This window comes from Aquitalea pelogenes, from assembly GCF_041914625.1.
GTDB lineage: Bacteria > Pseudomonadota > Gammaproteobacteria > Burkholderiales > Chromobacteriaceae > Aquitalea > Aquitalea pelogenes.
This window is the reverse complement of record NZ_JAYSDA010000007.1, coordinates 36,415-94,085: the sequence shown is the minus strand read 5'-3', so window position 1 is coordinate 94,085 and position 57,671 is coordinate 36,415. Positions and strand designations below refer to the sequence as shown.

Below are 57,671 nucleotides of genomic sequence, written 5' to 3'. Positions count from 1 at the left end.
AGCACTCAAACGGCGTAATGCGGCCATTTTCCACATGTCCCACCACCACGGCAAAGTCACCGGCCGGGCCTTCCACCATATAGGTCCAGGAGGGGTTGCCCTCTTTCAGCTTGGGCCGGTTTGGCCATTTCAGGCTGGCCAGCGCCGGGCTGGGCGCAGTGTTCAGGGTGATGCGGCGGTCCGGGTCGCCATCCTGGCTGGCGGACAGGTCCTGCGGGGCTTCCTTGGCGCTTTCCTTGGCCGGTTCCACCGACAGTACCGAACCGAGCACGCTGTTGGGACGGTAAGTGGTAATGCCCTTCAGGCCATTGCGCCAGGCTTCCAGATACAGGCTTTCGAAATCGGCAAACGGATAATCCGCCGGCACGTTCACCGTCTTGGAGATGGCGGTGTCGATATACGGGGCCACGGCAGCCACCATGCGCATATGGTCCAGCGCACTCATTTCCAGAGCCGAGACAAAGTAGTCCGGCAGCGCCTGGGTGTCGCCACCCTGCATGCGGTAGACGCGATAGGCATGGTCTTCCACCAGGTATTCCTGGGTCGTGCCATCGGCCATGCGCTTTTTGCGGGTGTAGAACCAGGAGAACGGCGGCTCGATGCCATTGCTGGCGTTATCGGCAAACGCCAGCGAAATGGTGCCGGTAGGAGCTATCGACAGCAGGTGCGAGTTGCGGATGCCGTGCTTGCGGATACGGGCCTTGATGCTGTCAGGCAGGCGGCTGGCGCAATGCGGTTCGGCCAGATATTTGTCGGCATCAAACAGCGGGAAAGCGCCCTTCTCGATAGCCAGGTCCACCGAGGCATCATAGGCTGCATCGCGCATGGATTCGGAAATGCGCGCGGCAAAACGTCGGCCTTCTTCGCTGTCGTAACGAATCTTCAGCATGATCAGCGCATCGCCCAGGCCGGTAAAACCCAGACCGACGCGGCGTTTGGACTGCGCTTCGCGCTCCTGCTCTTTCAACGGCCATACGGTCAGGTCCAGCACATTGTCCAGCATGCGGATGGACATGCGCACCACGTTCTCGAAGGCCTTGAAATCAAAGCTGGGCTTGGCTCCAAACGGTTGACGCACGTATTTGGTGAGATTGACCGAACCCAGGTCGCAGCAGCCGTAATCCGGCAGCGGTTGTTCGCCGCAGGGGTTGGTGGATTCAATCACCTCGCAATAGGACAGGTTGTTGTCCTGGTTGATCTTGGACATGAACAGCACGCCCGGCTCGGCGTGGTCATAGGTGGATTCCATGATCTGCTGCCACAGCGCACGGGCAGACACCTTGCGGTACACCCACAGGCCGTCGGCACGCTGGTAGTGGCCGGGGAAGGCGTCGGTGGCCGGTTCCACGCTGTGCGTCAGTTCCCACTCGGCGTCGGCTTCCACCGCGCGCATGAAATCGTCGGATACACCAACCGAAATATTGAAGTTGCGCAGGTCGCCCTTGTCCTTGGCGTGGATGAAGTCTTCCACGTCCGGATGGCTGACATCCAGCACACCCATTTGCGCACCGCGACGGGCACCGGCGGATTCCACCGTCTCGCAGCTGCGGTCAAACACCCGCATGTACGATACCGGCCCGGAAGCGCGGCTATTGGTGCCTTTTACCCGTGCACCCTTGGGACGGATGCGCGAGAAGTTGTAGCCCACACCACCGCCACGGCGCATGGTTTCGGCGGCCTGCAGCAAGGCTTCGTAGATACCGGCCTTGCCATTGGAAGGTTCGGAGACCGAATCGCCCACCGGCTGCACAAAGCAGTTGATCAGCGTGGCGCGCAGCTCGGTACCGGCAGCCGAATTGATGCGGCCACCGGGAATGAAGCCATTGTCCAGTGCCTGGAAAAACAGCGGCTCGAAGCGGGCCGGGTCCTGCTCCAGCGCCGCCAGGGCACGGGCTACCCGCAGTCTGACCTCGCTGACGCTCTGTTCATCACCCTTGGCATACTTTTCCAGCAATACCTCGCGCGAGATATCCTGCTCCAGCATGACGGCACTGTTTTCACGCTTCATTCCGGCCCCTCGATTTCCTGAAATTTTTGAGAATTTTCCTGACTTCTGCAGCCTTGCCACTTTGGCAATCCATGACTTTACGCCTGTTCGCCAAGCAATGCACACCCGCTTGCCGATAGCGCGCCGATGGTGGGTGCTGCGAGAAACTCACAACATCTGGCAAAAGAAAACGGCGTACTACACCATATGTAGTTACGCCGTTTATTGATGGACATCAAGCCGTTTTATACGCTACTTGCTGGACAACTTGATCCCCAGCGGCACACCGTCCCGTTCGGCGCGGGTTTTGGCCGGGTCGCCAAGCGTGATGCGATCGGCCAGAGTGTTGTCATTGTGCATCATTACCTTGCGGGCATTTTCCGCCCGCTGACGTGCCAGTGCCTGCAAGGCAGCGGCATCCACTTTCTGCGCAGCCATCAGTTCGCCACGCAACAGTTTGGCCAATGCTGTACCGGATGGCCCACCCGGATTCAAAGTACGCGACATCAGCTTCAGGCGGCCCAGCTCGCGGGCGTAGACCGTCTTGATGGCGTCCAGCATGGCCGGGTCGGCCATGTCCGGCACCGGCAGCGGTTCACCCGGCAACAGGCTGCGTCCGGCGGCTTGCAGGATGGCGCTGTCCACGCGTGCCCGCGCCAGTTCCTTGCTGTCCAGCTCGGGATCATAGCTGCCGGCAAGCTGCAATTGCATCTTGGGACGCTTGCTCATCAAGCCCGCTACTTTCTCCAGTTTTTCCCGCTCCGGCGGGGCGACATTGGCTTCGCCCGGAATGAAGAACACATTGTCAAAGCCATCGCCCCCCAGCAGTGCACCCAGCGCGCGGAACGGGGCGGTAACCACCTTGGTCACCACATTCACCAGCGCCTTCCACACAATCTGGCCATAGCTGAACTGGGGGTCATCCAGGCTGCCGGATACCGGCAGGTCCAGATCGATCTTGCCGTCGCTATCCTCCAGCAAGGCCACGGCCAGCCGCAGCGGCAGGTGCGTGCCCTTGTAGTCCGGCACCTCGTCGCCCAGCTGGATGGTGTTGATCACCACCCGGTTCTGACCCTTCATCTGGCGGTGGTCCAGCAGATAATGCAGATCCACCGTCAGGCGGCCGTCATTGATGCGCCAGCCGGCAAAGGTGGTGGCATAAGGGTTGAGGTTGTTGAGCGGAATATTGCGGAAAGACAGCGTGACATCGGTATTGTCGGTTACCGCCATCCGGGCCAGCGCGCCACGCACGCGCACATCACCGTACTGATCGACATCACCATCCAGGGTAATGGTGCCAGTACGGCCCGGACGGGTGGACAGGCCCTGAATCGAACCGCGCAGATGGTGCATCTGGGTGGCAAAGTTCGGGTTCATGCTCTGGTCGGCAAACTGCACCTTGCTGCGGTTCAGGTGGATGCTGCGAATATCCACTGGCGGAATCGCACCAGCCTTCGCTGGCGTGACTGGCGTGGCCGATGGCGGATTAGCGGCAGACTTGGCGGCAAAAATGCGCTGCCAGTTGAGCTGGCGCTTGGCATCCAGAATCAGCCGGGCCGACAAGGCTTCCAGCTGGATGTCCTGCACCGCCACACTCAGCGGCAGGCTGGCATTGCCTTGCGCCTTGATGCCATTGACCTTGAGATTGTTCCAGCCCAGCAGCGGCAGTTTCTCGCCTGCTTCCATGATGGCCAGCTTGCTGATGCCGGCGGTACCCGCCACTTTCCAGCCCTGACTGGCAGACTCGACATTCAGCTCGGCATTAAGCTGACCACCGTTCATGCGCAAGGGTGTACCGGTCAGGCCATAGGGTGCAAACGGAGCCAGCGGCAGCGACTGGGCATTCACCCGGCCCTTGATGGCGGAGGTGGCCGGGTCCAGCTGCAATGCGGCAGTAAACTGGCCGGATTCCAGCTTGCCACCCACGTCCAGCGCCAATTGCTGCGCCTCTTTTGCCTCCAGCCTGGCCGTGACATCGCGCAGCGTGGCACTGACCGGCCGCGCCAGGGTCTGGTCGGTCCAGCTGATCTGGCCGTCATTCAGATTCAGCAAGGGATAGTGCAGCTGCCAGCCGGGCTGTTTTTGGTCCGCATCGGCCTTGCCTGCTGTCTTGACTTCCCTGGCGGCCTTGCTCCCCTTGCCCGGCGCAAACAGCTTCGCCAGGTTCAGCTGCCCCTGTTTGTTGCGCTCCACCGCCACACGCAGGCCCTGCAGATCCACGCTGCCCGGTTCAATCAACTGCCCCTGCTGCACAATGCGCGAAGGCTGCAACACCAGCCTGGCCAGGGCAATCTGGGCGGGCTGCGCGGCATTGCCCAGTGTGATGTCGGCCAGTTCACCCGCCAGCTTGTCCACCGCAAAACCGCGTTTAGGGTCGAGTTCAAAGCGGGCGTGCAATAGCGGCAGGCGGGCTGCCATTTGAAGCGGGGTGGCAAAACCGGCATCGCCAAAGCGGTATTGCCAGTTGGCCAGCTTGATGTCTTCCACCTTCACCTGCCACGGCGAAGGGGCTGCTTTGCTGCTTGCGGTGGATGTGGAACCCGCAGCCGGGCTGGCCGGCAGGGCTGCCAGCCAGTCCAGGCTGCCATCCGCCATGCGCTGTGCTTCCAGGCTGCCACCATCCAGCGCGATCTGTTGCAGGCTCAACTGGCTATGTTGCAGGTCAAAACGCCCCCCTTTGAGCTGCAATAAACGCAGGACAAAGCGATGCTGCGTACCCGGAGCCTGCATCTGCAAGCCCTTGAGTTCGGCGCTGAAGGGGCTGATCTGCAACTGTGGCGTCTTGCCTTTCAGGTCGAACTGATAGCTGGCCTGTACCGATAGCGTGCCTTGCGGCCGAGCAATATTGAAATGCGGTTTGACGTATTCCCAGATGCTGGCCAAGGTAAAACCGCGGATGCTGGCCTCGCCACTGGATTGCAAGGGCTGCAATTGCAGGCTGCCTTTCCAGTCCAGCTGGGTGCCGTCGCCCAACGCGGCATGCAGGCGATAGCCACCGGCTTCGGGCAAGGTGGAAAGATCGGTCAGCGCCAGATTCAGCGGTGACACCTTGAAGCTGTCAGTACCGGCCAGCTGGTCTTGGAACATGAGCTGGCCATTGCGGATGTTCAGCGCCTGCAGCAGGAATTTGGTCGGTGAGCCATCGTCTTTTTTGGGCTGGGCCGGGCCACTGGCATCACTGATGAAGCGCGCCCAGTTCCACTGCCCCTGGGCGTCACGCTGCACCCATACCTGCGGGACATCGACGCTGAATTCCGACAACTGCCAGCGCCCAAGCAGCAAGGCAGTCGGGTCCAGATTCACATAGACCCGGTCTGCGGCAAACAAGGGGCTGCCCTTGCCCTCGGCCAACTTGAGCTGGCGGATTTCCACTGCCATGCGCCAGGGATTGATCGAAACCTCTCCCAGGCTCAGTTTGCGGCCGATTCCTGCCGCCCATTTGGCCGCCTGACTCTGGACGATGCCCGGCGCAATACCCGCCAGAAACCCCCACAGCAACAGCAGCACGGCGACAATGCCGGCCAGCCAGCGCCGCCAGCGTCGGGGCGGGCGAGAAGGAGTGGATTTTCCAGTACTCTGATCAGTTGCGCTCATGACATTCTTCTTTTTGACAGCAACTTTCATTTTAACTGTTTTATCAAACAGTGTTAGTTACATGTTGTTAGCAAGCATGTACCGCAGAGAGCCCGGCATCTTCCTCACACTGTCACCTTGCCGTGCTATGCTGCGCCAGCTTTTTCCCGGATGCCTGCACCATGCCCGACTCCTCCACCCTCCGCTGGGACATTTTCTGTACCGTCATCGACAACTACGGCGACATCGGCGTTGCCTGGCGGCTGGCACGCCGACTGTCGCACGACTTTGGCTACGAGGTACGGCTGTGGGTGGACGACCTGGCCAGCTTCGGCCGCATTGCCCCGCTGCTGGAGCCGGGCCTCTCCAGCCAGGAGCTGGACGGCATCCGCATATGCCAGTGGCGCGCGGATGACGCATTTGGCGACTACCAACCGGCACAGGTGGTGATAGAAGCATTTGGCTGCCGGCTGCCCGACGCCGTGGAACAAGCCATGGCACGGGCTGACGTCAAACCGGTCTGGATCAATCTGGAATACCTGTCGGCCGAAGACTGGGTGGAAGGCTGCCATGGCATGGCCTCGCCCCACCCGCGTCTGCCGCTGACCAAGCATTTCTTCTTTCCGGGCTTTACCGATCGCACCGGCGGCCTGCTGTGCGAGGACGGTCTGATCGAAACCCGCCAGCAGTGGCAACAGGACAGTCTGGCACAGCGCGCCTTCTGGCAGATGTTCGATATCCCGGAAAAACAGCCGGAAGAATGGCGCGTCAGCCTGTTTGCCTACGAAAACCCGGCGGCCCGCGAATTGCTGGACTACTGGACGCACAGCACGCTGCCGGTGCACTGCATGGTGCCGGAAGGCAAGGTGCTGGCTGACGTGGAAGCCGTGATGGGCCAGCCGTTAAAGGCGGGCCAGCATGTCAGCCGAGGTTCACTCACCGTGCATGTACTGCCGATGACCGATCAGGACAGTTACGACCTGAGCTTGTGGTCTTGTGATGTCAACTTCGTGCGCGGCGAAGACAGCTTCGTGCGGGCGCAATGGGCCGGACGGCCTTTCATCTGGCACATCTACCCGCAAGACGACGCTGCGCACATGGTGAAGCTTGATGCCTTTTTGTCACACTATTGCGCTACGCTGGATGCAGAGACCGCCACGGCCCTGCGTGCCGTCAGCCATGCCTGGAACCACGGCCAGGGCATGGTGGCCGCCTGGCAACAACTGGAAAAACAGCTGCCGCAATGGCACCGGCACAGCCGCCACTGGCCCGACAAACTGCTGCAACACGGTGACTTGGGGATGCGGCTGGTGCAATTCATACAAAACCGGCTAAAATAGCCCGTTTTTCGGAAACCGTTTTCCGAGTTCAATCAAGAGTTTGGGACTTTACACGTAATGAAAACCGCACAAGAACTCCGCGCTGGCAACGTATTCATGGTAGGCAACGACCCGATGGTCGTGCAAAAAGCCGAATTCAGCAAATCCGGCCGTAACGCTTCCGTCGTGAAGATGAAGATGAAGAACCTGCTGACCGGTGCCGGCTCTGAAGCCGTTTACCGCGCTGACGACAAGTTCGACGTCGTGGTTCTGGACCGCAAGGATTGCACCTACTCCTACTTTGCTGACCCGATGTATGTATTCATGGACAGCGAATTCAACCAGTACGAAGTAGAAGCCGACAACCTGGGCGACACCATCAACTACATCGTTGACGGCATGGAAGATGTTTGCCAGGTAACCTTCTACGATGGCAAGGCCATCTCCGTGGAACTGCCGACCACCGTAATCCGCGAAGTGGAATACACCGAACCGGCCGTACGTGGCGACACTTCGGGCAAGGTTCTGAAGCCGGCCAAGCTGGTAGGCACCACCTTCGAAGTTCAGGTTCCGGCCTTCGTCAACACTGGCGAAAAGATCGAAATCGACACCCGCACCGGCGAATTCAAAAAGCGCGCCTGATCGCCTGTTTGAATGCTGTGCAAAAAGCGGCCTGATGGCCGCTTTTGTTTTGCCTGTCATTCCGGCAAATGCTGCGTTATCGTGCTGTTTTCAGGAGGGGACCATGAACCGACTCGAACAGCTTGCGCTGCAAGCCCGCTACAACCAGTGGATGAATGACAGGCTTTACCAGGCAGCCACCCGTTTGCCGGTGGCCGCCTTGCAGCAGGACAACGGCGCGTTTTTTGGTTCGCTGTTCGGCACGCTCAATCACATCGTGGTGGCCGATACCCTGTGGCTGCAACGCTTTGGCCAGCATCCGGCCAGTTTTGCCGCCTTGCTGCCTCTGCAGGCTATTGCGGCCCCCACCTCCCTGAACGGCCTGCTGTTTGACCAGTTGCCAGCACTGGCGGCGCGACGACAGCTGCTGGACGAAGTCATCATCCGGCTATGCAGCGAGCTTGAGGACAGCGATCTTGATCAGCCGCTGGCCTATCACAACACCCGCGGCATCGCACAGCGCAAGAATTTTAATGCCCTGCTGCTGCACTTCTTCAACCACCAGACCCATCACCGTGGCCAGGCCACCACCTTGCTGTCCCAGCTGGGCGAGGACGTCGGTGTCACCGACCTGATTGCCCTGATCGACGACATTCCGGAAGCCTGACAGCAAAACGGCCAGACAAAGTCTGGCCCTTGCACACCGGAACAAGCGTCAGATCACCACGCCCGGCGGCGGCTGGTCGTGCGTCTGGCCGGCACTCTGGTGCGGCAGTTCCAGATAACTCTTGGACTGCATCTCGGTCAGCCGGCTGGCCGTGCGGAAAAACTCGCTGGCCTGCACGCCGTCGGTGTAAATATCGTCGATTGGCACCGCAGCCGAGGCAATCAGCTTCACCCGGTTGTCGTAGAACACATCCACCAGCCAGGTAAAGCGGCGGGCAATGGAGGCATCCTTGGCCGCCAGTTTGGGAATGCCGCTGATGAACACGGTATGGAATTCGGTGGCGATTTCCAGATAGTCGGTCTGCGCACGCGGACCGTCGCAAATGGCCAGAAAGTCGAACCAGATAATGCCCGGTGCCAGTTTTTTCACCGGAATCTGCCGCCCCAGCACTTCGATTTCCTGTTTGGCAATCAATGCTTCACTGCTCAGGCGGGTGAACATGCCTTCCATGCGCGCCTCGGCAGCCGCGTCGTCCGGCACCATGAACAAGGGTTCACGTGTCAGCTCGCGCAGGCGGTAATCATTGCCACCATCCACGTTCAGTACATCCAGCTCGCGCTTGATCAGCTCGATGGTTGGCAGGAAGTTCTGCCGTTGCAGGCCATTGGGATACAAGCCGTCCGGCGGATAGTTGGAGGTGGTGACCAGCACCACGCCACGCTCGAACAAGGCACTGAGCAGGCGGCCCAGCATCATCGCATCGGCAATGTCGCTGACATGGAATTCGTCAAAACACAGCAGACGGGTCTCACGGGCAATCTTGTCGGCATAGGCCAGCAAAGGGTCTTTGCTACCGGCCAGCTCGCGCAGCTCGCGATGCACCTCGGCCATGAAATTGTGAAAATGGATACGACGCTTGCGACGGTAAGGCACGCAGGCATAGAAGGCATCCATCAAAAAGCTCTTGCCGCGCCCCACACCACCCCAGAAATACAGGCCGCGCGGCACATCCGGGCTACGCAGGCTGCGTCCGAGAAAGCGGTTGCGCTTATCCTTGAATTCCAACAGTTGATGCCACAATGCATCCAGCTGTTCGATCGCGGCAGCCTGGGCGGCATCGTGAATGAAACCGGGCTTCTCACTGGCTGCCTGATACCAGGCCTTGGGGCTGGTCAGCGCCGTTCCATCGGGAGAAAAGGTGTGCTGAGACATAGTGTGTGCTTGTGTTCTTGGCGTTATGGCGCAGGCAGCAGCCCACGCGGGATGACCATGCGGCGTGCCGGCCATCTGACAGTGAAGCCAGCATGATAACCCGATTCCACAGCAATCCGCTCATGCGCATGGCCAACACCTGCCAGTACTCGTTCCTCTGAAAAATCCAGTCTTTCTATCAGCTCTGTCATCTGGCAGACACTGCGCATCCACCCCATTCTTGCCAACGGTTCAGCTGCGAACCATGCCCTCATCCGCCCACCACCACTATGGGGACCTCAATGGAAATCGAACAGATTCGCCAGCAGGCGTTTGCCATGCCCATCAGCAGCCCGGCCTTCCCTCCTGGCCCTTATCGCTTTTACCAGCGGGAATTCTTCATCATCAGTTACCGCACCGACCCGGACAAGCTGCGTGCAGTGATTCCGGCCCCGCTGCAAATGGCCGAACCAGTGGTCAATTTCGAGTTCATCCGCATGCCGGATTCCACCGGCTTTGGTGACTACACCGAAAGCGGGCAGGTGATTCCGGTCCTGTACCAGGGCCAGCGCGGCAACTACACCCATGCCATGTATCTGAATGATCACCCACCTACGGCCGGTGGACGTGAGCTGTGGGGCTTTCCCAAGAAAATGGCCAATCCTCGCCTGAAAGTGCATACCGACACCCTGGTGGGTGAGCTGGATTACGGCCCGGTGCGTATCGCCACCGGCAGCATGGGTTACAAGCACCGGGAACTGGACCGTGATGCCATTGCCGAAAGCCTGCGCACCACACCCAACTATTTGCTGAAAATCATCCCGCATGTTGACGGCACCGCGCGCATTTGCGAGCTGGTCAGCTTCCCCATGCTGGATGTGCAAGTGCACGGTGCCTGGACTGGCCCTGCCGCACTGTCACTCTTCCCCCATGCCCTGGCCCCGGTGCATGATTTGCCGGTACTGGAGATACTGGGTGCCAAGCATTATGTTGCCGACCTGACACTGGGTCTTGGTAAAGTCGAATTTGATTATCTGGCCTGAAACAGGAGAAGTCTCATGAAGCTGCAAGGAAAAGTTGCCCTGATTACCGGTGCCGCCAGCGGTATTGGCCGTGCCATCGCCGAAACCTTCGCCCGTGAAGGGGCTGCAGTTGCCATTGCCGACATCAATCTGGCAGCGGCACAGGCCACGGCAAAGGAAATTGAAGCCGCAGGCGGCAAGGCCATAGGCGTGGCGATGGATGTCACCAATGAAGAAGCCGTCAATGCAGGCACCCAGGCGGTAGTGGATGCCTTTGGCCAGCTGGACATTCTCATTTCCAACGCCGGCATCCAGATCATCAGCCCGCTGGTGGACTTCAGCTTTGCCGACTGGAAACGCCTGCAAGCCATTCATGTGGACGGTGCCTTCCTCACCACCAAGGCCGCCCTCTCCCACATGTACAAGGACAAGCGCGGCGGCACTGTCATTTACATGGGCTCGGTGCACTCGCACGAAGGCTCCAAGCTCAAGTCGGCCTATGTCGCCGCCAAACATGCGCTGCTGGGCCTGAGCAAGGTGCTGGCCAAGGAAGGGGCGGAATACAATGTGCGCTCGCACGTCATCTGCCCCGGCTTTGTCCGTACTCCACTGGTGGAAAAGCAGATTCCGGAACAAGCCAGGACCTTGGGCATCTCCGAAGAGGAAGTCATCAAGCACGTGATGCTGGGTGACACTGTCGATGGGGTGTTCACCACGGTAGACGATATCGCGCAAACCGCGCTGTACCTGGCGGCCTTCCCCAGCGCAGCACTGACCGGCCAGTCCTTTGTGGTGAGCCACGGCTGGTACATGCAGTAAGTCCGGCCCCAGCAGCAACAAGCGCTGGGCCACATCGCCAGCCTGCACCATCCGGTGCAGGCTGGTCTTGCATTGCAGCACCACCGCCCCGGAACCGTACGCAAATCGATACAGGAGTCATGGCATGGGTGTTTCCCGCCAAGCACATCTTCCGCTTTATCGCAGTCACAGCCTGCCCCGAGGTCATCAATACCAAGTAGTGGCCTTGCTGCTGCAAGGGGGCGGCGCTCTTGGTTCTTATCAGCCCGGGGTTTACCAGGGCCTGGCAGAGGCCGACCTGCATCCCAACTGGGTTGCGGGCATTTCCATTGGCGCACTTAACGCCGCCATCATTGCCGGCAATCCGCCAGACAAACGGGTAGATCAGCTCCGGCGCTTCTGGGAAACCATCTGCCAGCCACCATTGCTGCCCTCCTCGCCACTGAGTCATCTGGATACCAGCCAATGGCCAGACCCGATGCAACACATGCTGGCCGGCTGGGAAGCCTGGCGCTCGCTGCTGGAAGGTCAGAACGGGTTTTATCGTCCGCGCCTGCCCTGGCGTTTTCACCCGAATTGCAGCCCGGCAGAGGTCAGCTTTTACGACACCAGACCGCTCAAGCAGACGCTGGAACAACTGGTGGATTTTGATCGGCTGAATGACAGCCGACAGATGCGGGTGTCAGTGGGCGCGGTCAATGTACGTTCCGGCAACTTTGTGTGCTTCGACAATACGCGGCACACGCTGCGCGCAGAACACTTCATGGCCTCGGGCGCATTGCCACCAGGATTTCCCGCGGTGGAAATCGACGGCGAGTTCTACTGGGATGGCGGCGTGGTATCCAATACTCCGCTGGGGCAGCTGTTTGATGCAGACGAGCACAGCAATATCCTGGCATTCCAGGTGGACCTGTGGAGCGCACGTGGCGATCTGCCCCACAACATGAAGGAGGTGGCCATGCGGCAGAAAGACATTCAGTACTCCAGTCGCACCCGGATGACGACCGATGTGCTGCGCCATGAACTGCACGTTCGCGAAATGCTGTCCGAGCTGATGAAGCTGGTTCCGGCCGAGCATCACGACAAAGAAATATTCCAGGCTGCGCGGCGTGCCGCCGGTAGCCAGCGGCTGAATATCATCCATCTGATCTATCAGGACAAGGTTTACGACGATCACTACAAGGACTATCAGTTTGGCATGCAAACCATGCGCCAGCACTGGCACAGCGGCTATCAGGACATCCGCAACAGCTTGCAGCGCCCTGGCTGGCTGGATATGCCGGATGCCGCCAACCCCTGCGTGACCCACGATATTCATCGCTAAACCACCACGCAGAAAAAAAGCCGTTTCCCGATGGAAACGGCTTTTCTTGTGGAGATGTTCGCCTTACAGCGGAAACAGGCCGGTCGACAGGTAGCGGTCGCCCCGATCGCAGACGATGGAAACGATGACTGCATTTTCCAGTTGCTGGTTCAGCCGCAACGCTACTGCCAGCGCCCCGCCAGAGGACGGGCCGGCCAGAATGCCTTCTTCGCGAGCCAGTCGCCGCGCGGTGTCTTCTGCCTCTTGCTGCGACACATGAATCAGCTGATCGATACGGCTGAAATCACAGATCCTGGGCAGGTATTCATCTTCCCATTTGCGGATGCCGGGAATCTGGCTGCCGGTTTCCGGCTGCACGCCGATAATCTGGATGGCCGGATTCTTTTCCTTGAGAAAGCGGCTGTTACCCATGATGGTGCCGGTGGTGCCCATGCTGGAGACAAAGTGCGTGACCTGCCCCTGGGTATCGGCCCAGATTTCCGGACCGGTGCTCTCGTAATGTGCCAGCGGGTTATCCGGATTGGCAAACTGGTCGAGGATGACGCCCAGCCCGGCACGCTGCATGCGGTGCGCCTCGTCAATGGCACCGGGCATGGAGGCTTCCTTGGACGTCAGGATGACTTCGGCACCATAGGCACGCATGGTTTGCACCCGCTCGGCACTGGAACCCTCGGGCATCAGCAGGATCATCTTGTAGCCCATCATCGCCGCGGCCATGGCAAGTGCAATACCGGTGTTGCCACTGGTCGGCTCGATCAGCGTGTCACCCGGTTTGATATCGCCGCGCGCCTCGGCCCGACGGATCATCGACAGTGCTGGCCTGTCCTTGACCGATCCGGCCGGGTTGTTGCCTTCCAGCTTGAGCAACACGATATTGCTGCTGTCACCCGGCATGCGCTTGAGCCGTACCAGCGGAGTGTGACCGACGAAATCTTCCAGATACTTGTACACAGTGGGTCTCCTTGCGAGAGCGCCATTATACGGCCTGCAGCCACCTTCCAGTCGAATCGTTATTTCTAATCAAATAACCATTTCCAGCCTGCTCGCAGCGGGCATGAAAAAACCGCCAGCGCATGGCATGGCGGTTTTGGCAGGGTGAACAAGCCTTAGCGGCTGATCAGCCAGTCTACGTAACGATCAACGCCCTGCTCTACCGTCAGCATGGGCGCGCTGTAACCGGCATCGCGCAGCTTGCCGATATCGGCCTGGGTAAAGCTCTGGTATTTGCCCTTCAGTGCTTCCGGGAAGTCGATGTACTCGATGATGCCCTGGGCTACCAGTTCGTCCAGGCTCAGTGCCGGCTTGCCTTCGTGGCGACGGCAGGCATTGACGGTGGACACCGCAACGTCATTGAACGGTTGGGCGCGACCGGAACCCAGGTTGAAGATACCGCTCTTGCCCGGATTGTCCAGGAAATACAGGTTGACCTTGACCACATCTTCCACCGAAACAAAGTCCCGGCTTTGCATGCCATTGCCCCAGCCGTCATTGCTGCCGAACAGCTTGACCTTGCCGTGTTCGCGGTACTGGTTGAAGTTGTGGAAGGCTACCGAGGCCATGCGTCCCTTGTGCTGCTCTTGCGGGCCGTAGACATTGAAATAGCGGAATCCCACCGCCTGGGCCGACAGGCCTTCTTTCATGCGCTGGCGCAGCACCTGGTCGAACAGGAACTTGGAATAGCCGTAGACATTGAGCGGGCCTTCGTACTGGCGCTCTTCCTTGAAGATGGTGCCCTTGCCATAGGTGGCCGCACTGGAGGCAAACAGGAACTGGATTTCCTCGTGCTGGCAGTAATCGAACAAGGCCAGCGTGTACTGATAGTTGTTTTCCATCATGTACTTGCCGTCGTGATTCATGGTGTCGGAACAGGCCCCCTGATGCAGGATGGCGCTGATCTCGCCCTCGTACTCGCCTTCCAGCAGCAGATTCAGGAAATCATGCTTGTCCAGGTAATGGGAGATTTCGCAGTCCACCAGGTTGCGGAACTTGTCGCCCGACGTGAGATTGTCTACCGCAATGATGTCGGTAATGCCACGCGCATTCAGCGCCTTGACGATATTGGAACCAATAAAGCCGGCTGCGCCGGTCACCACGATAGTCATGATTCATCCTTTTTCTGTTTGCAGCCGGCAGGGATCACTCCTGTCATCCGGCTGCATGATGCGGTGTCGTGCCAATCAGCTGGCAAACAGCTCCTGCTGGGTACAAACGGCGGTACCCAGCTTGCCCACCACGATGCCGGCAGCGGCATTGGCCAGGCTCATGGCGGTCGGCAGGGGCAGACCGGCGGCCATGGCCAGGCCCAGGGTGCCGATGACCGTATCGCCGGCACCGGAGACATCGAATACTTCGCGGGCGAAGGTAGGCTGGTGCAAGGCGCCATCAGCGCGGAACAAAGTCATGCCTTCTTCGCTGCGGGTCACCAGCAGTGCATCCAGCTGCAGCTGGCTGCGTAGTGCCTGCGCCTTGGCAATCAGCTGCTCTTCGTTCTGCCAGCTGCCTGCCACTTCCTTGAACTCGCTGCGATTGGGAGTCAGCAAGGTAGCACCGGCATACTTGGCATAGTCATCGCCCTTGGGGTCGATCAGCACGGGTTTGCCGGCAGCACGTGCCAGTTCGATCATGCGCGCCACATGGGTGAGGCCACCCTTGCCGTAATCGGACAGGATAACCACGTCGTGGCTGGCCAGTACCGATTGGTATTGTTCCAGCTTGTCAGCCAGGATTTCATGGCTGGGTGCATCTTCAAAATCCAGCCGGATCAACTGCTGCTGGCGCGCCACCACCCGTAGCTTGATGGTGGTGGAGATGGCCGCATCCCGTTTGAACAGCGTGGTTATGCCATCGTCCTTCATCAGCCGTTCCAGTGCAGTAGCCGCCTCGTCATCGCCAACCACGGACAAAATGGAAGCCTTGCCGCCCAGGCTGGCGATATTGCGCGCCACATTGGCAGCGCCACCGGCACGCTCTTCCATGCGGCCGATACGCGCCACCGGCACCGGCGCTTCCGGTGAAATGCGTGACACATCGCCAAACCAGTAACGGTCCAGCATCACGTCCCCCACCACCAATACGCGGGCACCAGCAAGGTCAGCAGCCAGCTTGCTGCGATCCAGTCCAAGTTGTTGCAACAGATTCATGCTCTTCAGCGTCCTATCGCCTGATAGTCGAAGCCCAGCTCGCGCAGCCAGGCGGGGTCATACATATTGCAGCCAGCCAGAATCACCGGCGCTTGCGGCGGATTACCGATTCCAGCCAGCCAGGCAGTGTTAACCAGGCCAAGATAGCCGGAGCCAACAACGGTCATTTTCATGACAGCGTAGCCCGGTAGTTAGCGATATCGGCATTGATCTTGCGCAGTACTTCCAGCGGCGCATCCGCACGGGTGATCGGGCGGCCGATCACCAGATAATCAGCCCCGGCCTGCAAGGCGGCTACCGGCGTCATCACCCGGCGCTGGTCATCAGCGGCGCTGTCGGCCAGACGGATGCCCGGGGTGATCAGCTTGAAGTCCTGCCCCAGTGCCGACTTGAGCATGGGCGCTTCCTGTGCCGAGCACACCACACCATCCAGACCACAATCACGGGTCAGCGTAGCCAGACGCAATACGTGCTCCTGCGGCGAAGCGGTGATGCCGATATCCACCAGATCAGCTGCTTCCATGCTGGTCAGCACCGTCACTGCAATCAGCAGGGGACGCTGGCTGTAATGGGCCAGCCCTTCACGGGCGGCTTCCATCATGCGGCGACCGCCGGAGGCATGCACATTCACCATCCAGACACCGGCATCCGCCGCCACTTTGCAAGCGTGCGCCACGGTATTGGGAATGTCGTGGAATTTCAAATCAAGAAATACCTGGAAACCACGGGCAGCCAGGCTTTCCACCAGATTGCGGCCCGAAGCAGTAAACAGCTCCTTGCCTACTTTGAGCCTGCATTGCTGCGGGTCCAGACGGGCTGCAAATTCAAGGGCCGACGGCGCATCGGCAAAATCCAGCGCCACTACCACAGGAGATGCCGGTTCCAGATCCATACCGGCGGCAATTAGCGGATTCATTCTTTCTCCTGAATATTTTCTCAATGGGTTTCCGAGCGGTTGGGCGTGAAGCTTTCCCACTCGCCGCAGGCGGGGCAATGCCAGAAGAAGGCCCGCGAGCGGAAATTGCAACATTTGCAGCGGTGTACGGTCAGCCGCGCTGCATGCTTCTGAATCAGGGCACGCGCCACTTCAGCGTCCATGCGCCCCTCTGGTGACAGCTCGTCCATCTGTGCTTCGATCAAGCGATAGACACCCATCAGGCTGGGGCGGGCATGCACGGCCTGGCGTGCCACTTCCAGCGCGCGCTCTTCACCTTCGTAGGCCGACAGTTTCTGGTACAGCAAGTCGGTCATTTCCAGTTGCGGGAAGGTTTTCTGGTAACCCTGCAACAGCGCTATGCCTTCCTGCGGCTTGTCCAGCTTTTCATAAGCGTCAAACAGACGCTCTGCCGCCATCGACAAGTATTCCGCATTCTGTTTTTCAATATGTTGCCATGCCGCAATCGCAGCTTCGATTTTGCCTTCGGCAAACTCGATATCGCCCAGGATCAGACTGGCGCGCACACATTTGCGATTGACCTGCATGGCCTCGGCCACCAGTTCACGGGCGGCAAGGTAATTGGAGCGGTACAACTCGCCCTGTGCCAACTCACAATAAAACTGCGCCACTTCATGCTGGAAGGAATGTGCATCGCTGCGTAGTTCCCTGGCGGTTTCAATCGCCTTGTACCAGTCCCTGTCCTGTTGGTAGATATCCAGCAGTTGACGGCGTGCCGCCAGGGTCATATTGCCGTTCAACAGTTTCAGCAAGATTTCTTCGGCCCGGTCCACAAGGCCGGCCTTGCGAAAATCCTGCGCCAGTTCGTTACGCACGATGTCGCGCTGTTCGGCGGGCAGATCAGACGACTCCAGCATGCGCTGGTGCAAGCGGATGGCACGGTCGTTTTCACCACGCTTGCGGTACAGCTTGCCCAGGGTAAGTTGTAATTCGGGGGCAGAGCCTTGCTGCCGGGACACCTCGGCCAAAGACTGTGCTGCAATATCGGTCTTGTCATCCACCAGGGCATCCAGACCACGGAAAAAGCCGGTAGGGACCGACTTTGCCTGTTTCAATACGGTGCGCATATCCACCCGTGCTGCCAGCCAGCCCAGCCCGAAAAATGCCGGGAGCAGCAACAGCCACCACAGATCCAGTTCCAAAGAAAGCTTCCTTCAACAGGGGTAAGATTCTGCGCCGCGTGCCATGCGCACCGCGGCGTCAGTAGAGGCAGGCCTAATCAATCAGCCAGGGCATCGCTGGGATCAACTGCAACCTTGCTGGAAGGGGGGCGACTGCGCAGCTCTTTCTTGAGCAAGGAAAGCTCTTTGCGCATGCGCAGATAATAGGAAAATGTGGCCAGCAAACCGACAGCTGCACCGGCAATAAAGAACACCAGCAGGAACACGATAAGCGGTGCCGACCAGGATTGGCCGAAAAACAGCTTGAATTCGACCATGTGGCTGTTCTGCACGGTGACGGCAATCAGAAAAACCAGCAGGGCCAATTCGATGATACGCACGATGTAGCGCATGCTTTTTACTCGGAAGGGGTGACCGGAGTGCAAGTTTAAACGATAGTGTGCTGCAACCCAAGCAAGAGGATGGTCAAACAAAGAAAAAGCGCCGCAGAAGCGGCGCTTTGTTTCGGCTTGCGAGACCAGCGGTCATGGCGTTCAGGCCTGGGTCTGCTCCAGAAGGGACAGATCTACCCGTTCACGCAATTCCTTGCCGGCCTTGAAATGCGGCACATATTTCTCAGGAACCGAGACACTGCTACCTGATTTCGGGTTCCGCCCTACGCGGGGCGGACGGTAGTTCAGGTCGAAGCTACCAAAGCCACGGATTTCAATACGGCTACCCTGTGCCAGGTTGCTGGCCATCGCATCCAGAATGGTTTTGACGGCCAGCTCAGCATCTTTGTAGACCAACTGAGAATTGCGCTCGGCAAGACGTTCTGCCAGCCGCGCGATCAGCTCAGACTTGGTCATGATGCAATTACTCGTTGGAGCCGGACAGCTTGGCCTTCAGCAGAGCACCCAGGTTGGTCGTACCGGCAGAAGCGCTGTCAACCGACAGGTTCTTCATGGCGGTGCTGTCTTCCTGAGCATCCTTGGCCTTGATGGACAGGCTGATATTGCGGGACTTGCGATCCACGGCAATGATCACGGCTTCCACTTCGTCGCCATCCTTCAGCAGGGTACGGGCATCTTCCACGCGGTCACGGGACAGCTCGGAAGCACGCAGGTAACCTTCAACGTCCATGTCCAGAGCAACAACAGCGCCCTTGGCATCAACAGTCTTCACGGTGCCCTTGACGATGGCGCCCTTGTCATTCATGGCAACGTAGTTGTTGAACGGATCACCTTCCAGTTGCTTGATGCCCAGGGAGATGCGTTCTTTTTCCACGTCGATGGACAGAACAACGGCTTCAACTTCGTCACCCTTCTTGAACTTGCGTACGGCTTCTTCGCCAGCTTCGTTCCAGGACAGGTCGGACAGGTGAACCAGGCCGTCGATGCCGCCCGGCAGACCAACGAACACACCGAAGTCGGTGATGGACTTGATCGCGCCCTTCAGCTTGTCGCCCTTGTGGAAGTTGTCGGCAAACTCGTTCCACGGGTTGGCCAGGCACTGCTTCATGCCCAGGGAGATACGACGACGGTCTTCGTCGATTTCCAGGATCATGACTTCAACTTCGTCACCAACCTGAACTACCTTGGACGGGTGTACGTTCTTGTTGGTCCAGTCCATTTCGGACACGTGTACCAGGCCTTCGATGCCTTGTTCGATTTCAACGAACGCGCCGTAGTCGGTCAGGTTGGTTACCTTGCCGAACAGACGGGTGCTGGCCGGGTAGCGACGGGACAGACCAACCCACGGATCTTCGCCCAGTTGCTTCAGACCCAGGGATACACGGTTCTTCTCCTGGTCGAACTTCAGGACCTTGGCTTCTACTTCGTCGCCAACAGCCAGAACTTCGGACGGGTGCTTCACACGACGCCATGCCAGGTCGGTGATGTGCAGCAGGCCGTCGATGCCGCCCAGGTCAACAAACGCACCGTAGTCGGTGATGTTCTTGACGATACCCTTGATAACGGCGCCCTCTTTCAGGGTTTCCAGCAGAGCCTTGCGCTCTTCGCCCAGGGTTTCTTCCAGAACGGAACGACGCGAAACAACCACGTTGTTGCGCTTGCGATCCAGCTTGATAACCTTGAATTCGATGTTCTTGTTTTCGTACGGGGTGGTGTCTTTCACCGGACGTACGTCAACCAGGGAACCCGGCAGGAAGGCGCGGATGCCATTGACCATAACGGTCAGGCCACCCTTGACCTTGCCAGAGATCAGGCCGGACAGGATCTTGCCGGTTTCCAGCGCTTCTTCCAGCTCAACCCATGCAGCCAGACGCTTGGCTTTTTCACGGGACAGCTTGGTTTCGCCAAAACCGTTTTCCAGTGCGTCGATGGCAACAGTCACGAAGTCGCCAACAGCAACTTCAACAACGCCTTCGTCGTTCTTGAATTCTTCGGCCGGAATCAGGGATTCGGACTTCAGGCCGGCATTTACAGTTACGAAGTTGGAATCAACTGCAACGACTTCGGCAGTGATCACCTCGCCCACGCGCATGTCGTGAAGGGTCAGGCTTTCTTCGAACAGCTGGGCAAAGTTTTCCATGGAGAGGGTAGTCATCAAGCTTACTCTCGGTGCACACCTTGCGGCGTGCGGGGTTAGGGTTGAACACAGGGCGCATCTTGCAATGCAGCAGGAATTGCCCCTTTAAAAAATCATATGCCGGAGGCCTGGTACTGCCCGAAGTGGCGAAGCACTGTATCAACCGCCTGGTCGATGGTGAGCTCCGTGGTGTCGAGCAGAAAGGCGTCCGGCTCTTGTCGCAGCGGCGCTACCGGCCGGGCTGCGTCACGCGTGTCCCGATCGATAATGTCCTGCTTAATCTGTGGGAGGTTAGCAGATTCTCCCTTGCCGATCAACTGCTTATAGCGGCGCCTTGCACGTTCGTCCGCGCTGGCGGTCAGGAAAATCTTGACGGCGGCTTGCGGGAACACCACCGAACCCATGTCGCGACCGTCCGTCACCAGGCCCGGCGCCACGCCAAAATCACGCTGGCGCTGCAACAGGGCGGCACGTACTGCCGGCAGCGCAGCCACCTTGGAAGCGCCAATGCCGATTTCCTCGGCACGAATTTCCGCACTGACATCGTTGCCATCCAGCAACACCACGCCTTGCTCGAATGCAGCAGGCAAACCGGCAGCCAGGCGGGCCAGCGCCGTTTCATCGTCCCAGTTCACTCCCAGCTTGCGCGCATGCAGGGCAAGCAGGCGGTACAGGGAACCGGAATCAAGATAGTGGAAACCCAGGCGTTGGGCGACGATGGCGGCGACAGTTCCCTTGCCGGAAGCAGAGGGGCCGTCAATGGTAATGACAGGAACAGACATGGGTTTGGTTTGCATCCGCAAGGCAGGCCGCGACAGGCGCGCATGGCCAAAATGCTGATTTTACCGCAGCCCCCCCGACTCAGGAACGGTTTCGGGCGGATTTTCTGGCCGGAATAGATAAAAAATGCCGCCAACGGCCATGATTGTAGTTTGCACGTTACCCCGCTGCCCTTTAGAGTGGTGGGCTGCAACGCACACTACTGCCTGCAGGCAGGGTGCGTGATGACAAGACCCGGACAACTTACCCAGACACTACTAGAGACACGACGCACCGCCATGGAACAGCTCCGCCTCACTCCGACACCGCACCTTGCCGGCACCATCAAGCTCCCCGGCTCCAAAAGCATCTCCAACCGCACCTTGCTGCTGGCAGCACTGTCCAGCGGCAGCACGCTGGTGCGCGACCTGCTGGATTCGGATGACATCCGCCACATGCTGGCAGCCCTGGGCTTGCTGGGCGTGCAGGTGGAACAGATCGGCGACAGCCGTGACTTCCGTGTGCAAGGCGTGGGCGGCGAGTTTCCGGTCAAGAGTGCCGACCTGTTCCTGGGCAATGCCGGCACGGCTTTTCGGCCGCTGACTGCCGCACTGGCACTGATGCAAGGCCATTATCAGCTGTCCGGCGTGGCCCGCATGCACGAACGCCCGATTGGCGACCTGGTGGATGCACTGCGCATTGCCGGTGCCGACATCAGCTACCAGGGGCAGCCGGGCTATCCGCCGCTGACCATTCGTCCGGCCAGCCTGCGCGCCGGGGAAGTCATTCCGGTCAAGGGCAATGTCTCCAGCCAGTTTCTGACCGCCCTCTTGATGGCGCTGCCTCTGACCGGTGAAACCACCACCATCGAGGTGGTAGGCGAACTGATTTCCAAACCCTATATCGAGATCACCCTCAACCTGATGGCACGCTTTGGCGTACAGGTGGAACGTCAGGGCTGGCAACGTTTTGTCATTCCGGGCGGCCAGCACTATATCTCTCCGGGTGAAGTGCATGTTGAAGGTGATGCTTCCAGCGCGTCCTACTTCCTTGCTGCGGGTGCGCTGGCGGGTGGCCCGGTACGGGTGGAAGGCGTGGGTAATCAGAGCATCCAGGGCGATGTGAAGTTTGCCGACACCCTGCGCCAGATGGGCGTGGCCATTACCATGGGCGACAACTGGATCGAGGCAGTTGCCACTGGCAAGCTCAAGGCCATTGATGCCGACCTGAACCACATTCCGGACGCCGCCATGACCATTGCCGTGGCCGCACTGGCTGCCGATGGCACCACCACTTTGCGCAATATCGAAAGCTGGCGCGTGAAGGAAACCGACCGGCTGTCGGCCATGGCCACCGAGCTGCGCAAGCTGGGAGCCACCGTTGAAGAAGGTCAGGACTACATCCGCATCACCCCGCCCGCACAGCTGCTGGCCGACGCCGAGATCGACACTTACGACGATCACCGCATGGCCATGTGCTTCTCGCTGGTTTCCCTGCTGGGTGTGCCGGTCGTCATCAACGACCCCAAATGCGTTGCCAAAACCTTCCCGGACTATTTCGAGGTGCTGGCCACCCTGCACGGCTAATTCATCCTCCCGGCCCCGGCTTCACTTGCTGCAGGCCACATGGGACTCGCCACAATGCCAACGCCCGCTTTGCGGGCGTCAGGCTGCTGACAAAGTAATCTGCTTCGATTGCACAGGACCCGGCAAAGCCGGGCCTTCAGACCAAGTTATTGATTTCTCAGCTTTCCCATCTATTCCCAATCCCCCCGCCCTTGCCTTGCCAATTGAAGATGGGAGCCTCGCTTTCTTTTCAGAAAGCGAGAGGGAGTTTGCCAACAATCTGATGCCCGCCTTGCGGGCTTTTTCATTGCCAAATCCGGACAAGAAACACAATATATAGATATTTTTAAAATTACAGACACAACAAGATGACCAACCTCTACGCCATCCGCCGTGAATTCATGCAGCGTTTCGACCTTCCCGCCGCAAATCAACCCGGACTGCAAGCAAACACCCTGGCCATGTGGGAAACCATGCTGCACGAAGAAATGGCTGAATTCCTGCACGCCTTGCAGGAATTCAAACAGCTGGCCGGCTGCGACCAGCAGGAACAAGTACGCCGCATGGCAGAGCTGACTGCAGAAGGCGTGGACGTGCTGAATGTGCTGACCGGGCTGCTGCTGTCGCAGGGCATGCCGCTGGAAGCCATGACCGAGGCCATTCATCAGGCCAATCTGCGCAAACAGATTGATGGCAAGGTAGTGCGTCGTGCCGATGGCAAGATTCTGAAACCCGAAGGCTGGCAAGCCGCAGACAAATGCGCGGTGATCCGCCAGGCCCAGTCATTACATCACCCTACTGCTGACGATGATTAAGTCTGATTTAATAAATACGGCGTAACATGCACACAGATTGATTCGGGCATGCCCACTGAAAAAAGGAAGCATCATGCTGAAAAATTCACAACACAGTTATGGCCGTCTGGCACGTGCCCTGCACTGGCTGAGTGCACTGGCAGTGATTGCCGCACTGGTTTTCATCGAATTCAAGGATATTGCACCCAAGGGCAGCCCGCTGCGTGACTTCCTGAAGTCCGGCCATTTCCAGGCTGGCATCATCGTGCTGTTGCTGTTCCTGCCGCGCCTGCTGTGGCGACTGGCCAACCGCGTACCTGACATCACACCGGCGCCGCAGCCGGCCGCCATGCTGCTGGCTCACGCGGCACACTGGTTGCTGTATGCACTGATGCTGGCTCTGCCGATACTGGGCATCGCCATTGTGCAGGGCAATGGCAAGGACGTGGTTTTCCTGGGTAGCACGCTGCCGGTGTTCTTCTCGCTGGGCAAGGAAACCGCGCACAACCTGAAAGAAATTCACGAAGCGCTGGGCAACCTGTTGCTGTGGCTGGCCATTTTCCATGCTGCAGCGGCAGTCTGGCACCACCGCTTTGTCAAGGACGACACCCTTACCCGCCTGACCGGTCCGATTCGCCCCTGATATCCACGCAAACACCCCGCCTTGGCGGGGTGTCTGCATTTACTGCCCTGCATCAGCGCAAATCCCTTTGCCACAGCGCCATCACCATGGCCAGTCCTGCCAACATGGCCAAACTCAGCAAGGCGTGGTCGCAGGCAATCAGTACCGCCTGCTGCGTCACCTGAGCTGACAATCGCGCAAGATCAGGCAGGTCCAGCCCCATTCCCCATTGCCTCAGGCTGAGGGCGTCCAGACGGTCCAGCAAGCTCATGCGGGCCACCGCCTCTCCCGCTTGCAATTGCAAGGCTGCCAAACCGGTTCCCATGGCCATGGCCAGTTCACGCAGGATGTTTTTCAGCTGATAGGCATGGGCAAAATCCTCTGCCTGCACTTCGGCATAGGTCATGGCTGCAATCTGCAATACCGATAGCACCGGCACCAGCCCATGCAGCAGGATGGCCGGCAGTACGCTGGCCAGTGCTGCGCCCGGCATGGCTACGTGTGACAGCCACATACAGCAGAGCAATAGCAGGCCAAAACCCAGCGCCAGCACATGGTGACGCCGTGTCAGCCAGCGACTGGCATACAAATAGGACAAGGCCATCACCACCGTCACCAGGCTGCCCATGCTCATGGCCCAGCCGGTGGTGACAAAGTCGAAACCCAGCCCGTGTTGCAGCATGGCTGACAACAGGTAAGACCAAATCCCGTTGCACAGGTAATAAAGCGCATAAAAAGCCAGCCCCATCAGATAACGCCGTCGCAATACGGCATGCAGTTGCAACCAGGGGTCCGGGTGGGTATGGAGGCGTCGCCAGGCCAGCAACAGCAAGGCCACACCAGCCAGCAAGGCCAGCCACATGCCGGGACGGGCGCTAAAGCGCAAAAAGCGCAGATCTTCCAGCGTATGTAATACCAGCAAGGCCCCCAGCCCCAGCGCCGCCACGGCCAACCAGTCCAGTTCCCCGGCCTGGGCACGGGTGGGCGCACCGGCATGCCGGGGATAGCTGATCTGTACCAGTAGCAATAACAGCGGGACAAAACCGGCCTGCAACCAGAAAATGGCCTGCCAGCCCCAATCTTCCACCAGCAGGGCCGAGAGCCACGGGGAGATTCCGGACAAGCTGAACAAGCCAAGCAAGAAGCCATACATCAGCGGCTTGCGCTCCCTGGGCTGCGCCACCAGTTGCAGCAGGATGCGCGAGGCCGTAAACAGCCCGCCACCACCCAGGCCCTGAAACAGGCGCGCCACCGCCAGGCTGGTGATTCCTTCCGCCAGCGCACAGCCCACACTGCCCGCCATGAACAGCAGCAAGGCCCACTCGGTATAACGCCGGTAACTGATCAGGGTGGCAAAGCGGCCCAGCAACAGATTGACCAGCACCGCGCCCACGGCAAAGCTGGTAAGCACCCACAAGTATTCTTGCGGTGCCGCTGCCACACCACCCTGAATGGCTCCTCCCGCCACCCCCATCATGCTGACGGCGACAAAGTCCGCCCCGGTCACCAGACCCAGCGTCAGGCCAAACAGTCTTACCTGCCAGGGGCGGCACTCGGGGTGGGCTTGCAACAGCACGGGATAGGCATTCATTCGACTGGAGGCTTTGGACTGGGATGGATCGCGCTGACTATAAAGACCATGTTATTTTGAATAAACCGTCAAAATTGAAATCATTATTCAATGCCACGTACAAATGATTGGAATGACTGGTATCTATTCAGCTGTGTCGCGCAGCTGGGCAGTTTCAGTCGGGCGGCAGAACGACTGCAACTGCCCAAATCAACAGTCAGCACCGCCTTGACACGACTGGAACAGAAGCTGGGATCACGCTTGCTGGAACGCAGCACCCGTCGCCTGCGACTCACCGAGGCCGGCTTTCATTTACTGGAGGAAATCAGCCCGCTGTTTGCCCGGCTGGAAGATGTGGCCGACCACCTGCAAGGCCTGGCCGAGGCACCACTCAGCGGCACCTTGCGCATTGCCGCGCCTTACGAGTTCGCCAGCCTGCACCTGAGCCCGGTGCTGTGCGACATCATGCAGGCACATCCTGACTTGCACATCGAGGTGGATGTCATCAGTAATCAGACCGACCCGCTCAGCAGCGGGCATGACCTGAGTTTCGTCATGACCAGCCACCCGCTGCCGGATTCCAGCCTGCTGGGCAAGCGCCTGTACACCTTGCAACAGGGCCTGTTTGCCGCACCGTCCTTGCTGGCCGCACGTGGCCGGCCACAACATCCTTCTGAACTGCAAGGCTGGCCGCTGCTGGGTGCAGCCAGCGCCCTGCCTTGGCGCTTGCTGCATGCGGATGGCACTGAATTCACACTGCAACAGGGCTTGCATCTGCAAACAGCCAATGCCGGGCTGCGCTTGCAAGCGGCCATTGCCGGGCGCGGTGTATGCCTGGTGTCGCGCAATTTTGCCGCTGCGGCGCTGGCGGCCGGACAGTTGCAAAGCATACTTGGCGACTGGACCCTGCCGCCGTTGAAAACCTATGCGCTGGTGCCCAATCGCAGCTTGCACCCCACCAAGACCCGGCTGCTGCTGGATGGACTGGAACGGCATTTTGCCGCGACAGAACGACAAGCAGTTCACACCAGCAGCCGCTGACGGCAAGAAAAAAGGACGTCAGCTGACGTCCTTTGTAGCGACAGATACGGCCTGTGATCAGCGCGGTTCGGCACCCTGCTGCCCGGCATGTGCCGCGATGGGTTGCGCAGTGGAACCACGGGCAATCAAGCGCCCGGACAGCACCACCTTGCGTGCACTGCGGGCCGGGTCTTCCAGTCGCTCCAGCAGCATCTTCATGGCGGTGCGGCCAATGTCGTATACCGGCTGTTCGATTACCGTCAGGCCGGGGCCGGCCAGTTCGGTCCAGTTGTCATTGTCAAAGCCGGCCAGTGCCAGCTGCGCCGGAATGCTGACGCCCGCCGCACGCGCGCCGCGCAACATGCCCAGCAATACCAGGCCATTACTGGCAATCAGTGCTTCCGGTTGAACCGGTTCGCGCAGCCAGTCGCGCACGGCCTGCTCTGCGGCCTCCGGCGTGGGGGCAATAAAGCGCGCCTCCGCCTGCAAACCATGCTGCTGCATGGCGGCCACCACGCCAGCATGGCGCTCGGCACCGGTGGTACTGGTGTTACCGAACAGACCGCCGATACGGCGATAGCCCTGCGCCAGCAAATGCTCCACCAGCAGGCTGGCGGCTTCTGCATTGTCCAGCACCACGGCATCGGTCTGGCCGGGCGGGGCCGCGCGGTCTATCAGTACCACCGGAAAACCCAGCTGGTGCGGGTCCAGCTTTTGCGCGGTGGCACGGGTGGGGGCAAAAATGACCCCGGTCACCCGTTCTTCCTGCATCAGCCGCAGGTACATGGCTTCTTTTTGCGGGTTTTCGTCGGTATTGCACAGAATCACCCGCATCCCCACCGCATAGGCGGCGTCCTCCACCGCACGGCTGACCGCCGTGAAAAAGGGGTTCCGGATATCGGACACAATCAGCCCGATGGTGTGGCTGTGCTGCGAGCGCAAGCGTCGCGCCGACAGATTGGGCAGATAGCCGGTGGCGGCCACTGCTGCTTCCACTTTCTTGCGCAGCTCCTCGCTGACCGGGCCACCGCCCAGTGCACGCGATACCGTTGCCACCGATACCCCTGCGGCGCGGGCTACATCCTTGATGCCTACCGTCATTTTGCAATCGTTTTCAGTCAGATTGTCGTGATCGTGCATCAAGTCCAAAACCATTGCAAGCCTTTGGTTTCAATGCATCTTGTTGACTTGAGTAAAATTTGATCCAGATAGTCAACAATCAATATTGACAGCAATTATGTAATCGTTTTCAATGCCATCAACGCAACGCCAGACAATAGTCAGCACAGCCCCTTTTTGGGTGCAATGCAGCAAAATAACAGTACCAGGAGACCACTCCCGATGTCGCACGATCTGATCCATCCGGAACTGATTTGCCTTGCCACCGCTCCGGCCAGCAAGGAAGAGGCCATCCGCCAGGCCGGCCAGCTGCTGGCCAACGCTGGCTGTATCGACGCCGCCTATATCGACAGCCTGCTGGCACGTGAAGCCGTGGCTAACACCTTTCTGGGTCATGGCGTCTCCATTCCGCACGGCATGGTGGAAGACCGCCACCTGATCAAGCGCACCGGCATTGCCATCCTGCAGATTCCGCAGGGCCTGGAGTGGAATCCGGGACAAACCACCCACCTGCTGTTTGCCATTGCCGCCCAGTCGGACGAACACATCCAGCTGCTGCGCAGGCTTACCCGCTTGCTGCAAGACGAACCCCGCCTGCAGCAGCTGTTTGCCACCAGCAACCCGCAAGACCTGATTGCCGCCCTGTCCGATACCGCAGCCGCACCGGCTGCGCCGCAGCAAGCCGCTGGCGATCTGGCCGAACAGTTTGAATGGCAGGTGGACTACCCCAATGGCCTGCACGCCCGCCCGGCCACCGCGTGGGTGGAAACCGCCCGCCAGTACGCGGCACAGGTGCAAGTGCGTCACGGCCACCATGTGGCTGACGCCAAAAACATGATTTCCCTGCTGCAACTGGGCCTGCAACGCGGCGACCGGCTGGTGGTGTCCGCCGAAGGCAGCGATGCCGCCGCCCTGCTGCAAGCGCTGCAAGGGGTGATGACCCGCCTGACTGCGCAGGAACAAACCGACGCCGCACTGGCCGCACAAAAAGCCCAGGCCCAGCGTAGCGAAAACAACTGGCAGCCGCCGGGCCACCCGCTGGAAGTAGCCGGCATCAGCGCCAGCCCCGGCCTGGCCATCGGTCAGGTGCATGTGCTGACCCACGGCCTGCCCGCCATTCCCGACCACCCGCTGGCCCTGGCCGAAGCCGGTGACAAACTGCATGCCGCGCTGGCCGATACCCGCGCCGAACTGGCCAAACTGGCCGAAGACACCGCCCAGCGCCTGGGCAATGCCGAAGCCGCCATTTTCAAGGCCCAGGCCGAACTGCTGAGCGATACCGACCTGATCACCCTGTCCTGCCAACTGATGGTGGAAGGCCACGGCGTGGCCTGGTCCTGGCATCAGGCAGTGGAAAGACTGGCCGACCGTCTGGCTGCGCTGGGCAATCAGCTGCTGGCCGCCCGCGCTGCCGACCTGCGCGATGTGGGCCGCCGCGTGCTGGGCAAGATCGACCCCAGCCTGCAAGCCACCACCCTGTCCGACCTGCCGGATAACTGCATTCTGCTGGCCAGCGATCTGTCGCCGTCGGACACCGCCGGGCTGGATACCAACAAGGTGATTGGCCTCGCCACCGCCCAGGGCGGCCCGACTTCCCATACCGCCATTCTGGCGCGCACCCTCGGCCTGCCGGCACTGGTAGCCGGTGGCCCCGGCCTGTTGGGTGTGGCCAATGGCACGGCAGCGATTCTGGATGGCCAGGCTGGCCGCCTCTACCTGAACCCGGGCGAAGCCGACCTGAAATCCGCCCGCGACTGGATGGCACAACAGCAGCTGCGCAAGGAGCGCGAGGAAGCCGAACGCAGCCTGCCGGCCCAGACCCGTGACGGCCACAGCGTGGAAGTGGCTGCCAACGTCAACCGCCCGGACCAGGTGGCCGCCGCCATTGCCGCCGGTGCCGAAGGCGTGGGCCTGATGCGTACCGAGTTCCTGTTCCTGGAACGTGACGACAGTCCGGACGAAGAAGAACAGTTCGCCACCTACCAAGCCATGCTGCAGGCACTGGAAGGCCGTCCGCTGATCGTGCGCACGCTGGATATCGGCGGCGACAAGCAAGTGCCCTACCTCAACCTGCCGCATGAGGAAAACCCCTTCCTCGGCATGCGTGGTGCCCGTCTGCTGCTGCGCCGCCGCGACCTGCTGGAACCGCAGCTGCGTGCGCTGTACCGCGCCGCCCGTGGTGGCCAGCCGCTGTCCATCATGTTCCCGATGATTACCTCGCTGAAGGAAATCACCCGCTTGAAGGGCCTGTGCGAGGGCATCCGCCGCGAGCTGAACGCCCCGGCGGTGCCGATCGGCATCATGGTGGAAGTGCCCGCCGCCGCCACCCTGGCCGACAAGCTGGCCGAACATGTGGACTTCTTCTCCATCGGCACCAACGACCTCACCCAGTACGCGCTGGCCATCGACCGTCAGCACCCGGAACTGGCCGCCGAGGCCGACAGCCTGCACCCGGCAGTACTGCGCCTGATCCACCAGACGGTACAAGGTGCCACCCAGCATGGCCGCTGGGTAGGTGTGTGCGGTGGCATTGCCGGCGACCCGTTCGGTGCCGCCCTGCTTACCGGTCTGGGCGTGAACGAACTGTCGATGAGCCCGCGTGACATCGCCAGCGTCAAGGCCCGCCTGCGTGGCAGCGACTTTGCCAAGCTGGCCGACCTGGCGCAGCAAGCGCTGGATTGCGATAGCGCCGAAGAAGTACGCGCCCTGCAGAGCCTGCTGTCATGAACGGCCCGCTGATCACCATCACCCTGAACCCGGCCATCGACCAGACGGTGTGCGTGCAGGATTTTCAGCCCGGCAGCGTCAATCTGGCGTTGTCCAGCACCAGCAATGCCGGTGGCAAGGGCGTGAACGTGGCCAGCTGTCTGGCCGACTGGGGCTTGCCGGTGCTGGCCACCGGCCTGTTGGGACGCAATAACAGCGAAGCGTTTGAGGCGCTGTTCAAGGACAAAGGGATTGCCGACCGCTTCATCCGCGTGCCGGGCGACACCCGCGTCAACATCAAGCTGTCCGATCAGGCCAATGCCAGCACCACCGACATCAACCTGCCGGGCCTGACCGTAGGCGAGGTGCAGTGGGAACGCCTGCTGACCCTGCTGGCGGCAGACGTCAATCCGGGCAGCCAGATCGTGCTGGCCGGCAGCCTGCCGCAAGGACTGGAGCCGGAACGACTGCCGGTGCTGATTGGCAAGCTGCGCCAATGGGGCGCACATGTGCTGCTGGACAGCAGCGGTGCCGCACTGGCCACCGCACTGGCCGCGCCACGTGCCAGCCTGCCCGACTGCATCAAGCCCAACCGCCACGAACTGGAACAGTGGGCCGGACGCCCCCTGCCCACCCTGCAAGACGTGCTGGCCTGCGCCCGCCAGTTGCAACAGGCCGGTGTGGCCGAAGTGGTGGTGTCGCTGGGCGAAGAAGGCGCGCTGTTTGTGCTGGACGACGGCCCGGCCCTGCTGGCCCGCCTGCCGGTACAGAACCCGCTGAGCACCGTGGGTGCCGGTGATGCACTGGTGGCCGGCCTCAGCGCCGCGCGCCACCAGCGCCTGGCCGGTGAAGACCGCGCCCGGCTGGCCGTGGCCTTTGCCACTGCCAAGCTGGCCCGCATCGGCCCCCACCTGCCGGCACGCAGCGAGGTGGAACAACTGGCACGGCAAGTGGAAGTGCAGCACCTACAGTAAGAGCGGTTAACAAAACAGCGCAGCATCCCTGAGGCAAGGCGCGCCGACGCAGACAGTACACACAGTACGACCAGGAGGCGCAACGCCGCATCAGGTTTTTTGTTAGCTGCTCTAAACCATCATGCTGCGGGCGGGCAACGCTCCCTCACCCCCGCCACGCAGCAGATCATCAGCAAAGCAACAACAACAGGCAGATAAAACTAGGAGATAGACAATGGCAAACCTGCTGGCAGTGATTGCAGCTCCCGATCGCAGCACCCAGTCCATGCTGGCTGGCGAAGCGCTGCGCCAGGCGGCTACCCGGCTGAAACACAAGATCGATGTAGAAATCCACACCGCACAAGGCGTGCAACAGCCGCTGAGCGCCAGCGCCATTGCCGACGCCGATGCCGTGCTGCTGATTGGCGAAGCCGCCGCACAAGACGTGCGCTTTGCCAACAGCCACACCCTGCTCAGCTCGCTGGAAGCCGTGCTGGCCGATGCCGAAGGCCAGCTCAAGGCCAGCCTGAATGCCCGGACTGCCAGCAGCGCGCTGCGCATTGTCGGCATTACCTCCTGCCCCACCGGCATTGCCCACACCTTCATGGCGGCCGAAGGCCTGAGCCAGGCTGCGCAGAAACTGGGCCACAGCATCCGCGTGGAAACCCAGGGTTCGGTGGGTGCGCAGGACACGCTGACGGCAGATGAAATCCGTCTGGCCGATGTGGTGATCATTGCCGCCGACACCCAGGTGGACCTGTCGCGCTTTGTCGGCAAGCGTTTGTTCTCCAGCGGCACCAAACCGGCCATCAACGATGGTGAAAACCTGGTGCGCCGCGCCATTGCCGAAGCCCAGCCGCACGGTGCCAGCCAGGCAGCCAGCAGCCAGACTGCCGCCAGCCCCGCTTCCGCAAGCAGCGCCCAGAGCGAGCAGCGCAGCGGCGCTTACAAACACCTGATGACCGGTGTGTCCTTCATGCTGCCCTTTGTCACCGCGGGCGGCATCATGATTGCACTGGCTTTTGCACTGGGCGGCATTTACGCCTTTGACGACGCGCACAAGGGCACGCTGGCCTGGGCCTTGTTCCAGATTGGCGCCAAATCCGCCTTTGCGCTGATGGTGCCGATTCTGGCCGGTTACATTTCCTACTCCATCGCCAACCGTCCGGGTATTGCCCCCGGCATGGTGGGTGGCATGCTGGCCGCCAGCCTCGGTTCCGGCTTTCTGGGTGGCATTGCCGCCGGTTTCATTGCCGGTTACGGCACGGATTTCCTCAACAAGAAAATCCAGCTGGGCCGCAACCTTGATGGCCTGAAGCCGGTGCTGATCCTGCCGGTACTGGGTTCCCTGCTGGTGGGCCTGTTGATGATCTACGTCATCGGCACGCCGGTGGCCGGCCTGCTGGCCATGCTGACCGATGCGCTCAAGAGCATGCAGGGCAGCAGCGCCTTGCTGCTGGGTGCCATTCTGGGCGCGATGATGGCCTTTGACATGGGCGGCCCGGTGAACAAGGCAGCCTATGCCTTTGCCACCGGCCTGATTGCCAGCCAGGTGTACACCCCGATGGCCGCGGTAATGGCTGCCGGCATGACTCCGCCGCTGGGCATTGCCCTGGCCACCAAGCTGTTTGCCGACCGCTTTACCGCCGACGAACGCGAAGCCGGCAAGGCCGCTGGCGTGCTGGGTATTTCCTTTATCAGTGAAGGTGCCATTCCGTTTGCCGCCCGCGACCCGCTGCGCGTGATTCCGTCGCTGATGGTGGGTTCGGCCGTGACCGGTGCCATCTCCATGGCCATGGGCGTGGAACTGAAAGTACCGCACGGTGGCGTGTTCGTGCTGCCCATCCCTAACGCGGTGACCAATCTGGGATCCTACCTGGTGGCACTGGTGGTGGGTACGGTGCTGACCGCCGTCATGCTGCGCGTACTGAAAAAGCCGCTGGCACAGTAAGCCTTGAGCGGGCCGGCAACGCAGATCTGCCGCCCGCCTGACGATTACCCTCTCGGGCCAACTCCATTGCGGGTTGGCTATTTTTTTGTCCTGCGTTTTGAAAATCCCGCCATAAAACCCGACGTTTCCAGAGTGCGATCTCCATAGCCGTGCCGGGAGGCGCTGCTATGTTAGGGCCCATCCCCTGGCTCTGGAGAACCGCATCATGTCAGATCCTGCCCTGTCCGCCGCCGATGTCAGACTGGGCCTGCGAGAAAAAGCAGGCTATGGACTGGGAGACATGGCGTCCAATCTGTCATTTGGTGCCGTCTCGCTGTTCCTGCTATTTTTCTACACCAATATTTTCGGCCTGAGCGCCGGTGAAGCCAGCCTGATTTTCCTGATTGCCCGCATCATCGATGCACTGTTCAACATCCTGCTGGGCTACGCCATCGACCGCACCCACAGCCGCCACGGCAAGCTGCGGCCATACCTGCTGTATGGCGCGCTGCCGCTGGGTGTGCTGACCGTACTGTGCTTCAGCACACCGGACACCAGCTACAAGTTTGCCTATGCCCTGGTGAGCTACACCCTGTATTGCCTGGCCTATACCACGGTGAACACACCCTATTCCGCCATGAACAATATGCTGACCCAGCACACCATGTCGCGCGCCTCGCTGTCGGTGTACCGCATGTTGTTTGCCACGCTGGGTTACTTTGTGGTGTCGGTATATGCCGACCAGTTGATCCGCCGCTTTGCCGACCCGCGCACCGGCTACCAGCTCACCATCGCGCTGTTTGCCGGGCTGGCCACCCTGCTGTTCTACGCCTGCTTTGCCATGACCAGGGAACGCATCCGGCAGGACGAGGACACAGCCCCCAGCCTGCGCCAGATGGTGCAGGCCATTACCGCCAACCGACCCCTGTTCCAGTTGTCGATGTTTACCGTGTTTACCTATATCGCCTACAGCGTGTGGATGGCCGCCGCCATTTACTACATCAACTACGTACTGCGCGATGAAGCCTATACCGCCAGCTTCTTCGCCATCCAGACCGTGGCCAATCTGGTGGGCACCATTGCCTCGGAACAGCTGATTGCCCGCTTCGGCAAAAAAAGGCTGACCCTGCTCACCCTGAGCGCAGGCGCATTGGCGCTGGCTTGCCAGTACTGGCTGGCAGGTGACAACCGTCTGGCCATCATGGCCTGCGTCAGCGTGTACAGCGCGGCCATGGGCAGCATCTTTGTCTGCATGTACGCCATGCTGGCCGACACGGTGGAATACGCCGAGTGGCAGCACCATGTGCGTACCGAGGGGGCCATTTATGGCTATTTCAACTTCATCACCAAGGTGGCCATGGCCATTGCCGGCGGGCTGGCCGGGCTGATCCTGCAATATGCCGGCTACGACGCCGCCCATATCACGCCGCGGGCACAGGACTGGATCGCCCTGATGATGACGCTGATACCCGCCGCCCTGTTCGTGCTCGCCCTGCTGTTCATGCTGCGCTATGCGCTGGACGAAAACAGCTACCGGCACATGCTGGGCCAGATTGCAGCACGCAAGCAGCCCGCCGCCGCCCAGCCACAGGAGACCTGACATGCGCACCTCCCACACCGAACTGATCGCCCGCATGAGCCCGGCAGACAAGGTCAGGCTGCTCAGCGGCCAGGGCCTGTGGCGTACGGCCAGCCTGCCGCAGCTTGGTATCAGCGACTTTGTCATGACCGACGGCACCTATGGCGTGCGCTATAGCAGCGCGCAGATCGACCAGCAGCAAGGCTGGAATATCAGCGACTTCCTGTCCGTGGTGCAGCAAGACGCGGGCCAGGTGACTGGCGACAGCGACAAGGGCGGCTCCGAGGCACTGTTCGGCCACTCGCGCCCGGCCACCTGCTTTCCCAATGGCTCCAGCCTGGCCTGCAGCTGGGATGTGAACCTGGTGGAACAAATGGGACGGGCGCTGGGTATCGAATGCCAGTCCATGGGCGTGGGCCTGCTGCTGGGGCCGGGCATCAATATCCGCCGCACGCCGCTGGCCGGGCGCGGTTACGAGTATTACTCGGAAGACCCGCTACTCAGCGGCGATCTGGCCGCCGCGCTGATCAACGGTTTGCAGCAAGAAGGCGTGGGAGCCTGCCTCAAACACTTTGCCTGCAATAACTCGGAATTCCAGCGTACCGGGATGGACTCCATCGTCGACGAGCGGGCACTGCGCGAAATCTATCTGTACGGTTTCCAGCGCGCCATTGCCAAAGCGGATCCATGGTCGCTGATGTCCTCCTACAACCGGCTCAACGGCGAACAGACCTCGCAGCACCACTGGCTGCTGACCCGGGTATTGCGCGAGGAATGGGGCTATCAGGGGCTGGTGATGTCGGACTGGTACGGCATCAAGGACCGCCCGGCCTCGCTGTTGGCCGGTAATGAACTGGCCATGCCGGAAAACCCGCTGGACAATGCCGAACTGCTGGCCGCCATCGAACAGGGCCGCATCCCGCAGGAGAAACTCGACCGCGCCTGCCTGCACATGCTGCAACTGATAGCCAAGGTGCATGCCGGTCAGCGCCCCGGCACCAAGGCGGATTTTGCCAGCCACCATCAGCTGGCACGGCAGATTGCCGCCGAATCGCTGGTTTTACTGAAGAACGACCAGGACTTGCTGCCATTGAATGGCCAGCAGCTGCGCCGCCTGGCAGTCATTGGCAAACCGGCACGACAGCCGGTGATCCAGGGTTCGGGCTGTGCCACCACCCAGCCCTGGCAGCTGGACTGCCCGCTGGATGAAATCCGCGCACTGGCAGGGAGAAGCGTGCAGGTCGACTACGCTGTCGGTGCACCGCACGACGAATTCGACGACGAGACAGCACTGCAACATGCCTGCGCCATGGCATCCGCCGCCGAGGTGGCCGTGGTATTTGTCAGTACCCCCATCGGGGTGGATGGTGAAAACGGTGACCGCCAGCATCTGGGCCTGCTGGCCAGTCATGAGCGACTGATTACCCGGCTGGCTGCCGTGCAGCCCAAGCTGGTGGTGGTGCTGTGCAATGGTGATGCCGTGCTGATGCCCTGGCTGCCGCAGGTGCCTGCCGTGCTGGAATGTTTCTTTGCCGGTCAGGGCATGGGCCAGGCGGTGGCTGCCACGCTGTTTGGCCACAACAACCCCAGCGGCAAGCTCACCACCACCCTGCCCAATACGCTGGAAGAAACCCCGGCCTATCTGCACTACCCCGGCGAAAATGGCCGCCACCTGTATGGCGAAGGCTTGTTCGTCGGCTACCGCTATTACGACAAGCGCCAGATGCAGCCGCTGTTTCCGTTTGGCTTTGGCCTGAGCTACACCCGTTTCGACTACCAGAACCTGCAACTCTCCAGCAACAGCATGGACGAGCACGGCAGCGTGACTGTCTGCGTTGACATCCACAATCGTGGCACCCGCGCCGGCAAGGAGATCGTGCAGCTGTACATTGCACCACCACCTTCTACGCTGGCGCGGCCAGTGCAGGCCTTGCGCGGCTTTGTCAAACTGGACATCCCGGCAGGAAGCATGCAGCGGGCGCAGTTCACGCTGCAAGGCGAGGATCTTGCCTGTTACGACCCGGCTCACTCGGCCTGGGTAGTAGAAGGTGGCCAGTATGAAATCCGCATCGGCGCATCCAGCCGCGACATTCGCCAGCAAGCCATGCTGGTAGTCGACAGCAAACCGCTGTATCCCAGGCTGAGGGCAGACTCCTCGCTGGTACAGCTCACCCGGCATCCGCCCATGCTGCAGGCGGTGGCCGAACTGGTTGCGAGCAAGTGCCCGCTCAGTGTGGACGAGGCCCGCGCCAAACTGGTGAATATGGCTCCCGATATGTTCGGCGGCTTGTTCATCACCCTCACCGCCATGCTGGGGCTGGACATCAGCCGGGCAGAACTGCAGCAACTGCTGGAGCAGGACGCACACACCAGGCCCTGACCCGGCTGTTGCGGTGTCGCGCTTTTTTCATTGCCGCGTCAAGCCACTGTCACAGACAGCAGCGACAATGACGGCCATACCAGCTCTGGTGCCGGGCTGTCTCTTGTTCCGTTGTTTCTCTCGGCTTTACTCTCAGGCCAACCCCGTTGCGGGTTGGCAATTTTTTTGTCTCATCGACTGCCGGACCGGTCTGCACCGGGTAAATAAAGGCAAAGTCGTCAGCAAAGTCTTGCTGGCACGCCAGACCCTCTGCATGGTTAGCTGTTTTCCACCGTCAGGCCTACGTCGCATGATTACCGCCACCACCCCGCAGGCAGTCCACTATCCGCCACTCACCCCGTCGGCACCGGCCAGCAGCCCCGCCCCCGGCACGGCAACACCAGCCGCCGTGCCCACTAGCCCGGAGGTGCCAACCACACCGGATGGCCGCATCAATACCTACGCCTGATCAGCACGCGTCATGGTCGACATCCATCACCGCCGACCGCAGTACCATGTGCTTGTCCGTGCCGGTGGAGACCCTGCTGCTCCGTATCGCACATTGTGCTTTGTCCATCTTGCGGCTCCTGCTGGCTGCCCTGCCCTGTACCAAGTCATCGTCTTGGCGCCGGTTTGGCGCTAGACTGCCGGCTGCCCTGTCAGCCTGCACTTACCCATGAAATCGAAATCTTCTTCCGGCGGCCTGGTTTACTCCACCGAACATGGCCGCATGTGCCCCGACTGCCGCCAGCCGCTTGATGCCTGTATCTGCCAGCAATCCACCCTGCCCAGTGGTGATGGCATCGTGCGTGTCAGCCGGGAAAACAAGGGCCGTGGCGGCAAGACCGTCACCGTGGTAAAAGGCGTGCTGCGTGATGCGGCCGGCCTGAGTGCCTTGGGCAAGCAGCTGAAAAACGCTTGCGGCAGCGGTGGAACGGTGAAGGACGGCTGCATCGAAATCCAGGGAGATCATGTCGCCACCGTCATCAGCACTCTGCAAAAGCAGGGCTTCACGGTAAAACGTGCCGGCGGCTGAACTCGGCAGGCCCAGCGAGCGGTGTTTCGTGGGCCAATGCCTCAGCCAGCACCATTGATCTTGCTAAAAAAATACAACAATAATTTTTACAATGTGAAAATTTAAGTCATTTTTTTCACAAAACTTCAATCTGCCTGCGTATGCTGGCAGACATGACAGCAATCACAGACACCTCACTCAAGGACAGCAGCCCGCCCAACCCGGCCTGGCTGGGTGAACAAATCCGCCAGTTGCGCAAGCTGCGCAAACTGTCCTTGCAGCAATTGAGCAGCGCCACCGGGCGCTCCATCGGCTTTCTCTCCCAGCTGGAGCGCGGCAAAAGCCAGCCCAGCGTATCCGACCTCAACAAGCTGGCCACCGCCCTGGCCGTGCCCTATGGCGTGTTCTTCAGCCAGGCCCCGGCGCATGAGCGCGGGCTGGTGGTACGCCAGGCACACCGCCCGGTACTGCACTATGCCGAAGGTGTCAGTGACGCCCTGCTCTCGCCCGGCTTTGCCGGTGGCTTGCAACTGATGCTCACCCGCTTTGCCCCCGGTGCCAGCTCCGGCCCGCAAACCCTCAGCCACGGCGGCGATCAGGGTGGCATGGTGCTGTGCGGCAGCCTGGAGCTATGGGTAGACGAACAATGCCACCTGCTGGCTGCGGGCGACAGCTTCAGCTTCAACAGCAGCCGACCGCACCGCTATTGCAACCCCGGGCATGAAGAAGCCCAGGTGGTTTGGGCATACACCGTCAGCGCCTGAAGCGCCGCCGTCAATCACAGCAAGGAGACACCATGTTTGAATCCGCCCGCCACTATCCGCCCAGCTGGTATGCCGCCACCAGCACCGCCCAGCAAATCGAGCGCCCGGCGCTGACCCAGGATATGGATGTGGATGTGCTGGTGGTGGGCGCGGGCTTTACCGGCCTGTATACCGCACACAATCTGGCCGATGCCGGCGTCAACGTGGCCGTGATCGAGGCCAGCCGGGTGGGCTGGGCGGCAAGCGGGCGGAATGGCGGGCAGATCATCCTGGGGTTTTCCTGTGATATGCCCCCGATTGAAGCCGCGCTGGGGCTGGAAGCGGCACAGGAAATCTGGCAACTGCTGCGCAGTGCCGCCGCCGACATCCGCCACAAGATCCGCCATCACCACATCGACTGCGAACTGGCAGAAGGCCATTTGTGGACATCGGTGTTATGGCAGCGCATCAGGCTGCTGTCGGAGTGGCAGGAACATGCGGCACGGCATTATGGCTATGAAGCGCTGGAATTCGTGCCACGCAAGGACCTGCCACAGCACGTGGGCTCGGAACGCTATGTCGCCGGGCTGATCGACCATGAAGGCGGCCACTTTCATCCGCTCAAATACATTCTGGGACTGGCCCGTGCCGCCGAGGGTAAGGGCGTGCGCCTGTTCGAGCAGACCCGCGCACTGTCCTATGCCAGCCAGGGCGATGGCTGCGTGGTACACACGCCGCAGGGGCGTATCCGCTGCCGCAAGCTGGTACTGGCCACCAATGCCTATATCGACCGGCTGGACCCGGCACTCTCGGCCAGGGTCATGCCGGTCGGCACTTACATGATTGCCACCGAACCCTTACCGGAAGAAGTCGCCCGGCAACTGCTGCCCAGCAATATGGCGGTGTCGGACAACCAGTTCATCCTGGACTACTTCCGCCTGACGGCGGATCGCAGCCTGCTGTTCGGCGGCAAGTGCACCTACTCCGGCCGCACACCGGCCAATCTTACCGCCAGCATGCGTGCTGACCTGCTGCGGGTGTTTCCGCAACTGGCCCCTTACCGCATCACCCACACCTGGGGCGGCCATATCGACATCACCGTGCCACGCACCCCGGACTTCGGTCGCAACGGGAATGTGTACTGGGCACAGGGTTTCTCCGGCCATGGCGTGGTGCCCACCTGCGCAGCCGGACGGGTACTGGCCAATGCCATTCTGGGCGACGAGCATCTGCTGCAACACTTCATGCACCTGTCCAACCCGGCCTTCCCCGGCGGGCCGCTGCTGCGCGTCCCCTTGCAGGCTGCCGGCATGCTGTATTACCGCCTGCGCGACTACGCCATCCCCGGCCTGAGTTACTGACCCGTCTGCCCTGCTCCACCTGATGGCCCCTTCAGGGGCCGTCTCGTGCTCAAACCTGAACATTGCTGCTTTCAGCGCCAGACGCTGCCCGCCTCATACCCGCCGTACAAACGGTTGACCATCCACATCACCAGCCGCAACAGCAGCACGGTAATCACCCCGACCTCCAGCAAAACCGACCCGAGTTGCCCACCAAGTGCCGAGGCATGCATACCCATCGGTATCACCACGCCCTCCCGGCAGCCTGCTCATTCCAACCAACTCCGCTGAATTCATTAGTCATTCTCTGAGTCATCCCTCTCATTCTTCCGTCATTAACCGAATTTTTGCCTTAACCCAAACCGCATTTTCAGAACACAACAAATGACTATTGAATGAAAAAACAGCATGCAATATGGTTTTTGAAACAATAAAAATCGTTAAACATCAAAAGCTTGCAGAAAGCACAGCATACGCCAATAGCTGAGCCACCTGCAGCACACCACTACGGAGCAAGCAACCATGGCTGACAGTTTCCAGAAAGAAGTCCCTCCTGCACGCGTCAATATCACGCTCGACCTGCACACCGGCGGTGCCCGCAAAAAGCTGGAGCTCCCGCTCAAGCTATTGGTACTGGGCGACTTCAGCCAACGCGACGATGGCACCCCGCTAGCGGAAAAAACAAGACATCGCATCGACAAGAACAACTTCGATTCCGTGCTGGCCGACTACCACCCCACCCTGCGCCTGGGCGTGGAAAACACGCTGGCGGGCGATGGGTCGGAACTGCCGGTCACGCTGGACTTCAACAGCCTGCGTGACTTTCACCCCGAGCAGGTAGTGCGCCAGATTCCCGAGCTGGCCGCCTTGCTGGCCATGCGCAATCTGCTGCGCGACCTGAAATCCAATCTGCTGGACAACGCAGCTTTCCGGCGCGAGCTGGAAAAAATCATGAAAGACGAGCAGCTATCCCGCAACCTGCGCGCCGAGCTGGAACACATCGCCCCACTGGACGCCCCCCAAGCCTGACCACTACGGATCACCAAGGAAAACACATGGAAAATACCAGCCAGCCCAGCAATAGCGCCGTACTGGATGTCGACACCGCGACAGAAGGCGGCGTGTACGGTGCACTGTGCAGTCGCATCAACCTGACCCCGGTCAGCCACGCACCCGCAGTGGAAGTCTTCCGCAATCAGGATGCCCTGTCCGAAGCCAGCCTTGATGAACGCATCACCGTGGCCGTCAATGTCTTTCTCAAGCTGGTACAGGAATCCGCCCTCAAGGTAGACCGGCTGGACAAGGGCCTGCTCGACTACCACATCGACCGCATTGATGCCCAGATCAGCCGTCAGCTGGATGCCGTGCTGCATCACCCGGACTTCCAGCGTACCGAATCGGCCTGGCGCGGCCTGAAGTTTCTGGTGGACCGCACCGATTTTCGCAAGAACATCAAGATCGAATTGCTGGATGTCTCCAAGGAAGCACTGCGCCAGGACTTCGACGACAGCCCGGAAGTGATACAAAGCGGCCTGTACCGCCACACCTACATCCAGGAATACGATACCCCCGGAGGCGAACCCATCGGTGCCATCATCGCCGACTACGAATTCGACCGCGGCCCGCAGGACATTGCCCTGCTGCGCAATGTCTCCAAGGTATCCGCCGCTGCCCACATGCCGTTCATCGCCTCGGTAGGTGCCGCCTTCTTCGGCAAGGACAGCATGGAAGAAGTGGCCGCCATCCAGGATGTGGCCAACTATTTTGACCGCGCCGAATACATCAAGTGGAAAAGCTTCCGCGATACCGACGATGCCCGCTATGTCGGCCTCACCCTGCCGCGCTTCCTGGCCCGCCTGCCCTACGGGCCGGACACCGTACCGGTACGCAGCTTCAACTACTGCGAACAGGTAAAAGGACCGGACCACCAGCGCTATCTGTGGGCCAATGCCTCCTTTGCCTTTGCCGCCAATATGGTGCGCAGCTTCATTCACAATGGCTGGTGCGTGCAAATCCGCGGCCCGCAAGCTGGCGGGCTGGTGGAAGACCTGCCCATCCACCTGTACGACCTGGGCACCGGAAACCAGATCAAGATTCCCACCGAAGTGCTGATTCCGGAAACCCGCGAGTTTGAATTCGCCAACCTCGGCTTCACCCCGCTGTCCTTCTACAAGAACCGTGATTACGCCTGCTTCTTCTCTGCCAACTCGGTGCAGAAACCGGCGCTTTACGAAACCCGGGAAGCCACCGCCAACAGTCGCATCAATGCCCGCCTGCCCTACATCTTCCTGCTGTCGCGCATTGCCCATTACCTGAAGCTGATCCAGCGCGAAAACATTGGCACCACCAAGGACCGCCGGGTGCTGGAGCTGGAGCTCAATAGCTGGATCAAGAATCTGGTGACCGAGATGACCGACCCGGCCGACGAACTGCAGGCATCCCACCCGCTGCGCGAAGCACGCGTCGTGGTGGAGGACATCGACGATAACCCGGGCTTCTTCAAGATCAAGCTGTTCATCGTGCCGCACTTCCAGGTGGAGGGCATGGACATCAGCCTGTCGCTGGTATCGCAAATGCCCAAGGCCAAAAACAGCTAGCCACGCACCGGCTTGTCCGGCCTTGTGCCGGGCAAGCCCATGCCATTGCGACATTTCCCACCGCCATTCCCACTGCCATCAACCGGACCTTTCATGAAACCAGACTGGCTCACGCGCCTGATCCGCCAGGACAGCGCCGGCATTGCCCAGACCGATGCAATCACAGATATTGCCCTGCTGGTACAGCCGTGCCAGGCAGACAAGCCCTGCGGTGAAGACGTGGGGCAGCATGAGGTTTTCCTGCAACTCAAGGACAACCTCTCCCGGCTGAGCGGGCTGGATTGTGTGGCACTGGAGCAGGATTGCCGGGTACTGCTGCAACAAGGCAAGGACCTGCGCCCGGCGGTGTATCTGGTTTACGCCTGGATGCGTCAGCATGGCTGGAACGGGCTGTACCAGGGATTGGAATTGCTCTGCGGACTCACCCAGCACTATGGCCAAGCCTTGTACCCGACACGTCCGGCAGCCCGCCATGCCATTCTGGGCTGGCTTGGCAGCAGCAAGGTGCTGGACTGGCTACAGAGCCTGGATGCGCCAGCCCAGGCACTACGCAAGGCGCTGCAGCAACACCTGGATACGCTGACCGGGCAATGGGCAGAACATGGCATCGTGCTGGACGATGCCTGGGCCGGACTGCGCAGCATGCTGGCCAGCACTGCCAGCGACAGCCCGCTTGACGCCACTTCTCCACCGACAACAGGGCAAGACAGTCATCCGGCAGGCCTGCACGTCATTGAGTCCAATCAGATGCTGCTGGAACAATTGCGTGCCATGTGCGGCTATCTGCGACAGCAGCCACAAGGCGCGTTTGCCGCATTCCGGCTGGCGCGCGTCGTGCGCTGGGACAGCATTGCCCAGCCACCGCCACATGATGGCCAGCAGCGCACCCGCCTGCCCGCTCCCAGGCCCGAACTACGCCAGACACTCACCCGCCTGCTGTTGCAAAAGCAATGGCATGCCCTGCTGGAGAAAACCGACTCCGCCTTTCTGGAAGCCGCCAATCACTTCTGGCTCGACCTGCAATACCTGGCCTGGCAGGCGCTGGGCCAGTTGGGCGAGTCACATCAGCACTGGCGCGACATTGCGCTCAGCGATATTGCGCTGATGCGTCACCGCCTGTGCGGTATCGAACAATTATGCTTTGCCGACGGCAGCCCGTTTGCCGACGACAACACACTGGAATGGCTGGCCAGCCAGGCCGTGGTCTACGACCTCAGCGGCAGCGACAAAGAGCTGGCCTCACCGCTGATTTCCGTCACCAGCACCGACCTCACGGACATCGGACAACAAGCCCGGCTGCTGGCCGAACAGCAGGGACTGGAATCCGCACTGGGCTGGCTGCAAACACTGCCCCGTCCATTAGGCCTGCGCCAACAGGCGCAGCAACTGCTGTTGACGGCCCAGCTGGCAGAGTCCTGTGGCCGGGCAGATATTGCGCTGGGCATTGTCAGCGGTCTGGAACAAGAGCTGTGCAGCCAGGAAATCTGCCGCTGGGACCCGGAACTGGTCTTCGACATCAAAGCCAGCCATCTGCAACTGCTGCGCCAGCGCGGGCGACGCAAGGATATCGACAAGCAAACCCTGCATGGGCAAATGCAACGCCTGCAGCAGGACATGAGCCTGCTCAATCCCTTGCGCACCGCGCTGCTCTCCAGCCAATGAACCGGGCTTGCCAGTCATGAACGACCAGACCCTGCATTACTACGCAGCCGAAATGCGCTACCTGCGCGAAGCCGGCAAGGCATTTGCCCAGGCGCATCCCGATCAGGCCGCCCTGCTGAACCTGGACAATGTCGGCCACCCCGACCCCATGGTCGAACGCCTGCTGGAAGGCTTTGCCTTTCTGATGGGCAAGTTGCAGCAAAAGCTCGACGACGATGTACCGGAGCTGACGGAAAACCTGGTCGGCCTGCTGTGGCCACATTACTTGCGCATGATTCCGGCACTCACCGTGATGGCGTTTCGCACCAGCAGGGGTGTGCTGCAGCAAGCCGAGCAACTGCCTGCCGGCACCAGCCTGCTGAGCAGCACGCTTGGCGAAGCGGTCAGCGTGTGCCAGTACCGTACCACCCGCGACCTGCAACTGCTGCCGCTGCAACTGCAGCTGGCCAGACTGGAAGAAGGCGATGATGGCAGCCAACTGATTCGCCTGGGGCTGGAACTGGAAGCCCAGGCCAATCGCGACAGTCTGGACCTATCCACCCTGCCGCTGTTTCTCAACGCCGACCCGCCCATCGCCTTTGCCCTGCTGCACGCACTGACCCAGCCAGGTGTCAGGCTAGTATTGAAAGCCAGCGGCGAGGATGTGGTGATCAGCACCGCACTATCACTCCGGCAAAGCGGCTTTGCCAGCGACGACACCCTATGGCCCAGGCCGCCAACGGCACACGGCGGCTACCCGCTGCTGATGGAATACTTTGCCTTCCGGGAGAAATTCCTGTTTGTCGAATTGTGCGGACTGGATGCCACACAACTGCCAGCGCATGGCCGCTTTGACATCGAAATCCACCTGTCCAGCCGCTTCCCGTCCGGGCTGCCGTTCGACCAGCAGGCCTTCCAGCTGCATTGTGTGCCGGCCATCAATCTGTTCGAGGTGGAAGCCGAGCCGATTCATGTCGATCATCGCCAGCAGGCCTACCGGGTGATTCCAGTATTGCATGATGGCAATCATGTCGAAACCTTCTCGGTCGACAGCGTGCAAGCCTTCGATCACCACAGCGGGCAACGTCATGACTACCTGCCGTTTCGCAGCTTTCGCCACCGCGGCGGCATGCTGCGCCACGAAGCCCCGGAACGCTACTACCACACCCATACACGCCAGAGCGCCAGTGGTCATTACGATAGCTGGCTGATGCTGGGAGGCCATCAATGGCAGGAACAGACCGAGCTGGAACCGGAAACCCTGTCGCTGAAACTGACCGGCACCAATGGCATGCTGCCACGCCAGGCCCTGCGCCAGACCCAGCGCGTGACACTGCGCCAACATCGCAGTGCCGTTGCCGCAGTCCATCATCTGCTGCCTTACAGCCTGCCTTGCCACCCGCCGCGCGAAGACCGGTTCCAGTGGCGCGTGCTGTCCCATCTGGCCAGCAACTACCTGTCCTTGCTGAATGCCGAAACCCTGCGCGGTACGCTGGCACTGTACGACTGGACCGACAACCCACTGAACCGCCGTCGCCTGCAAGCCATTGTCGATGTCTCCCATCAACTGGTGCGCAAGGTGGAGCAAGGCTGCGTGATGCAGGGTGTCGCCATCGACATCACCCTGGACCAAACCGGCTTTACCGGCGAGGGTGACCTGTATCTGTTTGCCACCCTGCTGGATCATTTTCTGGCGAGCTATGCCGATCTGAACCTGTTTACCCGCTTGCGGGTACTGGTTCAGCCAAGCGGCCGCACCTTACAGTGGGAGGATCGCACATGTCTGCGCCCACCCCTCTGATTCAGGCCATGCTGCCGCAGGCGGACCTGTTCAATTTCTACCGTTTCTGCCAACTGATAGAACTGGCCAGCGAGCCGCCTTGCACCCTGGCGGGCTCAGACAGTGCCGCGACAGAGCCCGTCAGATTCCGTTCACACCCGGCTTATGGCTTTCCGGTATCCGAGCTGCACTATCAGCCAGAACCATACAGCGATACACCGCACCCCGTCCCTGCGGTCTACACCCGTTTTCTTGGTCTGACCGGCGTGGATGGCGTGCTGCCACAGCACATCGGCAACGACCAGGTCACCCGTCGCGAAGGCCACGAAGCGCTCACCGACTTTCTCGACCTGTTCCATCACCGCATCATCACCCGCTATTACGCCATCTGGCGCAAATACCACTACCCGGCAGGCTTTCGCCCCGGCGGGCAGGACCGCCTGTCACAAGCCTTGCTGGGCCTGGCAGGCCGCGCCTTGCCCGGTCAGCAAACCGGGCTGAGCCCTGCTCGCTGGCTGGCCTTGCTGGGCCCGCTCAGCCAGCGCACCCGCACCGCACATGGCCTGCTGGCTGCCGTGCAGCACGTGCTGCCCGACACGACGGGCAGCGTACAGCCGCATTACCCGCGCAAGGTGCTGCTGGGTGCCGGGCGGCTGGGCCGGGCCACCCGCCTGCACCGCGGCACGGTGTTACTGGGCGCACGGCTGCGGGACGTGCAGCGCACGGTCAAACTCACCCTGCACCTGCAACACAGTGCCGAACTTGGCCACCTGCAAGCGGGGCAGCAAACCCATGACGACCTGTGCCAGGTACTACGCGCCTATCTGGGCCTGCGCTGGGATCTGGCCTTGTTTGCCAGCCTGCCCACTGCCGCCTGGCCCGCCACCCGGCTAAGCAGCCACAGCCACCGGCTGGGCCGTGCCGCCCATCTGCCAGCACCAGCCAACGCCACACCCGGCCAGCTGGCCGACATTCCCCTGGGGATGCTGCATGCCTGACCTATCCACCCTTTTGCCGGAGACCTTCCGCATGCGCCTGCGCATTACCCTTCTGCTTTGCCTGCTGCTCCCCCTCACCGGCTGCGGAGCCTGGCAAGCACTGAAAAACGGTAGCCAGCAAGTGGTTTCAGCCGTGTTTTATCCCAAGCTGACCACACTGAAACTGGACTTCACCGCGCGCGAGGCCATCAATCCGGATGAGCGCGGGCATGCCCTCTCCGTGGTGGTGCGGGTCTATCAGCTGCGCGACGGCAAGGCCTTTGCCCGTGCCAGCTATGAACAGCTGCTGAGCCAGGACCGGGAGACATTGGGCGATGAAATGCTGGCACGCCACGACCTGCTGCTCCGCCCCGGCTCAAGTGTCAGTCTCAATGCGGCAGTAGAACCCAACACCAGCCAGATCGCGGTTGTCGCCTTGTTCCGCCAGCCCGTACCACCGGCTATCTGGCGCGTCAGCATGTCTGTCAAGGAGCTGGATAACCAGAAAGCTGCCCGTCTGGAGCTACTGGATAACCAGATCCTCATCACCTGGCTGCCACACCCGTCTGACCCGCCAGCCGCACCACAGCCGCAAACACCGGCCACCCCGCCAGCGCAGAAAACCATCACACCTGCAGCAGCGAGTGCCCCGGCTGTGCCAGCAAGGAGTGGCAAATGAACCCACGACAGCGCCATGGCGGGCCGTCGCTCTACGAAAAGTTGCTGGGCAATTTTCAGGATGGCAGCAGCCTGCACGCCTGGGATGAAAACAGCCAGCACCTGTTCAGCGTGATGGACAACATCCGGGTGATTCTCAACAGCAGACAAGGCGCAATCAAGCACCTGCCGGATTACGGCTTGCCTGACCTCGCCATGATTTACCGCCATTTACCGGCCAGTGCGCACCTGCTGCGGCAACACATTGCCAGCACCTTGCTGCGCTACGAGCCACGCCTGGCCCACATCGACATCCAGCTGCTGGCCAATGCCCAAGACGATGTACTGGGCTATGAGCTGATCTGCCATCTCAAGCAAAGCGGCCTGGTGCGCTTTGGCAGTTATTTCACGCCCGACCATGCGGTGCGCCTGCAGTTGCTGGGGGCCGCCGAACAGAAAGCACCAGCACGCCAGGCCACGCCCCAGCCGTCCCTGGCAAACCGTACACCCCGCTCAACGTGAAGGATATCCAGCTTGCGCATTCACAAACCCCTATGGCATGAAGGCATCCTGCTCTTGCCACAGTTATTCCAGCAACAAGAAGCACAGCACGCCTGGCAACAACAGCAACTGGCGGCACTGGCCAGCCCCTTTCCCTGGGGCTTGACTACGCTGGCGCTGGACCCATTGGCTCTGGAACAGGGCCAGGTCCGGCTGCAACAGCTTGCAGGCCGGTTTCCCGACGGAACGGCCTTCGATACCCGCATCAGCGGTCAGCCGCCTGCGGCCCGTCATCTGGATACCCTCAGCCACACCACCGACAGCGTGACACTGTGGTTGACGCTGCCGCTGCTCAACCCGCTGGGCAATAACCTGCATCAGGGCGAGGTGAGGCCGGAAGAAACCCCGCGCCGCTACCGGCAACAGTTTGCCCAGGTGCCTGATCACATGGGCGAGCAGGAAGACGAACTGGCGGTCGAACAACTCAATCTGCTGCTGAAATTTGACGGCGAAGCGCTGGATGGCATGAGCAAGCTGCCACTGGCACGGCTGCAACGCAATGCACAAGGCCGTTTCGAGCAAGACGCCGGCTTTATCCCGCCCTTGCTGTGCTGCAGTGCCTCACCCTTGCTGCAACAGCGCCTGCAATTGCTGGCCGAGCTACTGCTGGCCAGGCAACACAGCCTGCAACAACAGCGCCGCGAACGCACCCGGCAAGCCGCCGACTATCTGCTGTCCGACCTCAGCCTGCTATGGCTGATGCACAGCCTGGCGCAAAGCTGGCCGGAGCTGCGCATGCTGCCCACGCTGGACAGCTGCCCGCCCTATGCCGCCTATCTGTGCCTGTCGCGGCTGGCCGGCATGCTCAGCACCTTTGCCCTGGAACAGCAGCTGACCGATATCCCCGCTTACGACCACCTCCAGCTGGGCAGGGTATTCCAGCAACTGGAACAGCTGATCCGCACCCTGCTGGACACGGTGATTCCCACCCCGGTGGTGGTACTGCCGCTGCAACGCGATGGCAGCAATCTGTGGCTGGCGCATCTGACAGATGCCCGCTTGCGCGATGGCATGGATTTTTATCTGTCGGTACACGCCGCCATGCCGCTGCACCTGCTGCAAGAGCAATTACCCCTGGTGGCCAAGGCCGGTGCCCCGGACGAAGTGGCACGCATTCTGTCCTCGGCGCTCAATGGCATTCCGCTCAAAGCCATGCAACGCCTGCCCACCGCCCTGCCCAGCCGGGTGGACAGCCTGTATTTTGCGCTGGACAAGCAGCACCCGGCCTTTGCCGCCATGCTGGCCGCCCAGTCCTGCGCCTTCTACTTCCCATCTTCCTTGCCAGAGCTGCAACTGGCCTTGTACGCGGTGCCTACCCCATGAGCCCTCTGTCCATCCTGCATGCCGTGCGCGGCAATATGCGCGACATCGCGCTGATCGTCACCCGTTTGCAGCAACAAGCCGAGCCGGTGACCGAACACCAGTTGAACCAGGATTGTCAGCACTTGCTGGATCAACTGGAACAGGCGCTGGAACAAGCCGGAGCACCACGCGCCGAGCGGGAGCAAATCATCTATGCCTGCTGCTGCCTGCTGGACGAAACCGCCCTGCGCCATTTGCCGGAACCAGCCCGTGCCCATTGGCAGGCCAGGCCCTTGCAAGTACACCGCTTTGCCTCGCTGCAAGGCGGAGAACAACTGTATGAGCAAATGCGCTGCGAACTGGCCCGCCCGCAGCCATCGTACTGGCTGCTGGCTTGCTGGCAACTGGTGCTGGCACTGGGCTTTGAAGGCAAGTACAGCCAGGGCGATACCGCCCAGCACCAGCAATGGCGACAGCAACTGGACAAGGTGATCAACGCGCTGGAGCCCACCCAGGAAACCGTCCCGCCACCCCGCCCGGTCTGGCACTGGCGCAGTTTTTCTCCGTGGCTGTGGGCCATGCTGTCCGGCCTGCTGCTGCTCGTCATCTATTTACTGCTCCAAGGCTGGCTGCACCAAGCACTGCGCCAGCTGGGCAACTAAGGACGCACCATGCCACAGCTGCTTTGGTACTGGCTGTATCCACTGACCATGCTGACGCTGGGTCTGCTGCTGATCTGGCAGGCGCTGCCGGTTTCCGGTGCCGTGGCCATGCTGCTGAGCCTGGCATGGCTGATCGGCATGCTGGCGCTATGGAGCCACTTGCGGCGGCAAAGCACGGCCAGCGATGTAACAGAAGTCATCCTGCTGGCAGGCCCGGCAGCACACAGCTTGCAAGGTGAGCAAGGCTGGCGCGGCACACTGCAACCGGCCTGGCACTGGCTGGACCGGCCACAACAACTGGCGGCCTGGCACAGCAGCGGCATTCGGGTGCGCGGAGTGATACTGGTCATCAATGCCGATGAAACCGATGCCACACCGGCTGCCAGCGCCCGGCTGGCCGACTGGTATCACGCCTGGCAACTGGCTCAAGCGCAACAAGGCCACCCGCTGCCGGGTGCTGTGCTGATACTGACCGCCCATCCGCAAGCCAATCTGCAAGTACCGCAGGATGCCGCCATCACACCCTGTACCAGCTATCCGGCGCTGCAAGACGCCATCGAACAGCAGATGCAGGCCGTGCTGGCGCACGCACTGCAAGCACCGGCCGACCATGCGCCCATGGCCCTGCAGCAAGCCGCGGTGCTCAACAGCTTGCAACAGCATGTCAGCCAGCAACTGCTGCCAGTCCTGCTGCCCCAACAAGCCGGCAAACGCGCCCCCGCCGTGCACGCTATCGGCTGGCTGGCCCACCCGGCCACGCTGGCAGATGCTGGCGAGCCGCCATGGCAACAGGCCGCCACCCGGCATAGCGGACTACACACCCCCGCCACTCCGGTGTTCAGCGGCCCCACCGACCATGCACAGCTGACCGTGCTGGCAGATTGCTTTGCGCCCATCCGCGCCTGCCCGCGCCACTGGCGACAGCTGGCCATCCTGCTGACTAGCTGTGCCCTGCTGCTGCTGGCCTTTGTCTGTTGCTCCGCCTGGAACAATCAGCAGCTGATTGCGCAAACCGCAGTGCGCCTCCACGCCTTCCAGTCACTGTCTGTCAGCCAGGAACCTGCGCGGGGCAAGGCGGTGCAACAACTGCAAAGCTGGCAGCAGCACCTTGGCACACTAGCTGCCGATGGCGTGCCGCTCCGGCTCGGCTTTGGCCTGTATCAGGGGCAATACCTGGCTGACATCGTCCAGCGCGCCATTCAGTCCTACCACCCGCCCAAACCCAAGCCGGAGGTGATCCGGCTGGATAGCACGGCACTGTTCGACAGCGGCCAGAGCGTGCTCAAGCCGGAAGCCAAGCTGGCCTTGCAGTCCGTGCTGGTATGGATACAGGCCAATCCCGGAAAACGGGTGCTGATAGACGGCCACACCGACAACACCGGCAGCCGCACGGCCAATCTGCGGCTGTCGCTGGCGCGGGCCGAGGCGGTACGCCAGTGGCTGGTGACAGCCTCCACCTTTCCCCTAACCCATTTTGCCGTGCAGGGGCTGGCCGACACCCAGCCGCTGTCTGGCAATGACGATGCGTCCGGCCGCAGCAAAAACCGGCGCGTGGAAATCACCCTGATCGAACCGCCCGCCGGGCGGTGACAGCCGGGTGTCAACAGCACCACCCACAGCACCATGCGTGCCGGGTGGCACCACCACCGGGGCAAAACCCCGCAGCAAGGAGAAACAGCATGGCCATACCCGCTTATTTGTGGATCAAGGACGACGGCGGCGCCGACATCAAGGGCTCTGTCACCGTGCAGGGTCGTGAAGGCTCGGTCGAAGTACTGGAGTTCGACCACAGCGTCTACATCCCCACCGATGGCAATACCGGCAAGCTCACCGGCACCCGCGTGCATACCCCGCTGAGTTTCGTCAAGGAATTCGATGCCGCCTCGCCCTACCTGTACAAGGCTGTCACCAGCGGCCAGAACCTCAAGGGCATGGAACCGAAGTGGTACCGCATTGACGATGCCGGTGAAGAAAAAGAGTACTTCAACATGAAGCTGGAGAACGTCAAGGTGGTGGCCGTCAAACCCAAGATGCACAACATCAAGGACGTCGCCAAGGAACGCTACAACCACCTTGAAGAAGTGGAAGTGCGTTACGAGAAAATCACCTGGGCCTACAAGGACGGCAACATCATCCACTCCGACAGCTGGGTGGAAAACCGCTAACGCCTAGCTCACCCATGCAGCAGGTATCACCGCCTGCTGTATGGGTTTTCACGCCATCAGACAAGGACGCTACCCATGCCCAACCCCTACCAGCTGCGCTTCCCCTCCCACCTGGGCCTGGACCTCTCCGTACACCACTTCACCCTCGACGAAGCACTCGACACCCCCTACCTGCTCAACGTCACCGTCACCAGCCCCGACCCCGCCCTGCCGCTCGCCAGCCTCATCCACCAGCCGGTCAGCTTCTCCATCAGCCCGCCACCCCTCAACCCGCTGCCTTCCTTTCCCGGCCTGCCCAGCCCACCTGCCGACCCCGCCTTGCAGCGCGTGTGGCATGGCGTGGTGTGCGAGGCCTGGCGTGAGGACAGCAATGTGCAGCAAACCCGCTACCGCTTTGCCATCGGGCCACGCCTGAGCCTGCTGGCCCAGGGCAGCACCTGCCGTCTGTTTCAGAACAACACGGTGCAGCAGGTCATCACGGCGCTGTTGCAGCAGCATGGCTTTGCCGCCAGTGCCGTGCGCTTTCAGTTGACGGCGCCACTGCCCACCCATGCGCATCTCACTCAGTGGCGCGAGTCGGATTTGCAGTTCATTTCCCGCCTGGCGGCCGAGGCGGGCCTGTTTTACCAGTTTGTGGTAGAGGAGGCGGGCAAGGAGGTGCTGCTGTTTGGCGATAATCTGGAGCACTATGGCCGCGGGCGGCTGCTGGATATTCCGCTGCGGGCGGCGGGCGGGCTGCGCCAGGATGACAGCCCGGCCGTCCAGCAGTGGCAGATTCACCATCGCAGCCTGTTGCACAGCGTGCGCCGTACCGATTTCAACTATCTCACCGCCGATACCGTACTGGATGCCGAGCATGGTGTGGCTGGACCGCAAGCAGCGGCCTATGGGCTGGATTATGCCTGGGGCGAGGGCGGGCGTGATGCAGCGGAGACCGAGCGCATCGCCCAGCTGCGCCATCAGGCTTCGCAGGCGCGCCAGTGTGTGGCCAGTGGCAGCGGCACCGTGCTGCACAGCCGTCCGGGCGAGGTGTTGCGGCTGGCGCAGGCGTTTGATGAAGCGCCGCATGGCTGGCTGATCATTGCCGCCCGGCATCAGGGCGCGCGCGATCAGGCCTATCACAACCACTTCCAGGCCATTCCGGCCGACCGCATCTGGCGACCGGCGTTGCTGCCCAAGCCGCGCATTTACGGCACCTTGCCGGCCATGGTGGTGAGTCCGGGCGATAACAGCTATCGCTATCCCTTTCTGGATGAGCTGGGCCGCTACCGGGTGCGTTTTCTGTTTGATCTGGACCGCTGGAGCCCCGGTGGCGACTCGCGCCCGGTGCGGCTGGCCAAGCCCTTTGCCGGCGGCGGCTTTGGTTTTCATCTGCCCTTGCATGCCGGTACCCGCGTCAACCTGGGCTTTGATGATGGCGACCCGGACCACCCCTACATTGCCTCGGTGCTGCACGACAGCAGCAAGCCGGACCACATCGACAGCGGCTGGCACACTCGCAACGTCATCCTCACCCGCGCCCACAACAAGCTGCGCATGGAGGACTTGCAGGGCAAGGAGCATATCAAGCTGGCCACCGAATATGGCAAGACCCAGCTCAATATCGGCCACCTGGTGGATGCCCAGCGCCAGCCGCGCGGGGCAGGGTTCGAGTTGCGCAGCGACCAGTGGGGAGCCATCCGGGCCGGTAAAGGCCTGCTGCTGTCCTCCCACGCCCAGCCGGGGGCTGGCGGCCCGCAACGTGAGATGGCGCAGGCGCTACAGCAGCTGGAGCGGGCCAATCAAAGCATAGACAGCCTGAATGCCGCCGCCAGCCAGGCCAGGGCCGACCCGCTGCACTTGCAAGCGCAGCTGGACTTGCTCAATCAGCAGGTGAAGGACTTGCAGCAGGCGGTGCTGCTGGCCAGCGCCCCGGCCGGTATGGCGCTCACGACTGGCGGCAGCCTGCACGCCGCCGCCGGGCAGGACATCGCCCTCACCGCCCAGCAGCAGGTGGGCGTATCGGCGCTGAAGTCGCTGGTGGTGAACATCGGCCAGGCCATCAGCCTGTTTGCTGCCAAGGCGGGCATCAAGCTGGTCGCCAACCAGGGCAATGTCGACATCCAGGCGCAGGGCGCTGCCTTGCTGCTGTCCTCGCGCCAGGACACGCAAATCCGCAGCTTGCAGAAGATCAGCCTGGCGGCGCAGGAGGAGATTGTACTGAGCGTGGGCGGCAATGCGGTGCGCATTACCGCCGAGGGGGTCAGTACGCTGGGCAAGACTACGGTGTACGGCGGCTTCTCGGTCACATCCAAACAGCAACTGAAGGTGGGGATGCCGGACTTCCCGGTGTCGCAGGTGAAGGCGCCGCTGCCCTTGGTGCTGGCGCAATCCCCGTTTGGCCAGAGCAGCGAATGGAGTGGCATGCCCTACACCCTGAAAGCCGGGTCCGCCACCGTGCAGCAAGGGCTGATGAGTGAGGCCATGCAGCTGCCGCTCACCCACGAGCCAGGGGTACAGCACTACACCCTGACGCTGGCCAATGGCAGCGAATACCAGATTCCGCTGGTCAGCGAACTGCGCGATCCGGCTAAGGGGAAACTGGCCAATGCCGGGCTGCACAAACAAGGGCTGGATGGCGCACCACCAGAGGGACGGGTGGAAAGCACCGACGATGCCCGACAGCAATATGCCCAGTTGCTACAGATGTGGGCGGCGCAGTCCGCTGCCGACCAGCCTGAATCCGATCAACCCGATTCCGACCAAGAGGAGTCGTTCTCATGAGCACCAGCACCACCGTTCCCATTTGCACCCGCGAGGTGCTACAAGCCACGCTCACCCTGCCGTGGTTTGTGGATCACGCCGAATACGAGAGCTACTCTGGCAGTTTTCAGATGCTGGTGAATGGCGAGGAAGCATTCTCGGCACTGCATTACACCCTCGCCAAGGCCAAACGCAATATCTGCCTGATTTGCTGGGGCTTTCAGCCATCCATGTACCTGGTGCGCAAGGGCAGTGACATGATCAAATACCCCACACTGCCCGAGGCGGTACCGGCGCAGATTGGCAAACTGCTGGTACACAAGGCCAAACAGGGGGTGATGGTGCGTGTGCTGTGTTTTGCTGCCGAACCGCTGGGGGCCAGCGTCAATATTTCCTCACCGATTATCGGCGAGTCACCCAATCCGGGACGGGGCCGCTGGCGGGTGGGCGACCGTCCCGGTTTTGCAACCGACGCACAGTACGCCTACGACCGCTATTGGTATACCACCTATGACCCCAGCCAGCGCGATGCGGACAGCGCCAACCCCAATAGCCCTGGCACGCTGCAACGCTTCAAAGCGGCGGACCCGGATGTCCCGCTGGCCAATCTGGTGTTTCACAGCCGTGGTTTTGACAAGGCAACCCGCGATTACATCTTCACCCAGCCCTATATGGATAGGGAGCTGGCGTTTCAACTCTATCTGGCGGTTGGCCCCAGCCATCACCAGAAAATGGCCTTGATTGATTATGACGATGCCCAGCGCCATGTCGGCTTTGTCATGGGGCATAACCTGCTGGATGAGTATTGGGATACCAATGCCCATAGCGCCAAGCGCCATGCCGACCCGCGCCAGGGGCGCAATGGCATCATCGGCCCGCGCGAGGATTTTTCGGCACTGGTTACCGGCAAGGTGGTGGGCGATCTGTTTTTTAACTTCAACATGGCCTGGCAGAAAGAAACCGGCAGCGACCTGGCCGTACCTGCCTGCCGCTTTACCAGCTACCTGCCACGGCTGGACCGCGCCAACCCACTGGCCATGCTGCAATTGCTGCGCACCCAGCCGCAGTACCAGCGCAAAGACATCATGCGCGCCTATTTTCAGATGGTGAACAATGTCACCTCCTACATCTATATCGAGAACCAGTATTTCCGCTGGCAACCGCTGGCCGACAAGATCAAACAGGCCGCACAGGCCCAGTTGTGCCGGGGACGTAAAACACCGGTCTACTTGTTTGCCATCACCAATAGCAGCGATGACGGCATCGGTGCCGGTACGGTCTCCACCTACCGCATGCTGGACAGCCTGGGCCGTGCCGACACCATTCCGGCCGTGGCGCGGCTGGAACGGGCGGATGACCTGGGCGCACGCCTGGGCCAGGCCAAACAACGGCTGTTCGAAGCCCGCTTCATTCACCGGGCCAGCCCGCAACTGGCCAGCAGCCGCCAGGATGTGGAACAAGCCACCCGCCAGCTGGAGGCCGCCCAACAAGCTTACCAGGCCGCCATCAAGCCGGATGTACCGGTCCCCGCCGTGGAACAGCCCGGCCTGAAGGTGCATATCTGCACCCTGGTAGCCATGGACTCCGGCCCGGCCCAGCCGGCCACCATGCGGAGCGCCTACAACTACGATACCGGCCAGACCATCACCGTCACCCACACCCCGGCCAAAGGCTGGACCGAGGTTTATATCCACGCCAAGTTGATGCTGGTGAACGACTGCGGCATGACGCTGGGCTCGGCCAATATCAATAGCCGCAGCATGGAATCCGACAGCGAGCTGAACATCCTGCACGACAACAGCGACATCACCCGCGCACTGCGCCGGCAGCTATGGGGGCGGCATGCCAATGGGCGACCCAATACCAACCCACCCAGCATGGGAAAAGAGGATGTGGCAAAAGCCACTTACAAGGCGTGGGAGAACCTACTAAAGGCCAATAAAGAAGCAGAGAAACAAGGCCTCCCACCCATCGCCCCGCTACGTGAGTTTCTGCGCAGCAGCCCGCTACGGACCAATCATGACTAAACCCCTCATCGCCCCCCTGCTGCTGGCCCTGTGGCTGAGCGGCTGCGGTGAACAGGAGCGACACGTGCCCACCCTCAACGACGTCAACACCCAACTCGCCTTCACCTGCGCCTACGAAAAAGACCGCCTGCCCGCGCTCGATCCCGAGGCAGACCAGCTCTACCGCCATGCGCGCTGGCTGCGGCGCAACAACATCATCCAGCAAGACCCGATGGTCCACCCGGTGATGGAACGGCTAT

Annotated in this window: 48 protein-coding genes and 1 pseudogene (1 of these 49 running past the window's edge); 33 read left to right on the top strand and 16 right to left on the bottom strand. The window is 61.1% G+C overall.

The annotated features are described in order from the left end of the window. Nucleotides 1-2,008: the 5' portion of an adenosylcobalamin-dependent ribonucleoside-diphosphate reductase gene (locus ACE3SE_RS07865; protein WP_374554464.1), read on the bottom strand. 860 nt of this gene lie to the left of the window's left edge; only the first 2,008 of its 2,868 coding nucleotides appear in the window; it begins with the start codon at nucleotides 2,006-2,008; its stop codon lies beyond the left edge, outside the window. A 231-nt stretch (nucleotides 2,009-2,239) separates the two neighbouring features. Further along, a complete protein-coding gene (locus ACE3SE_RS07860) occupies nucleotides 2,240-5,581 on the bottom strand; it encodes a DUF748 domain-containing protein (protein ID WP_374554462.1) in 3,342 nt (1,113 codons plus the stop codon). A gap of 161 nt (nucleotides 5,582-5,742) precedes the next feature. Between ACE3SE_RS07860 and earP the strand changes: the two genes are divergently transcribed. From earP to ACE3SE_RS07845, 3 genes are all read left to right on the top strand, one after another. Beyond that, complete coding sequence (gene earP, locus ACE3SE_RS07855) at nucleotides 5,743-6,900, top strand: elongation factor P maturation arginine rhamnosyltransferase EarP (protein ID WP_374554460.1); 1,158 nt, start codon at nucleotides 5,743-5,745, stop codon at nucleotides 6,898-6,900. A gap of 57 nt (nucleotides 6,901-6,957) precedes the next feature. Then, nucleotides 6,958-7,521 (top strand): elongation factor P, encoded by a 564-nt coding sequence (gene efp / locus ACE3SE_RS07850; protein ID WP_045846211.1) that lies wholly within the window; start codon nucleotides 6,958-6,960, stop codon nucleotides 7,519-7,521. Nucleotides 7,522-7,624: 103 nt separating this feature from the next. Then, nucleotides 7,625-8,167, top strand: a complete 543-nt coding sequence (locus tag ACE3SE_RS07845; RefSeq protein WP_374554457.1) for a DinB family protein — start codon at nucleotides 7,625-7,627, stop codon at nucleotides 8,165-8,167. 48 nt (nucleotides 8,168-8,215) lie between these two features. Here ACE3SE_RS07845 and zapE read toward each other — a convergent pair whose 3' ends face one another. Beyond that, nucleotides 8,216-9,379, bottom strand: a complete 1,164-nt coding sequence (zapE, locus tag ACE3SE_RS07840) for a cell division protein ZapE (RefSeq protein ID WP_374554455.1) — start codon at nucleotides 9,377-9,379, stop codon at nucleotides 8,216-8,218. Between the two features lie 281 nt (nucleotides 9,380-9,660). On the opposite strand from zapE, the gene ACE3SE_RS07835 reads away from it, so the two are divergent. From ACE3SE_RS07835 to ACE3SE_RS07825, 3 genes are all read left to right on the top strand, one after another. Then, complete coding sequence (locus tag ACE3SE_RS07835; protein ID WP_374554454.1) at nucleotides 9,661-10,401, top strand: acetoacetate decarboxylase; 741 nt, start codon at nucleotides 9,661-9,663, stop codon at nucleotides 10,399-10,401. A 15-nt stretch (nucleotides 10,402-10,416) separates the two neighbouring features. After that, nucleotides 10,417-11,199, top strand: coding sequence for a 3-hydroxybutyrate dehydrogenase (locus tag ACE3SE_RS07830; RefSeq protein ID WP_374554452.1), 783 nt, complete (start codon nucleotides 10,417-10,419; stop codon nucleotides 11,197-11,199). Between the two features lie 124 nt (nucleotides 11,200-11,323). Continuing rightward, a complete protein-coding gene (locus ACE3SE_RS07825; protein ID WP_374554450.1) occupies nucleotides 11,324-12,502 on the top strand; it encodes a DUF3734 domain-containing protein in 1,179 nt (392 codons plus the stop codon). Between the two features lie 63 nt (nucleotides 12,503-12,565). Here the strand turns inward: ACE3SE_RS07825 and cysM are convergent, their stop codons facing one another. From cysM to cmk, 10 genes are all read right to left on the bottom strand, one after another. Further along, on the bottom strand, nucleotides 12,566-13,453 hold the full coding sequence (gene cysM / locus ACE3SE_RS07820) for a cysteine synthase CysM (RefSeq protein WP_374554448.1): 888 nt from the start codon (nucleotides 13,451-13,453) through the stop codon (nucleotides 12,566-12,568). Nucleotides 13,454-13,608: 155 nt separating this feature from the next. Further along, the gene (rfaD, locus tag ACE3SE_RS07815) at nucleotides 13,609-14,604 is read right to left on the bottom strand and encodes an ADP-glyceromanno-heptose 6-epimerase (protein ID WP_374554446.1); all 996 of its coding nucleotides are present in this window, start codon (nucleotides 14,602-14,604) and stop codon (nucleotides 13,609-13,611) included. Between the two features lie 75 nt (nucleotides 14,605-14,679). Then, entirely contained in the window at nucleotides 14,680-15,642 is a 963-nt protein-coding gene (gene rfaE1 / locus ACE3SE_RS07810) for a D-glycero-beta-D-manno-heptose-7-phosphate kinase (protein ID WP_131358752.1), read from the bottom strand. A 5-nt stretch (nucleotides 15,643-15,647) separates the two neighbouring features. Next, the gene (locus ACE3SE_RS07805) at nucleotides 15,648-15,815 is read right to left on the bottom strand and encodes a hypothetical protein (protein WP_374554444.1); all 168 of its coding nucleotides are present in this window, start codon (nucleotides 15,813-15,815) and stop codon (nucleotides 15,648-15,650) included. Continuing rightward, the gene (pyrF, locus tag ACE3SE_RS07800; RefSeq protein WP_374554442.1) at nucleotides 15,812-16,558 is read right to left on the bottom strand and encodes an orotidine-5'-phosphate decarboxylase; all 747 of its coding nucleotides are present in this window, start codon (nucleotides 16,556-16,558) and stop codon (nucleotides 15,812-15,814) included. The genes ACE3SE_RS07805 and pyrF overlap by 4 nt, the downstream gene beginning before the upstream one ends. A gap of 20 nt (nucleotides 16,559-16,578) precedes the next feature. Further along, the gene (lapB, locus tag ACE3SE_RS07795; protein ID WP_062789443.1) at nucleotides 16,579-17,739 is read right to left on the bottom strand and encodes a lipopolysaccharide assembly protein LapB; all 1,161 of its coding nucleotides are present in this window, start codon (nucleotides 17,737-17,739) and stop codon (nucleotides 16,579-16,581) included. Between the two features lie 77 nt (nucleotides 17,740-17,816). Continuing rightward, on the bottom strand, nucleotides 17,817-18,110 hold the full coding sequence (locus ACE3SE_RS07790; RefSeq protein WP_062789441.1) for a LapA family protein: 294 nt from the start codon (nucleotides 18,108-18,110) through the stop codon (nucleotides 17,817-17,819). A 141-nt stretch (nucleotides 18,111-18,251) separates the two neighbouring features. Beyond that, nucleotides 18,252-18,566 (bottom strand): integration host factor subunit beta, encoded by a 315-nt coding sequence (locus tag ACE3SE_RS07785; RefSeq protein WP_045846200.1) that lies wholly within the window; start codon nucleotides 18,564-18,566, stop codon nucleotides 18,252-18,254. 7 nt (nucleotides 18,567-18,573) lie between these two features. Then, the gene (rpsA, locus tag ACE3SE_RS07780; protein ID WP_045846199.1) at nucleotides 18,574-20,250 is read right to left on the bottom strand and encodes a 30S ribosomal protein S1; all 1,677 of its coding nucleotides are present in this window, start codon (nucleotides 20,248-20,250) and stop codon (nucleotides 18,574-18,576) included. Nucleotides 20,251-20,360: 110 nt separating this feature from the next. After that, a complete protein-coding gene (gene cmk, locus ACE3SE_RS07775) occupies nucleotides 20,361-21,029 on the bottom strand; it encodes a (d)CMP kinase (RefSeq protein WP_062789501.1) in 669 nt (222 codons plus the stop codon). A gap of 276 nt (nucleotides 21,030-21,305) precedes the next feature. On the opposite strand from cmk, the gene aroA reads away from it, so the two are divergent. The 3 genes from aroA to ACE3SE_RS07760 all read left to right on the top strand — a co-directional run bounded on the left by aroA (nucleotide 21,306) and on the right by ACE3SE_RS07760 (nucleotide 24,008). After that, nucleotides 21,306-22,592 carry a 3-phosphoshikimate 1-carboxyvinyltransferase gene (gene aroA, locus ACE3SE_RS07770; RefSeq protein ID WP_374554441.1) on the top strand — a complete coding sequence of 429 codons (1,287 nt, stop codon included), beginning with the start codon at nucleotides 21,306-21,308 and terminating at the stop codon, nucleotides 22,590-22,592. 347 nt (nucleotides 22,593-22,939) lie between these two features. After that, nucleotides 22,940-23,386: a nucleoside triphosphate pyrophosphohydrolase family protein gene (locus tag ACE3SE_RS07765; RefSeq protein ID WP_045846197.1), complete on the top strand. Its 447-nt coding sequence runs from the start codon at nucleotides 22,940-22,942 to the stop codon at nucleotides 23,384-23,386. A 73-nt stretch (nucleotides 23,387-23,459) separates the two neighbouring features. Next, the gene (locus tag ACE3SE_RS07760) at nucleotides 23,460-24,008 is read left to right on the top strand and encodes a cytochrome b (protein ID WP_045846196.1); all 549 of its coding nucleotides are present in this window, start codon (nucleotides 23,460-23,462) and stop codon (nucleotides 24,006-24,008) included. A 52-nt stretch (nucleotides 24,009-24,060) separates the two neighbouring features. On the opposite strand, the gene ACE3SE_RS07755 is transcribed toward ACE3SE_RS07760, so the two are convergent. Then, nucleotides 24,061-25,578, bottom strand: coding sequence for an MFS transporter (locus tag ACE3SE_RS07755; protein WP_374554440.1), 1,518 nt, complete (start codon nucleotides 25,576-25,578; stop codon nucleotides 24,061-24,063). A 90-nt stretch (nucleotides 25,579-25,668) separates the two neighbouring features. Between ACE3SE_RS07755 and ACE3SE_RS07750 the strand changes: the two genes are divergently transcribed. Continuing rightward, a complete protein-coding gene (locus ACE3SE_RS07750; RefSeq protein ID WP_374554439.1) occupies nucleotides 25,669-26,598 on the top strand; it encodes a LysR family transcriptional regulator in 930 nt (309 codons plus the stop codon). A gap of 57 nt (nucleotides 26,599-26,655) precedes the next feature. On the opposite strand, the gene ACE3SE_RS07745 is transcribed toward ACE3SE_RS07750, so the two are convergent. Further along, nucleotides 26,656-27,678 carry a LacI family DNA-binding transcriptional regulator gene (locus tag ACE3SE_RS07745; protein ID WP_062789499.1) on the bottom strand — a complete coding sequence of 341 codons (1,023 nt, stop codon included), beginning with the start codon at nucleotides 27,676-27,678 and terminating at the stop codon, nucleotides 26,656-26,658. A gap of 240 nt (nucleotides 27,679-27,918) precedes the next feature. Here ACE3SE_RS07745 and ptsP point away from each other — a divergent pair, with 240 nt between their 5' ends. The 9 genes from ptsP (at nucleotide 27,919) to ACE3SE_RS07700 (ending at nucleotide 40,342) form a co-directional block, all read left to right on the top strand. Continuing rightward, a complete protein-coding gene (gene ptsP / locus ACE3SE_RS07740; RefSeq protein WP_374554438.1) occupies nucleotides 27,919-30,423 on the top strand; it encodes a phosphoenolpyruvate--protein phosphotransferase in 2,505 nt (834 codons plus the stop codon). After that, entirely contained in the window at nucleotides 30,420-31,376 is a 957-nt protein-coding gene (pfkB, locus tag ACE3SE_RS07735; protein ID WP_374554437.1) for a 1-phosphofructokinase, read from the top strand. The genes ptsP and pfkB overlap by 4 nt, the downstream gene beginning before the upstream one ends. A gap of 214 nt (nucleotides 31,377-31,590) precedes the next feature. Then, complete coding sequence (locus ACE3SE_RS07730; RefSeq protein WP_374554436.1) at nucleotides 31,591-33,306, top strand: PTS fructose transporter subunit IIBC; 1,716 nt, start codon at nucleotides 31,591-31,593, stop codon at nucleotides 33,304-33,306. A gap of 205 nt (nucleotides 33,307-33,511) precedes the next feature. Next, on the top strand, nucleotides 33,512-34,885 hold the full coding sequence (locus ACE3SE_RS07725; protein ID WP_374554435.1) for an MFS transporter: 1,374 nt from the start codon (nucleotides 33,512-33,514) through the stop codon (nucleotides 34,883-34,885). 1 nt (nucleotide 34,886) lies between these two features. Continuing rightward, nucleotides 34,887-37,244 carry a beta-glucosidase gene (locus ACE3SE_RS07720; RefSeq protein WP_374554434.1) on the top strand — a complete coding sequence of 786 codons (2,358 nt, stop codon included), beginning with the start codon at nucleotides 34,887-34,889 and terminating at the stop codon, nucleotides 37,242-37,244. Nucleotides 37,245-37,533: 289 nt separating this feature from the next. Next, a complete protein-coding gene (locus ACE3SE_RS07715; RefSeq protein WP_374554433.1) occupies nucleotides 37,534-37,692 on the top strand; it encodes a hypothetical protein in 159 nt (52 codons plus the stop codon). A 207-nt stretch (nucleotides 37,693-37,899) separates the two neighbouring features. After that, nucleotides 37,900-38,259, top strand: coding sequence for a translation initiation factor Sui1 (locus tag ACE3SE_RS07710; RefSeq protein ID WP_374554432.1), 360 nt, complete (start codon nucleotides 37,900-37,902; stop codon nucleotides 38,257-38,259). 152 nt (nucleotides 38,260-38,411) lie between these two features. Beyond that, nucleotides 38,412-39,002 carry a helix-turn-helix domain-containing protein gene (locus ACE3SE_RS07705; protein ID WP_374554431.1) on the top strand — a complete coding sequence of 197 codons (591 nt, stop codon included), beginning with the start codon at nucleotides 38,412-38,414 and terminating at the stop codon, nucleotides 39,000-39,002. Between the two features lie 32 nt (nucleotides 39,003-39,034). Next, nucleotides 39,035-40,342, top strand: coding sequence for an NAD(P)/FAD-dependent oxidoreductase (locus ACE3SE_RS07700; protein WP_374554430.1), 1,308 nt, complete (start codon nucleotides 39,035-39,037; stop codon nucleotides 40,340-40,342). A gap of 71 nt (nucleotides 40,343-40,413) precedes the next feature. On the opposite strand, the gene ACE3SE_RS07695 is transcribed toward ACE3SE_RS07700, so the two are convergent. Beyond that, on the bottom strand, nucleotides 40,414-40,560 hold the full coding sequence (locus ACE3SE_RS07695; RefSeq protein ID WP_374554429.1) for a hypothetical protein: 147 nt from the start codon (nucleotides 40,558-40,560) through the stop codon (nucleotides 40,414-40,416). 283 nt (nucleotides 40,561-40,843) lie between these two features. On the opposite strand from ACE3SE_RS07695, the gene tssB reads away from it, so the two are divergent. The 14 genes and pseudogenes from tssB to ACE3SE_RS07625 all read left to right on the top strand — a co-directional run. Next, a complete protein-coding gene (gene tssB / locus ACE3SE_RS07690; RefSeq protein ID WP_374554428.1) occupies nucleotides 40,844-41,350 on the top strand; it encodes a type VI secretion system contractile sheath small subunit in 507 nt (168 codons plus the stop codon). 26 nt (nucleotides 41,351-41,376) lie between these two features. Further along, nucleotides 41,377-42,918, top strand: a complete 1,542-nt coding sequence (gene tssC, locus ACE3SE_RS07685) for a type VI secretion system contractile sheath large subunit (RefSeq protein WP_045846185.1) — start codon at nucleotides 41,377-41,379, stop codon at nucleotides 42,916-42,918. A 93-nt stretch (nucleotides 42,919-43,011) separates the two neighbouring features. Next, entirely contained in the window at nucleotides 43,012-44,580 is a 1,569-nt protein-coding gene (tssA, locus tag ACE3SE_RS07680) for a type VI secretion system protein TssA (RefSeq protein WP_374554427.1), read from the top strand. Nucleotides 44,581-44,596: 16 nt separating this feature from the next. Further along, a complete protein-coding gene (gene tssF, locus ACE3SE_RS07675) occupies nucleotides 44,597-46,360 on the top strand; it encodes a type VI secretion system baseplate subunit TssF (protein ID WP_374554426.1) in 1,764 nt (587 codons plus the stop codon). Further along, a complete protein-coding gene (gene tssG, locus ACE3SE_RS07670) occupies nucleotides 46,339-47,337 on the top strand; it encodes a type VI secretion system baseplate subunit TssG (RefSeq protein ID WP_374554425.1) in 999 nt (332 codons plus the stop codon). The genes tssF and tssG overlap by 22 nt, the downstream gene beginning before the upstream one ends. Then, nucleotides 47,330-47,995: a type VI secretion system lipoprotein TssJ gene (gene tssJ, locus ACE3SE_RS07665; RefSeq protein ID WP_374554424.1), complete on the top strand. Its 666-nt coding sequence runs from the start codon at nucleotides 47,330-47,332 to the stop codon at nucleotides 47,993-47,995. The genes tssG and tssJ overlap by 8 nt, the downstream gene beginning before the upstream one ends. Continuing rightward, nucleotides 47,992-48,495 (top strand): type VI secretion system baseplate subunit TssE, encoded by a 504-nt coding sequence (gene tssE / locus ACE3SE_RS07660; RefSeq protein ID WP_374554423.1) that lies wholly within the window; start codon nucleotides 47,992-47,994, stop codon nucleotides 48,493-48,495. The genes tssJ and tssE overlap by 4 nt, the downstream gene beginning before the upstream one ends. Before the next feature lie 12 nt (nucleotides 48,496-48,507). Continuing rightward, entirely contained in the window at nucleotides 48,508-49,857 is a 1,350-nt protein-coding gene (tssK, locus tag ACE3SE_RS07655) for a type VI secretion system baseplate subunit TssK (RefSeq protein ID WP_374554422.1), read from the top strand. Continuing rightward, the gene (locus ACE3SE_RS07650) at nucleotides 49,854-50,498 is read left to right on the top strand and encodes a DotU family type IV/VI secretion system protein (protein WP_374554421.1); all 645 of its coding nucleotides are present in this window, start codon (nucleotides 49,854-49,856) and stop codon (nucleotides 50,496-50,498) included. The genes tssK and ACE3SE_RS07650 overlap by 4 nt, the downstream gene beginning before the upstream one ends. A gap of 9 nt (nucleotides 50,499-50,507) precedes the next feature. Continuing rightward, on the top strand, nucleotides 50,508-52,088 hold the full coding sequence (locus tag ACE3SE_RS07645) for an OmpA family protein (protein ID WP_374554420.1): 1,581 nt from the start codon (nucleotides 50,508-50,510) through the stop codon (nucleotides 52,086-52,088). Between the two features lie 89 nt (nucleotides 52,089-52,177). Continuing rightward, nucleotides 52,178-52,663: an Hcp family type VI secretion system effector gene (locus tag ACE3SE_RS07640; RefSeq protein WP_374554419.1), complete on the top strand. Its 486-nt coding sequence runs from the start codon at nucleotides 52,178-52,180 to the stop codon at nucleotides 52,661-52,663. Between the two features lie 75 nt (nucleotides 52,664-52,738). Then, nucleotides 52,739-55,426 (top strand): type VI secretion system Vgr family protein, encoded by a 2,688-nt coding sequence (locus ACE3SE_RS07635; protein WP_374554418.1) that lies wholly within the window; start codon nucleotides 52,739-52,741, stop codon nucleotides 55,424-55,426. Continuing rightward, nucleotides 55,423-57,432, top strand: a complete 2,010-nt coding sequence (locus ACE3SE_RS07630; RefSeq protein WP_374554417.1) for a phospholipase D-like domain-containing protein — start codon at nucleotides 55,423-55,425, stop codon at nucleotides 57,430-57,432. Before ACE3SE_RS07635 ends, ACE3SE_RS07630 begins: the two co-directional genes overlap by 4 nt. Further along, nucleotides 57,425-57,671, top strand: a pseudogene (locus tag ACE3SE_RS07625) (hypothetical protein); the annotation flags it as partial. The gene ACE3SE_RS07630 and the pseudogene ACE3SE_RS07625, both read left to right, overlap by 8 nt.

Bases quoted from the DNA above. Each gene is read 5' to 3' on its own strand.
- ACE3SE_RS07695 (WP_374554429.1), bottom strand. From the start codon at position 40,560: ATGGGTATGCATGCCTCGGCACTTGGTGGGCAACTCGGGTCGGTTTTG.
- tssF (WP_374554426.1), top strand. From the start codon at position 44,597: ATGAACGACCAGACCCTGCATTACTACGCAGCCGAAATGCGCTACCTG.
- ACE3SE_RS07705 (WP_374554431.1), top strand. From the start codon at position 38,412: ATGACAGCAATCACAGACACCTCACTCAAGGACAGCAGCCCGCCCAAC.
- tssC (WP_045846185.1), top strand. From the start codon at position 41,377: ATGGAAAATACCAGCCAGCCCAGCAATAGCGCCGTACTGGATGTCGAC.
- ptsP (WP_374554438.1), top strand. From the start codon at position 27,919: ATGTCGCACGATCTGATCCATCCGGAACTGATTTGCCTTGCCACCGCT.
- ACE3SE_RS07785 (WP_045846200.1), bottom strand. From the start codon at position 18,566: ATGACCAAGTCTGAGCTGATCGCGCGGCTGGCAGAACGTCTTGCCGAG.
- ACE3SE_RS07745 (WP_062789499.1), bottom strand. From the start codon at position 27,678: ATGACGGTAGGCATCAAGGATGTAGCCCGCGCCGCAGGGGTATCGGTG.
- ACE3SE_RS07765 (WP_045846197.1), top strand. From the start codon at position 22,940: ATGACCAACCTCTACGCCATCCGCCGTGAATTCATGCAGCGTTTCGAC.
- ACE3SE_RS07860 (WP_374554462.1), bottom strand. From the start codon at position 5,581: ATGAGCGCAACTGATCAGAGTACTGGAAAATCCACTCCTTCTCGCCCG.
- ACE3SE_RS07645 (WP_374554420.1), top strand. From the start codon at position 50,508: ATGCCACAGCTGCTTTGGTACTGGCTGTATCCACTGACCATGCTGACG.
- ACE3SE_RS07715 (WP_374554433.1), top strand. From the start codon at position 37,534: ATGATTACCGCCACCACCCCGCAGGCAGTCCACTATCCGCCACTCACC.
- tssB (WP_374554428.1), top strand. From the start codon at position 40,844: ATGGCTGACAGTTTCCAGAAAGAAGTCCCTCCTGCACGCGTCAATATC.
- aroA (WP_374554441.1), top strand. From the start codon at position 21,306: ATGGAACAGCTCCGCCTCACTCCGACACCGCACCTTGCCGGCACCATC.
- ACE3SE_RS07830 (WP_374554452.1), top strand. From the start codon at position 10,417: ATGAAGCTGCAAGGAAAAGTTGCCCTGATTACCGGTGCCGCCAGCGGT.
- ACE3SE_RS07845 (WP_374554457.1), top strand. From the start codon at position 7,625: ATGAACCGACTCGAACAGCTTGCGCTGCAAGCCCGCTACAACCAGTGG.
- ACE3SE_RS07710 (WP_374554432.1), top strand. From the start codon at position 37,900: ATGAAATCGAAATCTTCTTCCGGCGGCCTGGTTTACTCCACCGAACAT.
- pfkB (WP_374554437.1), top strand. From the start codon at position 30,420: ATGAACGGCCCGCTGATCACCATCACCCTGAACCCGGCCATCGACCAG.
- ACE3SE_RS07720 (WP_374554434.1), top strand. From the start codon at position 34,887: ATGCGCACCTCCCACACCGAACTGATCGCCCGCATGAGCCCGGCAGAC.
- ACE3SE_RS07825 (WP_374554450.1), top strand. From the start codon at position 11,324: ATGGGTGTTTCCCGCCAAGCACATCTTCCGCTTTATCGCAGTCACAGC.
- ACE3SE_RS07730 (WP_374554436.1), top strand. From the start codon at position 31,591: ATGGCAAACCTGCTGGCAGTGATTGCAGCTCCCGATCGCAGCACCCAG.
- tssA (WP_374554427.1), top strand. From the start codon at position 43,012: ATGAAACCAGACTGGCTCACGCGCCTGATCCGCCAGGACAGCGCCGGC.
- ACE3SE_RS07650 (WP_374554421.1), top strand. From the start codon at position 49,854: ATGAGCCCTCTGTCCATCCTGCATGCCGTGCGCGGCAATATGCGCGAC.
- cmk (WP_062789501.1), bottom strand. From the start codon at position 21,029: ATGTCTGTTCCTGTCATTACCATTGACGGCCCCTCTGCTTCCGGCAAG.
- ACE3SE_RS07755 (WP_374554440.1), bottom strand. From the start codon at position 25,578: ATGAATGCCTATCCCGTGCTGTTGCAAGCCCACCCCGAGTGCCGCCCC.
- ACE3SE_RS07635 (WP_374554418.1), top strand. From the start codon at position 52,739: ATGCCCAACCCCTACCAGCTGCGCTTCCCCTCCCACCTGGGCCTGGAC.
- ACE3SE_RS07725 (WP_374554435.1), top strand. From the start codon at position 33,512: ATGTCAGATCCTGCCCTGTCCGCCGCCGATGTCAGACTGGGCCTGCGA.
- ACE3SE_RS07835 (WP_374554454.1), top strand. From the start codon at position 9,661: ATGGAAATCGAACAGATTCGCCAGCAGGCGTTTGCCATGCCCATCAGC.
- ACE3SE_RS07805 (WP_374554444.1), bottom strand. From the start codon at position 15,815: ATGAAAATGACCGTTGTTGGCTCCGGCTATCTTGGCCTGGTTAACACT.
- zapE (WP_374554455.1), bottom strand. From the start codon at position 9,379: ATGTCTCAGCACACCTTTTCTCCCGATGGAACGGCGCTGACCAGCCCC.
- ACE3SE_RS07760 (WP_045846196.1), top strand. From the start codon at position 23,460: ATGCTGAAAAATTCACAACACAGTTATGGCCGTCTGGCACGTGCCCTG.
- ACE3SE_RS07640 (WP_374554419.1), top strand. From the start codon at position 52,178: ATGGCCATACCCGCTTATTTGTGGATCAAGGACGACGGCGGCGCCGAC.
- ACE3SE_RS07700 (WP_374554430.1), top strand. From the start codon at position 39,035: ATGTTTGAATCCGCCCGCCACTATCCGCCCAGCTGGTATGCCGCCACC.
- rfaE1 (WP_131358752.1), bottom strand. From the start codon at position 15,642: ATGAATCTGTTGCAACAACTTGGACTGGATCGCAGCAAGCTGGCTGCT.
- earP (WP_374554460.1), top strand. From the start codon at position 5,743: ATGCCCGACTCCTCCACCCTCCGCTGGGACATTTTCTGTACCGTCATC.
- ACE3SE_RS07790 (WP_062789441.1), bottom strand. From the start codon at position 18,110: ATGCGCTACATCGTGCGTATCATCGAATTGGCCCTGCTGGTTTTTCTG.
- rpsA (WP_045846199.1), bottom strand. From the start codon at position 20,250: ATGGAAAACTTTGCCCAGCTGTTCGAAGAAAGCCTGACCCTTCACGAC.
- rfaD (WP_374554446.1), bottom strand. From the start codon at position 14,604: ATGACTATCGTGGTGACCGGCGCAGCCGGCTTTATTGGTTCCAATATC.
- ACE3SE_RS07630 (WP_374554417.1), top strand. From the start codon at position 55,423: ATGAGCACCAGCACCACCGTTCCCATTTGCACCCGCGAGGTGCTACAA.
- tssG (WP_374554425.1), top strand. From the start codon at position 46,339: ATGTCTGCGCCCACCCCTCTGATTCAGGCCATGCTGCCGCAGGCGGAC.
- pyrF (WP_374554442.1), bottom strand. From the start codon at position 16,558: ATGAATCCGCTAATTGCCGCCGGTATGGATCTGGAACCGGCATCTCCT.
- efp (WP_045846211.1), top strand. From the start codon at position 6,958: ATGAAAACCGCACAAGAACTCCGCGCTGGCAACGTATTCATGGTAGGC.
- ACE3SE_RS07750 (WP_374554439.1), top strand. From the start codon at position 25,669: ATGCCACGTACAAATGATTGGAATGACTGGTATCTATTCAGCTGTGTC.
- tssJ (WP_374554424.1), top strand. From the start codon at position 47,330: ATGCCTGACCTATCCACCCTTTTGCCGGAGACCTTCCGCATGCGCCTG.
- tssE (WP_374554423.1), top strand. From the start codon at position 47,992: ATGAACCCACGACAGCGCCATGGCGGGCCGTCGCTCTACGAAAAGTTG.